We start from the raw sequence: 56588 nt of genomic DNA, 5'->3' as shown, positions 1-56588 counted from the left end.
ATTTCTGCGCCTCTGCACAGAGGCAGGCATTGCGCCTTTCGCCTGGCCGTTCTGTGTAGAGCGCCAGGCCAGGAACAGCATCGCCAAATACGCACGCAGCTTCTTTGAACACAATCATCAGCGCGTAGCACTACTTCAATATGGGGAGGTCAGCAGGGACCGGTCTAAACGGGGGAAGTCTCCGCTGGCAAAGCTGGAGGTGAAAGCGCCGTTCGAGGTAGTGGAGGCAGATGAACATGAGGTGCATCTGATCATCTCCATCGGCATTGAAACACCCAAAGGGGTGAGACATGTCCCGTGCCGGCGGTTGACGCTGATCGTGGTCGTGGACAGGTTCACCAGCTATATCTTGGCATGGGACCTGGTTGTGCGTCGGCAGATCTCCAGCGAGGACTTTCTTCAGTGCATTGACAAGGCCATCGCAGGTCAGTGTCTATCGGCGGATACTAAAGAGGCGATGAATGTCTGCATTGGGGTGATGGCCAATTCGTCGGACGGAACTCGGCTGGGCTTTGATAGCATCTTCATCGACAACGCTCTCGCTCACCTGTCCGATTCAGTATGCGACAAGATTCGCAAGGAAGCTGGCGCTGCCGTAAGCTTCGGGGCAATTAAACGCCCCGAGCGGCGTCACCTGGTGGAGCGAGTTTTCTGCTGGATGGCTCGTGAGCTCTTCCACCGCTCAAGGGCCACCACAGGGAACAGCTCTGTCGACACGCGGCGCGTCAACCCAGAGCGGGAGGCGGTGCGTAGAAAGATCTCCATGGGCCAGCTCATGCGGGCGATGGATGATGCTGTCACGCGTTGGAACGGTACACCGACTGAAGCTAACTACGGCTGTAGTCCTTCAGAGCAGTTGCTTGACTATTACTCCAACACCAGCGGGGCGCTGCCGCCGCTGTGCCCGCCGCAGCATTGCGAGTCTTTCCCGCTGAGAGTGGAGATCTATTGTCCCACCGTGCGAGGCAGCAAAGCGAAAGGCAGGTTGCCCTACGTTACTTACGCTTCTGTGGAGTACTCATCCGAGCAGCTCGCAGCAAGATGGGACCTGTTAGGCAAGAAGATCAGATTGCATATCGACCCCTACGATATATCCCGCGTCCATGCGTACACCGCCGAGGGGGAGGATCTGGGCGAGCTGGTGCCGATATCTTCTCGATGGAGATACCCACATTCGCGCGAGATGCGCAAACTGCTCAAGGCCAAAATCAAGTACGCGCATGATCAGATGGATCATGATCCGGCCAAGGCATTCCTTGCAGAGCAGGAGCACGCCGCGCTTGAGGCAAACGCTAAGTCACCCCGCGTGACGCAGGCAGCCTCCATCGTTGCAGAGGAAGCTCGTAAAGGCTACAGCTCGCGGCGATCGACGGCTGACGACGGGGCCCCAAACCGCGATTCAACTAGACAGCTTGTGCGCCGAGTTCGCAACCCGCGAGTCATTGACTTCAGTGTCATTGGAAGAACGTGAGGCTACTATGCAGGGCCAGGACATCGTGGCGGCAATCCGCGCAACTTATGCAGATCTTCTCGCCGATCATCCGCTATTGAGGGGCAATGCGGTACTTGCCACACCTCCTGTAAGGGAGGCAGCGACGTTAGTCTTTGATAAGGCCCGTCGCGCGCGGTCCTCTGTGGCATTCTGGGCACATCCACTCTCTGGGAAGTCCTCTTGTATTGCTGCGCTGCGGAAGCTAGCCCCAACTCAGTTTCCGCAGTGCGGATTCATAGTCTATGAACCGTCCTCAAAGGAGGTGCCCGCCGAAGGCGCGCTAATTGAGGATCTGCTTTCTGAGATCGATTATGAAACACGAATTGATCGTACCCTGACAGGAAAGAGAAATCAGCTTGAGAGGGCTCTCTATTCCATCGCGGTCACCGGGAGGCGTCTCTTCTTCGTGATCGATGAGGCTCAGAACCTGCACGCGAAAGAGCTGGGGTGGCTGAAACGCGTGGTCAACTGGCTCACGGTCCGTGACATCAAAGTCACGGTCGTACTCTTCGGCCAAAGCCAGCTGTGCGCAATGCATGACCGCCTCAAAGTGCAGATGCCCGACTTGAGCGAAAGGTTCATGTCCAGGTTGAACGAGTTCCGCAGCTTGCAAGATGCTTCGGACATCCAGATGTGTCTTCGTTGCTGCGACGAGGGAACGGAGTATCCAGCTGGCTCGGGGTGGTCATACACGCAGTATCTGTGGCCGCGCGCGTTTGAACACGGGTTTCGATTGGCCAAGTGCGCTAATGATCTTTACGACGCCTTCCGGGCACGATCCGGAGGGGGTGTTGATCGTGAAGGGGTGAGCATGCAATGGGTCGCCGAAGCGTTGATGCTCGTCGGCCTGGAAGCCGAAGCAAGCGATGCGGCCGAGCTTGTGATCTCGAAGGACGTATGGGAACAGGCGATCGAGGACTCAGATTACGGAGTGCGGACGCCTCCCGCTATGGCAGCTGCCGGACGTGGCATGAAGTCGAAACGGCGGTCGACCGGATGATCGCCTGGAACGCGATCCTAGTTGATGAGCACTGCTCATCCTGGACTGTCATCCAGCTTCTAGAGTGGCTAAACCACTCTCCCGTATCTTGGCTTAGGACCAAACGGGCGTGGCGTTTTCATATGGCCAATGAGGCGGTTCTCCTGCCAGACTCCCATGTGAGCGGGTCTTCGGCCGATCAAGAAGAGATCAGGCAGGTCGCTGAGGTCCTCTCTCAGAAACGTCGATGGTTGCCAGCCAATGCCTTGCGCTACTGTCCGGTGTGCATTCGGGCCGGTCTTCATTACCAATATCAGCAGGATCATAGATTTCGGCTCTGCATTGTTCATTTCCAGCGACTACGCGAAGGCTGCCCAGATTGCGGGAACGCTATCGATACCAAGGGGACGCAGATTCATGGCTACGTTTGTTCTCGATGTGAGAAATCTCTGCTGGTTAGAGATACCCCTGAGTTACGTACACCGGATCAAGTAGAACGGGACACAGCTATCTATGACGACCTGGAGCGCTGGCAGTGGGAAGCAGAGATGCTCCACGTCGGCTACCAGCGAGCAGGCACCGGGTATGCGTTCGATTTGTGGCATGGATTGTCCCTGAACTCGCAGTCAGGGCTTTACTGGCGAGCTCAGGCTTTGGCTCCGAACCAACGAGTTGCTGCTGCATTGGAGCCGACACCAGTCAGTTTCCGTACCTTTCCTGCATCATCCCTCTCGGCGCCAATACAGCCTTATGAGAACGAAGGGGCCGCCAGCGACAGGTTGCAGCCCTACATGCGCTTGATGAATGCTGTGTCGCGCCATCTGCGTCGTACACACTTGCGCGGGCACGGTGCTTGTTGTCGATACGCCATTGGAGCTATGGGCGGCTTGCGACGTAGGGCGACCGAGGTGAGCATTGACCCAAGGTTATGTTGTTTGGGACAGGCCTATGCGCTCTGGCGTTTGCAATGGAATGGCGAGTTCCAGCAGATGGTGCAAACTTTGACACTCAGGCATGCAGGAAAAGATAGCCGCGACTTCAGGCTTCCCAATTTTGGCGCAGCGCAACTCAGTTTGGTCAGCTCTTTTCAACATTGGGTGGATGCACTTGCCAAAATTCAAGACGCATTTGTCGAGCAGAGTAGGCGCGTACTCCTCGATGGCGTATCCGAGATGCCTCACTGGGCCTTGCTGCAGCGAGGGGCCCTTTATAGCTGCCCCATCCACTTTCGGCATCCTGACCTCCGATCCCTTGGTCGTTGTGACCGAGGGCAGATCAAGCGACGAGAACAGGAGAAAATTTTTGCCATGCGTAACAAGATTGAGCAATCTCGCAAGGCAATGTCACGCGAGAGCGAGACCATCGGTACTCCGCCCATTCACTAGCGTGTCATGTCGCGAAGTTCCATGCACCTAAGAGAACTGGGCAGCGCCACCAGCTTCTTGGGCATCTGAACGGAATCGACTCTGGCAGTTACTCCGCGACGCTAGCCGCCACCGAAATGTGACGTGCCTCTTCGGCGCCTCGCCGCTCGCTGTAGCGGTCTACCAGATAGTCGCTGCGACCGCGGACCAGCAGAGTGAACTTCATCAGCTCCTCCATCACGTCCACCACGCGGTCATAGTAGGACGAAGGCTTCATGCGGCCGTTGTCGTCGAACTCCTGCCAGGCCTTGGCGACCGACGACTGGTTCGGGATGGTGACCATGCGCATCCAGCGGCCCAGGACCCGCAGCGTGTTGACCACGTTGAAGGACTGCGAGCCGCCGTTGACCTGCATCACCGCCAGCGTTTTGCCCTGGGTCGGTCGCACGCTGCCATCTTCCAGCGGCAGCCAGTCAATCTGGTTCTTGAACACGCCGGTGATCGTGCCGTGGCGCTCAGGGGATACCCAGACCTGGCCCTCCGACCACTGCGACCACTCGCGCAGCTGCTGCACCTTCGGGTGGCTTTTGTCGACGCTGTCCAGCACCGGCAGGTCGTGCGGATCGAACACCCGGGTCTCGGCACCGAGGTGCTGCAGGATGCGTTCTGCTTCCAACGCCAGCTTTCGGCTGAAGGACTGCGGCCGCAGCGAGCCGTACAGCAGCAGGATGCGAGGTGGATGCACGTCGCCGGCGCCCAGCACCTCATGCACAGGCGTGGGGAGTAGGCCAGCGTCCAGGTGGGCGGGAAGGTCGAAGGGGGATTGTTCGGGCTTATTCATTCGACTATTCTATAAATATGGAAACGAAAGATGCAATCGCCTCCCTGACCGCCTTGGGCCATGCAACCCGCCTGGCCGCCTTCCGCCTGCTGGTCGAAGCCGGTCCTGCAGGCCGCATGGCCGGTGACATCGGCGAGGCGCTAGGCGTTCCCGGCGCGACGCTGTCCTTCCATCTGAAGGAGCTGGTGCATGCCGGCCTGGTGGAGGGTGAGAGCCAGGGCCGCTATGTCTGCTATCGCGCCAACTTCCAGGCAATGAACGGCCTGATCGAGTACCTGACCCACAACTGCTGCGCCGGTTCGAGCAATGCCGAATGCGCGCCGGTGACCGGTCCCGCCTGCGGTTGCTGATCCAGCGGCCGTTCTCCTGCAGCGCCCCGCCTTTCTCCACATACCACCTTCGCCATGACCCGCAACGTCCTCTTCCTGTGCACCGGCAACAGTGCCCGTAGCGTCCTGGCCGAGGCCACGCTGCGCGCGTGGGCCGGTAACCGTTTCAAGGTGTTCAGTGCCGGCAGCCAGCCCACCGGCACCGTGAACCCGTTCGCCCTGGCCCAGCTGCAGGTCGAGGGGATATCCACCGCCGGGCTGCGCAGCAAGTCCTGGGACGAATTCACCACGCCGGAGGCCCCGCGTATGGACCTGGTCGTGACCGTGTGCGACTCGGCGGCAGCAGAGACCTGCCCGGTGGTGTTCGGGGATTTCCTACGCACCCATTGGGGTTTGCCTGACCCCGCAGCAGCCGGCGGCAGCGATGACGACAAGCGTGCGGCATTCAAGCAGGCCCATCGTGTCATCCAGGCCCGACTGATGGCCTTCCTGGCGCTTCCCTCGTCGGCCTGGGAGGACCGTGCACAGCTCAAGGCCGCCCTGGACAAGATTGGCTTTGTCGAGGCCGAGGACGAAGCCGGTGAGTGACGCTGCACCACGCATGGGGTTCTTCGAGCGCTACCTGACCTTGTGGGTAGCGCTCTGCATCGTGGTTGGCACACTGCTGGGCCACCGATGGCCGGCCGCCTTCGTGCGCCTGGGCAGCATCGAGTGGGCGCAGGTGAACCTGCCCGTGGCCGTGCTTATCTGGGTGATGATCGTGCCGATGCTGATGAAGATCGACTTCGGCGCGCTGCGTCAGGTCGGTCAGCACTGGCGTGGCATCGGCACCACGCTGTTCATCAACTGGGCGGTGAAGCCGTTCTCGATGGCCCTGCTGGGGTGGTTCTTCCTGCGCGACGTTTTCGGACCTTGGCTGCCGGCTGACCAGGTGGACTCCTACATTGCCGGCCTCATCCTGCTGGCGGCGGCGCCGTGCACCGCGATGGTGTTCGTGTGGAGCAACCTCTGCCGCGGGGATGCCGCCTTTACCCTCAGCCAGGTAGCCTTGAACGACGCCATCATGGTGGTCGCGTTCGCTCCGTTGGTCGCGCTGCTGCTCGGCATTTCCTCGATCACCGTGCCGTGGGCCACGCTGGCCATCTCCGTGGGGCTCTATATCGTGGTGCCGGTGATCATCGCCACGGGCCTGCGCGCCTGGGTGATGCGAAATGGTGGGCAGGCGCGGCTCGACAGTTGGCTCGCCAGGCTCGGCCCGCTTTCGCTGGCGGCCCTGCTGCTGATGCTGGTGCTGCTGTTCGGGTTCCAGGGCCAGCAGATCCTGGCGCAGCCGCTGGTCATCGCCATGCTGGCCGTGCCCATCCTCATCCAGGTCTATTTCAACTCCGGGCTGGCCTATCTGCTCAATCGCAAGCTGGGCGTTGCCCATTGCGTGGCCGGTCCGTCAGCCCTGATCGGCGCCAGCAACTTCTTCGAGCTGGCAGTGGCCACGGCGGTGAGCGTCTTCGGTGTCCACTCGGGCGCGGCGCTAGCGACAGTCGTCGGTGTGCTGATCGAGGTGCCGGTGATGCTGTCGGTGGTCCACATCGTCAATCGAACCCAAGGCTGGTACGACCAGCGGGGCACGATCGGCTCGTGATACTTGCGGGTGAGGGATCATGGCTGGAACCGGCGGTGCTAGCGATACTCAACCATCTGTGCGCGTCGGTCGCCCAGCTATCGGCTGGTTCCATGCCTTGGGTCAGGTGGGCCAGCGATGATCAACCGCTTCGCGGCTGCTGCGATGGGCAAGCCGCGCCGATCGCGAAGCCGAAGTAGTTCGGGCCTTGGATGTGCAGCGGTTGCAGGTGACACCCGTCGTCCAGAGGGGCCAGTGTGGCCTCGGCGGGAGAGCCCAGCCCAGACAGCTGCCTTTCGAAAAGCGTCATTGCGGCAATCGCTTGGTCCGAAGGCAACACACGGCGATGGCCATTGGATGTGGCTGCAGGGGGTATACATAGGGCTCGGCGCGAGGGATAAATGCCTATCGCCCGGTCATCTGAGGAGAATAGTGGCAGGCTCGCTGCTTTACCCTTTCAATGCCTCTGACTGGTTGGTGCCCGTACCTCGCACTTTCACAAGCCTGCCGATTGCAGCGGTACAGGAGGACTCTTCGGAAGACAGCTTCATTGAAGACCGTTAGCCTATTTCCCTTCATGTAGCCGGAACGAGCAAGGGCCAAGGTTGTCTTGATCGTATGTCGGGATGACGCGTTTCGGATTCGGGATACCCGTAGTCCTCACGGATACCGTCGATCAAGGTAAGGCATTGCCTAGCGACATCCGCCTCGCTGGTCTGGGCCAAAGCTAGAGTAAAAAGCCGTCTGCGCAGATCGTTCGCGGGAACCGGAAATAGGATAACTGCGCCACTAAACTGCGCGGAAGGTCGTTCGTCCACCACAAATTTCTTGATGCTCATATACAAGCTATTGCCTGTCTGCCCTGTCCGAGCGTAGTGGTGGATGAGTGACAGGATGCTTTCCGTATCGGACAGCGTGAGCAAGGCATGCTCGATCGCCAAGGTGAGAGTGCCTTCGCGCAAATTCTTGAGCAGGTCCAGCATCTCAATACGGAAGGCCGGATGGTTCTTTGCAATCTGCGCTAGATAGGTGCCAAGCGCCTCGGCATCCCGATGCTTGCGTTCGTCGAAGATGCCGTCCCGCAGCAGCTGAAGCAGTGCTCGACCTGAAGATTCGGTGCCACGGGTGCGTAAGGCCGTCAGCCATTCGTGCTGCTGGGCCAATCCGGGAATGAGCGTCGCAAACCTTAGAAGGACGTCCTCAACCGCGGGCTCGGCGGAGGCGCCCAGCGCCGCCAACAATCCACGCAATTGGTACGGCTGCTTTAAGTGCGGCTGATCTAGGGCGACTACCTCGTCGAGCATCGCAGCAGGGCGCTCGGAGAATGCGAGCAACTCCGCCCAGCGGAAGAATGCACTGCCGTTGTTGCCCAGCACCCAGGGTTTGGCCACGGATTCGGCGAGCAGGGCGCGAATGCATGATCGGATCGCGTCGGCCTGCAGTCGTTCGCCGGAGAGTGTCAACGCGATGTAGAGGTCTTGCTGCAGGCTGAGCGGCGCCGGGAGTTTGATCAATCGCTGGACCAGGGCGCTGATGTCGCCGCAGGGCATGCGGAAGACCGCCACGGCTAAGCGGATTGCATGCAGTTGCTCGTCCTCGTTACCGCCTTCGAGCAGTGACGCGATGGTACCGAGAATCGCCAGCGCCTCCGGGGCGGGCGGATGCTCACGGAGCCGCCGCCCACGCCGAACGTCCATCTCTCGCAGGAAGGTTCGCGAAAAGGTCGAGGGCGTGGCCACGAGATGCCGCTGTTCCCACAACTGCATGAGCGCGGAGGCCGCCTCGGCGCCGAATTGGGGATGAGACAGGCGCTGGATAAGCCGGCTCTTCGCCTGCTCGGAGCCAATGGCGATGAAGGCGCGTTGATACCAGTTCGTCCAAGAGTGCGATGCGTCGGACGTCTGGTCGCGATAGCCGGATGCGACCAACGCGGCGCGTGAGATGTCCCAACGCCGAAGGTCCTCCGACAGCAGCCGATCGAGCGGTTCGGCCAGCGTGGCATCGCCGACGCTGCCGATGGCGCGGGCAAGTTCGGCGAGCTCCGCCCGAGTGGAATCGGCCGCATCCACCATGGTCGGCACCCAGCGCAACAACGTGTCCACGAGCTGCGTCTTCTGCTCCTCTTCCAGAATCGCTGGCGGGCGAATGGCGGAATCCTGTCCGCGATGGGAGGCCAGCAGATTGGCGAACAGGGCGATTCGTCGCGGGTCGACGGTATCGGCCCGCGTCAGCACCGCGGCAACCAGGGAACTGTAAGGGGCGGTGATGACAAGACCTTCTAGGAAGCGCTGTTGCTCTGCCAAGGGTATCCTTGCCGGGTCACTTGCAGTTCGCGCGTCTAGCGCCAGTTGTGCGTCGATTAGTCGGCCGATCGAAACCGGCCCCGCGATACTGGCTGCGTTGCGCCTAGCCTCCTCGTCGAGGGCCGCGTTGGTGACCTTGCCGCTTATCGGCTCCTTGTCGGTGACGATATGCTGTTCCTGCATGAGCAGGTGAGCCCGGAAGGGAATCTCAAGATCCTGTTCGATTCTCCGCACCAAGGCGGAGGCGACGACCGAGGGATATCGTTCGTAGGCCTGATGCAGGGCGTGGTTCGTAGCGCTGGCGCGGACCTCCAGCGAAGGATCGGCCAGCAACGTGAAGACTTCTTGCTCGGTGTTGATACCGTCCACGCCGCCATTCAACAAGAAGTGCAGCCTCTGCCCTGGATTCTGCATGCGTTCGAATGCGGCACGACGTTCGGCGACCATTCGGGTGGCCACCGCAGTATTGTGGATCCAGGTCAAGGGATGTCTTGATGCCAATTCCTGCCACAGCTCCGGCGGCCCGCTTTGCAACACCCGAGTGGCTTGTTGGTCAGCGCCGGGCCAGTACAGGGATTCCACGACTTCTTTCTTTACATGCACGCTTGAATCGGCCTGTGCCAGTGATGCCGCGGTCAGCGCGCCTTCCATGCCGCCATGGTCGACCATGGCGCCGAGTATTTCAGCGCGGGTCGACTCTTCGAGCGTCGCCAGCCGGGTGCCGATGTCAGGCAACAGCGAGGGAGGAAACCGGCGTCCCGAGTGCAGGACGTCCAGATGCCTGTGTTCGGAATCGACGAGCAACGGCCACAACAGTTCTGCGAACTCCGGGCGGCCGCTGTTGACGATGAATCCAATGGCACGGTCGACCTTGCCCGGCTGGTGCCAGCGTCGGAGGAACCCGGTCACTTCGTGTTCGACCCGGCCCCACACCGCGGGTGCGCGGAAGATGATCTCGGCTGCCAGCAGGGGGTCGATCGATAGGCAACAGACGATCGTCCGGGCCACGGCATCCATGTCGGCGTCGGAACCCGACGCCATGCGTTCGCAGGCGAACTGGATCGATTCCTCCCATGGACGGACGTCGAGGAACTCGATGGCGAGTTGTTCGGCCGCGGTGGCGTCGCCGGCTGCCATGTTTCGCATGGCGTGCTCCACCGCGAAGGAGGCGTACCATTCTTGGAACTGCTGGTGCTGGAAGCTGTATCCCGCCGGGGTGCCCGAGGATCGAACCAGCAAGTGTTCGGCGATCAGCGCGTCCAGCACCGTCATGGGCTGGGGCGCCGAATATGCGGAGATCTGGCCCTCGTCCGCAAGACGGCGCTGGGTGGCCTGCACCGAGGCCCTGGCGTTGCCGTCGGGCAGGGACGTGTTGGCGGTGCGGGTGGCCGCGGCGGCAAGGTCGGCGAGGATCTCCTGCTCGTGGCCGAGGGTCGCGTCACGCAAGGCTTCGCTGCGATTGGCGACCTGGTTGTGCTGCTCGACGAAGGCGGCAAGCACGCCTTCCTTCGTCGTGGGCAAGCGGCTTTCGGGCGACAGACGCAGGATCGCGCTGAGGAACAAGGGCACGGACACCAGCTCCCTGAGTCCCGGGATTGCGCGTGCTTCTTCCAATAGCGTCTCACCGTCGGCCCCGCGCATCTCGCTGGCGACCTGGCGTTGTTGTGCATGGTCGAGCGGTTCGATCGCCACTACCGTGGTGGCGAAGGGGACGGCAACGCTCAGGTTCCTCGAACTGATGACGATGCCCAGTTTCGGGTAGTCGCGACGCAAACCCTCGAGTTCGTTGCGTGCTCGTCTACGGGATGCGCCGTCGAGCTGGTTCCAGCCATCCAGCACGAGGGTGAGTTCGCCAGTATGGGCGAGAAGCCGAAGATGTTCCTGGCGATACGGACGGAACGCCTGGCGTTCGAGGATGCTCTCGAACAGCGAGTGGGACTGGGCCGACCAGTCATCCAGCGGGAGAAAGCTGGCCACCGCGCCACGCTTATCGATGATCGCTTCGGCGAGCTGCAGCAACGTGGTGGTCTTGCCGGTGCCCGGCGGCGACAGGATCACGATCTCGTTGAAGGCCTCGGTGGTGGTGGCCAAATCGTGTGCAGAAAACGAATCCGCGCCCGCGTCGCCCTTCAGACGCAGCTTCAGTTCGATGGCATGCTCGGTCCAGTATCGGGTCCTGCGGAAAGCGGCGGCATCTTCGCGCGCCGCCGCCAACAGGCCCGCTTTCAGCGCGACGAGGTCTTCGTCCCCGGCGAGGTTGAACCGATGCCGGATATCGATGCCATCGCCCGGATCAAGTAGGAAGCCGCGGTTTGGACTGGCACCAGCCATTCCCGCCATCAGGGCTTGCAAGGACCGGGCTTGGGCCTGTCGCTTCCATGTCCTCAGAGTGTCCGCGCTGAAGCCGTCATCATCGGCATCGATCGCGTGGGCATGATTCTGGCAGAGCCAAATACCGTTAGCAGCATCCTTGCGCTGTTCACTAGTCAGCGCCGCGTCGTACCGAGGGCCTCCGGCAGACGCGGCGGTGATGTGCGCTGCGACCCCCATATTGATCGCACCGGTGCCGCTCTCGTCTGCTCCCGAGGTCGGCTTTCCGCAATGAGGATGCGCGCAGCGATGGCCAGCCTGCCTCGCTAGAAGATCCTTAGTCGATCGACTGAAATCATCCCTCATTGCCGCCCTCATCTAACGAACCAACGCCTTGAATTTTAAACAGGGCGGCTAGCCTTTCCGTTTGAGTACGGTGGGTGGCTTGGCCAAGCTGAATTCATCCATTCATCATGTCATCTAAAAATTTGCTTGCGCGACTTCCAATCTGAAGCAGGTTGTCAACTTTGATTGCGCGATCCGCAAGCGTATTCATGCGTTGCCACAGGGTTCTCAATGATTGAGCGCCCTCTGGTGGTAGATCGGAGATCTCAGCCTCGCTAAAAAAAATGTCGCCTACGGCGTACTTTACGGCGTCCTTCAGCGCGCTGGCTCCCCGGAGGGGGTACTGGGCGATTGCAAGCTCAGCCAGTCGTATATGTTTGCGGATGAGCACCGTAAGCCCTGTTGGGAAGGAATTTTCCCCGAGAAGCAACTCAAGCTCATTGATCAGACTAACGACTCCTGCGAAATCTTCCTGTGAGATGCCATCCTCCTCTTCAGGAAGAAGCTCGCTGCAGAACGCAAGACCGGTGAGAACGTCGTTGGATAGATATTGCTTTATGGATGGGGCGGATGCTGCTACATGGGCAGGGTGAAAAGCACGTTCTACCTTGCCAAGAATTGGCGCATATATCGACTCTGTTGCCCCGGCGCGATGAAGCTTCTCTCGCAGGAGATCTAGCTCATCAATCAGCAAATGAATTCGCTCAGTAACAGTAATGTGCGCTCGGGGAGAGTCCGGGCCGTCCATTGACAATGCGGCCTGCCACGCTTGAAGGCCCGAGATGCGATCAGAAGCTTTTCTAAGAGTGTCCGCTACGCCATAAAGGCGTGAGGCGCTATTAAATTTCATTCTTCTTCCTGGTTGTCAGAAGGGCCGCATGCACCGCGGATTAAAGACGCCGAAAGACTGTAATTAGTCACCGGCAAGCTTGGCTGCAGGATTATCGGTGATACCACCCGCCTGAAAATACCCCACGACGCTGGCCACGGAACGATGGTCGGTCATGGCCATGAGGGCGGGTAGGGCGACGCCTTGGCGGGCGCCTTCGGTGACAAACCCGGAGCGCAGGCTGTGCCCACCAAAATCCCCCTCCAGTCCTGCCAAACGCGCGCGCTTCTGCACGATATCGGCCACGGATTTGGACGACAGACCGGGACCGATCGTCGTACCCCAGAGGCGGCGGAAAATCGGCCCCTCGGCCAGCCCGGCGGCGTCCAACCAGGCGGCGAGGGCGTCGGCGGCCGCGCCCAGGATGGGCTTATCCGGGGTGGAGGTCGCTTTGGGGCCGTCCTGCAGGGTCTTGCCGTGCTCGAGCCGGTACACATAGCCGCGGGTGCCAATGCGCCGCAGATCGGACAAGTCGGCCGCGGCGACTTCACTGCGCCGGCGGCCGCCACTGGCGAACGCAAAGTAGAGCAGGGCACGGTCGCGTAGGCCGGTGAGGGTGTCCTCACAGGTGGTTACCAGCGCTTCCAGTTCGGTCCGGGTGATCGCGGTCTTCTTCCGCGGACGTTCCCCGCGCTTATGGGCGGCCCGGCGCCCCTTGGCCAGCAGCTGTCGCACCTCCGGCGCCTCGCAGGGATTGGCGAGCTTCTTGAGCTGGTGCGCAGCGGACAAGACGGCCACGCGATGGACGATCGTACTGAGCTTCAGCGGCCCTGGACGTTGTTTCAGGCCGGCGGCCACCAGTGGCATATCCAGCGCCGGCGGCAGTTCCCACGTCAGCCCGGTTTTCGACTTGCGCGCCAGATGGTCGACCACGAACTGGACGACCGCGGCCGGCGGCACCGGCAGCGTGATCGGTTGGCCGTAGCGCCCTTGGAACCAGGCGGCCCAGTAGCGCAGCGCGGCGGCATAGCTGCGGGTGGTGTTCGCCGAAGCCGCCTCGGCCAGGATCTCGCGCACGGCGTCGGCGGCGCCGGCCGCCAAGTGTTCGGGCTGCAGCGCGGGCGGTTGCCCGGACGCGAGGTGCGTAAGTCCGTTTTTCATATGTACTATGTAGTGTATGAAACGATAGCGGCCTCTTACTTCCGATAACTATCCCTTATCGGAAGTAGCGGATCAACAGAGTAGGGCGCCCACACAGGAGACATTCCATGGCCCGCGGCATCACCGAATCCGACGTCCACACCGCCGCTGATCAGGTGGTGGCCAGCGGCGAACGCCCGACGGTGGAGCGGATCCGTGCCCATCTCGGCACGGGCTCGCCCAATACCGTGACGCGCTGGTTGGAGACCTGGTGGCAACGGCTGGGCGAACGGCTGCAGTCCCACCACGCGCGGCTAGCCGTTCCGGGGGCGCCCGATGCCGTGGCGGCCTTGGCAGGGGAGTGGTGGGCGCTGGCGCTGCAGAGCGCTCAGGCGCAGGCCTCGCAAGAACTTGCCACCGACCGAGCCGCCTTGCTGGCCGATCAACAGGCACTTGCGCAGGCCCGTGAACACTGGGCAGCCGAAGCCACCACCTTGCAGGCGCAGGTCCAGGCCAGCCAAGACGCGGAGCGCCTGGCGTCCGCCCAAGCCACGCAATTGCAGTACCGGGTTGACCAGTTCCAAGACCACCTCCGGGCGTTAACCGACGAGCGCGATGCGGCACAGGCCCGGGCTGCACAGGCCGAGACCGCACGCCAATTGGCAGAGGACCATCTTCGGACCCAAGAAGCGGCGGCCCGCACCGAGCGCGCCGCCGCTACCCGGCATGTTCACGCCGTCGAGGAGCGTGCCGGCGTGGAGATCGATCGAGCGCGTCAGGAGACCAAAGATCTGCAGAAGCGGATCGCCACGTTGAGTCGTGAACATCGCGAAGCACTCGTAGCGGCCCAGCGATCCGCTGAGAGCGCTTCGCTCCAAACGACCGAGACCCGCAAGGAGTTGGAAGTCCAGCGGGCCCGTGCTGAGGCGCTGGAAGCACAACTCGGCAAGGCCCTTGATCTGTCATCAGCCGTGGAGGCCGCCCTTCGAAGTCGCGCTGCTAGAGCGCATAAGACTCCGTCATCTACAGCAGCGACGAAATCGACAAGAACCAGGCGAAAAGTGTGAGCGAAAAGAGTTTGGCGGCACCGAAAAGAGCATAGGGTCGGCGCGCGCCCGAAAAGCCTGAATCTACGCATGTCGGCGTTTCAGCTCAATCTAGCAGTCGGGCGACCTTCGCTTTGAGCGCGGCGATGCGTCGTGAAACGGACGCGTGACCACGTAGACCTGATTCGCGTGCGATGGTGGAGGCACTCTTTCCAAGCCGCAGAGCTATCACTAGCCGTCGCTCCTTCTGATCGAGCATTGCAATTACATCGCGGAACAGAACCTGCTCGTATGGTTCATCAGGTTCAAGAGCGTAAGCTGGGGCATCGTCTACCGTCTCCACTAGGTCGACCTTCAACTTTGCTCGCTTGGAATAGAAGCTGCGTTCGAAATCCTCTTTGATCCAGGAATTCGCGCCCGAGAAGTCCTCATGTGTCCGGTGGCGATGCAGCAGCTCGACCACAGGATCAAGGGACTCGAGGACACCGTCACCGTCGATCACGCTCTGAAGCACATCTTCGCGCTCGTCAGCATCAAACTCGTCCCAGACGTCGCCACCCGTTAGAGGCCTTTGGATATCGAACAAATGTCTATCTTCTTCAGGCAGCGTGGCCAAGATACCGGCACGTAGCTGTGCAATTGGCTTCCAGGTCTCGTCTTCATGCGTAGTGGGAGCAAACAATTCGTCGCGCCTTGCGATGGCCAGGCGATACAGACGGTGTGCCCAGTACGGGGTATCACCGGACAGCAGTCGCAGTGGCGAGCGGGCATCGAAGGCGCCTTGACCCAAGCGCGCCTGGGGAGACAAGCGCGTCCAGATGTAATGCGCAAATGCAGCTCGCGCTCGCGGACCGTAATCTGCTGGCAAATCTCTATGCATGTACATAAGGCCCATCATGGCCCGTCGACGCTCAAGACCGGCCTTGGCCAAGATGTGGTCAGGCAACAGGCCGGCCAGCATGACGTCAAGTTCTGAGTTCCCGCCATAGGTCGGCACCAGAATCATGTTCGGGTTACGACGCTCCTCTAGGTAAGGAACGAACGGCTTCAGGCCTTCGATGGCGTCCCTCGAGCGCACAAAACCGGCCCTTTGCGTGGCATTCCAATCGTGCAGATGGGCCGCCCATTCCAGGTGACCTGTCTCCGGCTCGGACAGAAATGCGAGCTCAAGTGGACCGTGTCTCCATCGATCTATCTGAGTAATTTCGGCCTGATGAAAGAACGCATTGGAGATTGAACGCATGGCGATCCTCGGAGTGGGTGGTGTACTCCTAACCGGCACAAGTATGAGCAGTTGTGACTTGGAGGTAGCAACGCCATCCGTTCCGTGGGCCATGGTGCCAGACCGGGCCTGAGCTAGTTCGTGTACTGCATGAAGGGCGCAGCGTTGTCTTCCACTGCAAGGGAGGGCTGGGCCGCGCGGGGACAGCGGCGTCCATCCTGTTGCTGGATTCAGGTGCAGCGCAGAGCTCGGATGAAGCAATGAGTCTTGCACGTTCTGTGCGACCAAGAGCCGTTGAAACCTCGGAGCAGGAGAAGTTCATCCGAGACTGGAACGTCGCCTAGACCTGGGCCAGCAATGCTAGGGCGTTGAAATAGGGGCGACTTGGGTGGGGAGGGATGGTGCGGCTGCTGACCATACTTTGGTGCGCTCAACACGGGGCAAGCTAACTTCGGAGAATAGTCCCCTTAGATAAATAGCCATAAGCACTTGAAGACGGCCGCGGTAGGCGCACAATGAGCGCTGACTTGTCCTTTTGGGGATGTCGACCATGCCTATCACACAAGAAGAAGTCTCAGCGGCGATTGTATCCCTTCTAGAAAAGGGGCAGCCGTCGACTCAGTGTAACGTCCGACATGAACTCGGCGGACGCGGCTCGAGTCCGAGGCTGAAGCGCATGATCGCCGCTTGGTACGCCGAGTTCGGGCCAGTGTGGTCGAAGCCACCAGCCTCGACGATAAAGGAAGCTGGTGTCGCGCCAGCCACCGGAGAGGCGGAGCCTGAGTGAGAGATCGGCGGGTCCGTTCAGATGTGTAGTTACGCCATAAGAAGTACAGATTTAGATGGCGCAAAAGTACAGATCTAGTTGTCCCGTCAGCTGATTCAGCGCGGCTGCCTTCGCTCGGGTCTTCTTAATTTCGCATAATGTATATTATGTAAAATTCAGGTGGTGCTTGCCGTGTTAGGTCAACCGGCCTGATCCAACGCCCGCCGCAACCCTCTCACCAGTTCCTCGTCGGACTGCACCCAGTCGTTCTCCAGGCCGACGAGCGCCGGGTTGTGGTGGCGCATGGCCGAGGTACGGGATGTCTTGGCAGATGCATGCAGTTCATTGCAGCCACTCCGGGCGGCGACAGCGGCGATGTTGTCTGCATCGAGGCCGGCACCGGCCATCAGGCGGATGCGGTCGCCGGCCTGCGTGACGAGTTGCCGCAACATGTGGCAGCCGGCCATTGCGCCGGCGGCGGCGCCGGAGCTGAGGATGCGGTGGCAGCCAAGGGCGATGACCTGTTCCATGGACGCCGGCAGATCGCGTGCGGCGTCGAAGGCGCGGTGGAACGTGATGCCAAGCGGACCGGCGGCTGCGACGAGTTCGCGGCATAGCGGGACGTCCACGTCGCCGTCCAAGGTCAGCGCGCCGATCACTACGCCATCGCATCCGAGCTGCCGGCAGCTCTCGATGTCGCGCAGCATGATTTCGGTTTCCTGGGCGTCGTAGTGGAAATCGCCCGGGCGCGGGCGGATCAGCACGAACAGCGGAATGCGCAGGCGGTCGCGGGCCACGGCGACGCTGCCGCGCGAAGGCGTGGTGCCGCCCTGCGCCAGGTTGTCGAACAGTTCGATGCGGTCGGCGCCGCCTGCCTGCGCGGCCAGCGCCGATGCGACGGAATTGCTGGCGATCTCCAGAAGGCGGCGTCCGCTCATGTCTGCTCGCTACTGTAGACGGAGGTGGAATCCAGCAGCGCGTCCTGCTTGCCAGCGTCGCACACCGCGTAAACGAAGCCGCGATGCAGCGCGTAGGCACCGACTTCGCCGTTCCTGTTCATCGCCAGGAAGCACACCTGCAGGGTGCGGCTGGCTTCGGGGCGCTTGTGCACTACCCGCGCGATGGCTTCGCGGCAGGCATCGGCCGGCGAGCGGCCCTGGCGCATCAGTTCCACCACCAGGAAGGAAGCGGCGTTGCGGATCATTTCCTCGCCCATGCCCGAGGCGGTGGCCGCGCCGACTTCGTTGTCGACGTACAGGCCGGCACCGATGATGGGGCTGTCGCCGACGCGGCCGTGCATCTTGAAGGCCATGCCGCTGGTGGTGCAGGCGCCGGCCATGCGGCCCTTCGCATCGATGGCCAGGATGCCGAGGGTGTCGTGGTTGTCCTTGTCGCCAGGGCGGCCGCGACGTTCGGCGTTGATCTGCGGCGCGTAATGCTCGGTCTTGAGCCACTCACGCCAGGCGTTTTCGGCTTCCGGCGTAAGCAATCTGCGGCGCTCGAAGCCCTGCTGCACGGCGAACTGCTGGGCGCCCTCGCCCACCAGCATCACGTGCGGGGTCTGTTCCATCACCCGGCGCGCGACCGATACCGGATGCAGGATGTCGCTGAGCGCGGCGACCGAGCCGCAGCGGCCGTCGCCGTCCATGATGCTGGCGTCCAGCGTGAGTACGCCATCGCGGTCAGGGTTGCCGCAGTGGCCCACGGTGGGATTGCACAGGTCGCTTTCCGCCCAGCGGGCGCCCGCCTCCACCGCGTCCAGGGCGCTGCCGCCGGCCGCGAGCACTTTCCAGGCGGCCTGGTTGGCGCCTACGCCGAAATCCCAGGTCGACACCACCCGCGCGCCATTGGCCGCCGGTGGCGATGCCAGCAGGCGCGGCGCGGCGCCGGCCGCGGCCAGCAGCATGGAGGTCTGCAGGAACTGCCTGCGTGTGCTCATCGGGGTTCTCCGGTGGTGGTGGGGCGGCAGGCGTCGTCCGCATGCCAGGCAAGCGCGCCGAGCACGCCGAGTTCGCCATCGTCGATGCGCCACACCGGCACCCCGTGCAGGGCGGACGACAGCACGCCCTTGGCCAGGAAGCGCCCCTGGAAATCGCCTTCGTGCAGCCAGTCGGCAAGATGGCCGGTGATGCCGCCGGTGAGGTACACCGACCGCGCGCCGAAGGTGAGCGCCAGGTCGCCGGCGACGCTGCCCAGCCAGGCGCAGAACGCGCGCGTGCTGCTCAAGGCGAGCGGGTCGTCGCCATTGCGCGCCGCCGCCACCAGCGCGGCGGGCGTTTCCCAGCGCGGCGTCGCCCCTTCCTGCTCGCACAGGCAGGCGTAGAGCGTCATCAGCCCCGGGCCGGACAGGATGCGTTCGCTGTCCACATGCCCATGGCGCTGCAGCAGCAGCCGCAGCACGTCCAGTTCCAGCGTATTGCCGGCGGCCAGCGAGGCGTGCCCGCCTTCGCTGGCCAGTACCGGTGGCTGGCTGTTCTCCAGGCGCAGCGCCACGCCCAGGCCGGTACCCGGCCCCAGCACCAGCGCCGGCCCCGGCGGACGGCGATCGGCGTCGCCCGAGAGCAGGTGCAGCGCGCCCGGTTCGACATGGGGAATGGCCTGGGCCACGGCCACGAAGTCGTTGATCAGTTCCAGCTCGCCCAGCCCCGCTTCGCGACGGGTTTCCGCCAGCGACACCGGCCAGGCCAGGTTGGTGTTGAGCAGGCGGTCGCCATCCAGCAGGCCGGCGATGGCCACGACCGCGCGGCCCACCGGCGGGATGGCCGGGTCTGCGCGCAGGCGCGCGGCATAGTCGCGCAGGATCGCGGCCAGGCTCGGGTGGTCGGCGCAGGCGTAGCGGTGGAAATCGTTGACCCGGATCGGCTCGCCCGGTCGCAGTGTGGTCCAGCCCAGGCGGGCGTAGGTGCCGCCGACGTCAGCGCCGATGATGGTCGTTGCCACCCCCGGCTCGTTCATTCCACCCTGCTCTACCGGCATCGTCTTTCAATCGTTCCAAATGGAAAGCGGATCATGCGTTGGAAGCCGGCTCACGCCAAGGGGCGCAGCACGCGCCAGGTGGTCCAGCCCAGCGCGGTCATCGACAGCGAGCCGGCCAGGTGCAGGCCGATCGTCGCCAGCGCCCAGCCCAGTTGCTGGCGCAGGAACAACTGCACGACTTCGGCGGAGAAGGTGGAGAAAGTGGTCAGACCACCGAGCAGGCCGGTGACGATGAACAAGCGCCACTGCGGCGCGATGTCCGGCCGCACCGCGAACCAGGCCAGCGCCAGGCCGATGACGTAGCCACCCAGCAGATTGGCGGCCAGCGTGCCCAGTGGAACGGTGGGATGGATCGGGTTCAACCAAACGCTCAGGCCGAACCGCAGCCATGCACCAATCGCCGCTCCAAGGCCTATCGCCACAAAGGAAAGCCACATGGGCCGATGTCTCCTGCTGTCATGGAAAGCCCCGGATGCACTCCGGGACGCGCTGCGTTGCTCAGTCCTGCGGCTTGCCCCCCGCCCTCGCCTGTTCGCGCGCCGCGCGCAGGCGGTCGAGCTTCTCCTTGAGCTTGATTTCCAGCCCGCGTTCGACCGGCCGGTAGTACACGCGTTCGCCCATCTCGTCCGGGAACGCGGTCTGGTCCAGGGCGATGCCGCCCTCGACGTCGTGGTCGTACTGGTAGCCCTTGCCGTAGCCCAAGGTCTTCATCAACCGCGTCGGCGCATTGCGCAGGTGCATCGGCACCGGCATCGAACCGAGCTCGGCGACATCGGCGCGGGCGGCGTTCAGCGCGGCATAGGCGGCGTTGGACTTGGCGGTACTGGCCAGGTAGACGACCAGGTTGGACAGCGCGATGTTGCCTTCCGGCGCGCCGATGCGGTCGTAGGCGTTCCAGACATTGATCGCCATTTCCAGGGCGCGCGGATCGGCCAGGCCGACGTCTTCCACCGCCATGATGGTCAGCCGGCGCAGGAGGTAGGACGGATCGCAGCCGCCATCGAGCATGCGCGCCAGCCAGTAGATCGCGCCGTCCGGGTTGGAGCTGCGCACCGACTTGTGCAGCGCCGAGATCTGGTCGTAGAACTGCTCCCCGCCCTTGTCGAAACGGCGGGTGCGGTCGGCCAGCACCTGCAGCAGGGTTTCCGGCGTGATCTGGCCGCCCTCGCCCACCGCCAGTTCCGCGGCGATTTCCAGCAGGGTCAGGGCGCGGCGCACGTCGCCGTCGGCGGCGCGGGCAATTTCCAGCAGCGATTCGTGCGAGACGCGGATGTCCTCATCGCCCAGGCCGCGCTCCCTGTCGTGCAGTGCGCGCTGCAGCGCTTCGGCCACGTCCTCGGGCGATACCGCCTCGAGCACATGCACGCGGCAGCGCGACAGCAGCGCCGAGTTCAGTTCGAAGGACGGGTTTTCGGTGGTGGCGCCGACGAAGATGATGGTGCCGCGTTCGATGTGCGGCAGGAACGCGTCCTGCTGCGACTTGTTGAAGCGGTGCACCTCGTCCACGAACAGCACGGTGCGCCGGCCTTCGGCAAAGCGCTGCGCGGCCTCGGCCAGCACCTGCCGCACTTCCGGCAGGCCGGACAGCACCGCCGATATCGCGCGGAACTCGGCATCGGCATAACGCGCCAGCAGCAGCGCCAGGGTGGTCTTGCCGCAACCGGGCGGGCCCCACAGCACCATGGAATGGACGCGGCCGGATTCGATGGCGCGGCGCAGCGCGGTGTTGGGCGCCAGCAGGCGCTTCTGCCCGACCATCTCGTCGAGCGTGCGCGGGCGCATGCGCTCGGCGAGCGGGCGCATGCCTTCCCGGTCCGCGCTCAGCAGGTCGGCAGGAGGTTCGGAGAACGTGTTTCTGGATCTGGCCACCCCCGCATTCTAGCGTGGCCGCCCACCCGATCCGCGAGGCTGCCGGCCCGTGGCCGGCATCTTCCGGTCGCGCTTACCGCTCGCCGATGACGTCCACGTCCTTCGGCGGCGTGAAGCGGAAGGTACCCGCGGCGAAGGCCGGGTTCTTCTTCCAGCCGCTGAAGTCGATGACGGTACGCTGACCCACCGCATCGACGACCTCCATGCGCCCCAGCCCGGCCTGGCCGAAGCCGAGCGCGGCGTACTGGAAGCTGGCGTCGGTCTCGCGCTTGGGACTCAGCGAGAGCCACTGCAGGCCGTCGCGCGGCGCCGCTTCCTCGCTGACGTCGTACTGGCGTTCCAACTGCGCGGGGTTGATCAGCGCGGTCAGCGGGCTGTTCTGCTCTTCCTCGCCCTGGTCGCGCACGGTGGCCTGCTCCAGGTCGGGTTCATAGACCCAGACCTTGCTGCCGTCGGCCACGATCAGCTGCGGATGCGGGCGGGTGTATTCCCAGCGGAACAGGCGCGGCGCCGACAGCGCGACGCGGCCGCTGGACGACTCCTTGAGTTTGCCGCGGGCGTCGAACACCTGCTGGCTGAACTGCCCGTCGAGGCCGCGCAGGCCATTGGTGAAGGTCTTGAGGTCGTCGCGCGCGCCGGCGTGGGCATCGGCGACGAAGCCGGCAGCGGCCAGGGCGACGGCGATCAACGTGGGACGCAGGAAGACGTTCATGGCGGTGGTCATCGGTGGACGGAGGATGGGCAGAGTCTGCCGGGAACAAACTGAATGGGCGGCAATCGTCGCCGGTCGCCGCCCCGCCCTTACTTGGGCGGTGGCGGCGCCAGCACGCTGCGGTCGCCGTTGTGCTCCGGCGCGCTGACCACGCCGGCCGCTTCCATCGCCTCGATCAGGCGCGCGGCGCGGTTGTAGCCGATCTTCAGCCGGCGCTGCACGCCGGAGATCGAGGCGCGGCGGGTCTCGGTGACGATGCGCAGCGCCTCGTCGTACAGCGGGTCGGATTCGTCGCCGCCACCACTGGATTCGGGCAGGCCGGTGGCGCCGACCACCACGCCGTCGCCCATGGTCTGCACTTCGTCCAGCACGCCTTCGATGTAGTCGGCCGGGCCGCTGGCCTTGAGGTGTTCGACCACGCGGTGCACTTCCTCGTCGGAGACGAAGGCACCGTGCACGCGGTCCGGCATCGCCGTGCCCGGCGGCAGGTACAGCATGTCGCCGTTGCCCAGCAGCGCCTCGGCGCCGGACTGGTCGAGGATGGTGCGCGAGTCGATCTTGGAGCTGACCTGGAAGGCGATGCGGGTCGGGATATTGGCCTTGATCAGGCCGGTGATGACGTCCACCGACGGGCGCTGCGTGGCCAGGATCAGGTGGATGCCGGCGGCACGCGCCTTCTGCGCCAGGCGCGCGATCAGTTCCTCGACCTTCTTGCCGACGATCATCATCATGTCGGCGAATTCGTCGATGAAGATGACGATGAACGGCAGCGGCTCCAGCGGGCGCGGCGCCTCGCCCATTTCCGGGTTCGGCTTGAACAGCGGGTCCATCAGCGGCTGGCCGGCGTCGATGGCGTCCTTGACCTTCTTGTTGAAGCCGGCCAGGTTGCGCACGCCCACCGCGCTCATCAGCTTGTAGCGGCGCTCCATTTCGGCCACGCACCAGCGCAGGCCGTTGGCGGCCTCCTTCATGTCGGTGACCACCGGCGCCAGCAGGTGCGGGATGCCCTGGTAGACGCTGAGTTCCAGCATCTTCGGGTCGATCATCAGCATGCGCAGGTCTTTCGGGCTGGCCTTGTACAGCAGGCTCAGCACCATGGCGTTGACCGCCACCGACTTGCCCGAACCGGTGGTGCCGGCGACCAGCAGGTGCGGCATGCGCGCCAGGTCGGCCACGGTCGGACGGCCGGCGATGTCCTTGCCCAGCGCCAGGGTCAGCACGCTGGCCGACTTGTCGTATTCCTTCGAGCGCAGCAGCTCGGACAGGAAGATCATCTCGCGGGTGACGTTGGGGATTTCCAGGCCGATCACCGACTTGCCCGGGATCACGTCGACCACGCGCACCGACTTCACCGACAGGCCGCGGGCGATGTCCTTGTCCAGCGAACTGATCTGGCTGACCTTGATGCCCGGCGCCGGTTCGATCTCGAAGCGGGTGATGACCGGGCCGGGATAGGCGCCGACCACCTGCGCGTCGATGCGGAAATCCTTGAGCTTGAACTCGATCTGCCGCGACAGCGTCTCCAGCGTCTGCTCGTCGTAGCCCTTGGGCTGCGGCCTGGGGTCGTCCAGCAGGGCCAGCGGCGGCAGGTCCGAGCCGTCGCCGTTGACGCCCTGGAACATCGGGATCTGGGTCTCGCGCTTGGCGCGTTCGCTCTTCTCGATCACCGGCGCCGGCCGCGGCTCGATCTTCACCGGCTCGCGCTTGGCGCGCACCTCGGCGTCGACTTTGCGCACTTCCTCGCGTTCCTCGCGCAGCGCACGGGTCTGCTGCCACTCGCTGGCCTGTTCCTTCTTCTTCATCAGCAGCGGGCCCAGCGCCAGCACCCACTTGCCGATCTTCTCCATCACCAGGAACCACGACAGTCCGGTGGCCAGGGTGATCGAGGTCAGCAGCAGCACCAGCAGGAACAGGTTGCTGCCCACCGGGCCGAACCCGCTCTGCAGCGACTTGCCGACCAGCACGCCGAGGCCGCCGCCGGCGCGGGCGACGTCGCCCGGCGGCAGGCGCAGATAGAGGAAGCCGGTGGCGCCGATCAGGAAGCCGACGATGCCGACCAGGCGCAATGCCGGGCCAAGGTCGTCCTGGCCGCGGTCCTCGCGCTTGAGCCCGAACATGGCGATCCAGGCCACCGCCGCCAGCATCAGCGGTACCAGATAGGCCACGTAGCCGAACAGCTGGCGCAGCACGTCGGCGATCCACGCCCCTACCCGGCCGCCCATGTTGTGGATGGGCGCGACCACCGAGCCGGCCTGCGACCAGCCGGGGTCGGTCGGGGAATAGGTAAACAGGCTTGCCAGCAGATACAGCAGCGCCGGCGCGATCGCGATCAGCGCCAGATCGCGCCACAGCTTGTTGCGGCGCGGGTTGTCCGAGGCGGCCGCCTGCCTGCGCGCGTTGCCGCTGGCGCCAGCGCCTTTGTCACGTTCCGGGACCTGTTTCGCCACCTTGGACCAGACCTTAGAAATGCACGGTTAGTGATTGATATTAAACGACAGGCGGCGCCGTTTCATCCGTTCCGGCCGGGGCACGGCGACAGCGGGCGTGCAAAGGCATCGACAGGCCGCCTGGAACGCCCGGGCCGGTCTGCGGCAGCGGGCGGGAGCGGCCCTGCGGGTCGCGCAGTTCCATTCCTGCGCCTTGATTCACCGGAGCCCGGTCTCCACTCTATGGACCTGCCCGGACGGTCGCCATGTACCGCGATCGCGCCGCCAATCCCGACTTCCGCGAGTATACATGAGCACTTCCAGCGCCCCGTCCCTGCCCACCCGCCACCAGAAGCTCGTCATCCTCGGCTCCGGCCCCGCCGGCTGGACCGCCGCGGTCTATGCCGCGCGCGCCAACCTCAAGCCGGTGGTGATCACCGGCCTGCAGCAGGGCGGCCAGCTGATGACCACCACCGAGGTGGACAACTGGCCGGGCGACGCCCATGGCCTGATGGGGCCGGACCTGATGGCGCGCATGCAGGCCCACGCCGAGCGCTTCGACACCGAGGTGGTGTTCGACCACATCCATACCGCCGACCTGTCGCAGCGCCCGTTCAAGCTCACCGGCGACAGCGCGCAGTACACCTGCGACGCGCTGATCATCGCCACCGGCGCCACCGCCAAGTACCTGGGCATCCCCTCCGAGGAGGCGTTCAAGGGCCGCGGCGTGTCGGCCTGCGCCACCTGCGACGGCTTCTTTTACAAGGACCAGGACGTGGTGGTGGTCGGCGGCGGCAACACCGCCGTGGAAGAGGCGCTGTACCTGTCCAACATCGCCCGCAAGGTCTACCTGGTGCACCGCCGCGACACGCTCAAGGCGGAAAAGATCATGCAGGACAAGCTGTTCGCCAAGGTGGCCGCCGGCAGGATCGAGACCGTGTGGCACCATCAGGTCGACGAGGTGCTGGGCAACGAGATGGGCGTGACCGGCGTGCGGGTGAAGTCCACCCAGGACGGCAGCACCCGCGACATCGCCGCGCATGGCTTCTTCGTCGCCATCGGCCACCAGCCCAATACCGATCTGTTCAAGGGCCAGCTGGCGATGAACAACGGTTACCTGGAGATCCGCTCGGGCCTGGGCGGCAATGCCACCATGACCTCGGTCGAGGGCGTGTTCGCCGCCGGCGACGTCGCCGACCAGCACTACCGCCAGGCCATCACCTCGGCCGGCTTCGGCTGCATGGCGGCGCTGGACGCCGAGCGTTTCCTCGACCAGAACGGTTGAAGCCGCAGGGAGCGCCGGCCTGGCCGGCCTCCCTTGGCATTCCTGGCCATGGCGCAGATCCGCTGGCTGGACACCCTGCAGGACATCCCGGCCGGAAGCTGGGACGCCCTGCACGGGCATGACAACCCCTTTGTCAGCCATGCATTCCTGGCGGGCCTGGAGCAGCACGGCTGCCTGCGCCCGGAATGGGGCTGGCGGCCGCGGCACCTGACCCTGTGGCGCAACGACGAACTTGTCGGCGCGGTACCCGGCTACCTGAAGGACAACTCGCATGGCGAGTTCGTGTTCGACCATGCCTGGGCGAACGCCTACGCGCGGCATGGGCTGGACTACTTCCCGAAATGGCTGGGCGCCGTGCCCTATTCGCCGGTCACCGGTCCGCGCCTGCTGGCCCGCGACGACGCCGACCGGCGCCTGCTGCTGCAGGCCATCGTCGCGCAGGTGCGGGACGCCGGGCTGTCCTCGGCCCACGTCAACTTCCATGGCGCGGCCGAGGACGCGGTGTTCGACGCGGACTGGCTGCGGCGCGTGGACGTGCAGTTCCAGTGGCACCGCCAGCCCGGCTGGCGGGATTTCGACGATTTCCTCGGCGCCATGGACCACAAGCGCCGCAAGAACATCCGCCAGGAACGCGCCCGGGTCGCGCGCGGCGGCATCGGCTTCCGTGTCGTGCATGGCGATGAGGCGTCGGCCGACGACCTGCGCGCCATGCACGGGTTCTACCTGCAGACCTTTGCCGAATACGGCAACGCGCCGGCGCTGACCCTGCCGTTCCTGCGCCACCTGGCCGGCACCCTGCCGCGGCAACTGGTGCTGTTCCTGGCCGTGCAGGACGACGTGCCGATCGCCGGCGCGCTGTGCCTGTGTGGCGGCGACACGCTGTACGGCCGCTACTGGGGCGGCGCTACCCTGCCCGGTCTGCATTTCGAGACCTGCTATTACCAGGGCATCGATTACTGCCTGCGCGAGGGGCTGCAGCGTTTCGAACCGGGCGCGCAGGGCGAACACAAGCTGGCGCGCGGCTTCCTGCCGACGCAGGTGCGCAGCCGGCACTGGATCGCCGACCCGCCGTTCCGCCAGGCGCTGCGCGACTGGTGCGCGCGCGAGGAGCGCGATGTCGCGCGCTACGCACAGGCGCTGCAGCGGCACTCGCCCTTCCGGGACGGCGACGGCGCATGAACCGGGCGATGCATCCGTTCCTGCTGCCGCCGGAGCCCGACGCGCCGTTCCCGCCGGCGGAACTGGCGCTGGCCGAGCCGGACGGCCTGCTGGCCGTCGGCGGCGACCTGTCCCCGGTGCGGCTGCTCAATGCCTATGCCGGCGGCATCTTCCCGTGGTTCTCCGAGGGGCAGCCGCTGCTGTGGTGGTCGCCGGACCCGCGCATGGTGTTCCGTACCGATGGCGTGCGGCTGTCCTCGCGCTTCCGCCGCGAGCTGCGCGCCAGCGCCTGGACGGTCATCGCCGATACCGCGTTCGCCGAGGTGATGCGGGCCTGCGCCACGGCGCCGCGCCCGGGCCAGGGCGGCACCTGGATCACCGCCGGCATGCAGCGCGCCTATGGGGAGCTGCACCGGCTCGGGTACGCGCACTCGGTGGAGGTGTTCGACGGCGCGCAGCTGGTCGGCGGCATCTACGGCGTGGCCATCGGCCGGATGTTCTTCGGCGAAAGCATGTTCAGCGGGCGCAGCGGCGGCTCCAAGGTGGCGCTGGCCGCGTTGGCACGCACTCTGTGCGGCTGGGGCTGGCCGCTGATCGACGCCCAGGTCGAGAACCCGCACCTGCTGCGCATGGGCGCCACGCACCTGCCGCGCGATGCCTTCCTGGCGCGGGTGCGGGCGCTGGTCCAGGAGGCGGAAAGGGAGCCGGCCGGGAGCTGGACGCGGCGTTTCGGCCGCTGGCCGGCCTCGGCGTTGGCGGCCTCAGCCGCGGTTTAACGCAAACTTTGCATGATTCCGCGGCGCGGGGTAAAATACGCGGCTTCCGGGCCTGAAAAGGCCATCCGCAGAACCGCACAGGATTACATGTCGAAAGACGACTCCATCGAGTTCGAGGGCACCGTCAGCGAGACGCTGCCGAACACCACTTTCCGCGTTCGACTGGAAAACGGGCACGAAATCATCGCCCACATCTCCGGCCGCATGCGCAAGAACTACATCCGCATCCTTACCGGCGACCGCGTCAAGGTTGAAATGACGCCGTACGACCTGACCAAGGGCCGCATCACCTACCGCATGAAGTAAGTGCGGCAGCCGGACACGCCGAAAGCCAGCCCTGGGCTGGCTTTTTTGCGTGGCTGTGATACAGGGAAAGGGAAAGGGGAAGCGGGAAGCGGGAAGCGGGAATGCAGTGAGCTTGGTGAGCGCGGCCCAGCCTCTTCCGCCCCCTTTGCGCTCACCTCCCCCTTCCCTGCTCCCACCTCCCCGCTCCTCCTCAGACCGTCGCCGGCAACAGGTGCTCCGGCTCGGCCTCGGTCTCGACCACCAGTTCGCCATCGCGCACGTCGATGCTGACCTTGCCGCCGCCGACCAGCTTGCCGAACAGCAGCTCATCGGCCAGCGGGCGCTTGATCTGGTCCTGGATGACCCGGGCCATCGGCCGCGCGCCCATCTGCGGGTCGAAGCCATGGCGGGCCAGCCAGTCGCGCGCGGCCGGCGTGGCCGACAGCGAGACGTGCTTGTCCTGCAGCAGCATCTCCAGCTCGATCAGGAACTTGTCCACCACCCGCAGGATGTGGTCGAAGCCCAGCGCCTGGAACTGCACCACTGCATCGAGGCGGTTGCGGAATTCCGGGGTGAAGCTCTTGCGGATCACTTCCATCGCGTCGGTGGCGTGGTCCTGGCGGGTGAAACCGATCGAACGCCGCGAGGCCTGGGCCGCGCCGGCATTGGTGGTCATCACCAGGATCACGTTCTTGAAGTTGGCTTCGCGGCCGTTGGTGTCGGTGAGGATGCCGCGGTCCATGACCTGCAGCAGGATGTTGAAGATGTCCGGGTGCGCCTTCTCCACTTCGTCCAGCAGCAGCACGCAGTGCGGCGTCTTGACGATCTTCTCGGTCAGCAGGCCGCCCTGGTCGAAGCCGACATAGCCCGGGGGCGCGCCGATCAGGCGGCTGACCGAGTGCGGCTCCATGTACTCGCTCATGTCGAAGCGCACCAACTCGATGCCCAGCTGCAGGGCGAGCTGGCGGGTGACCTCGGTCTTGCCGACGCCGGTGGGGCCGGCGAACAGGAAGTTGCCGATCGGCTTCTCCGGATTGCCCAGGCCCGAGCGCGACAGCTTGATCGCCGAAGCCAGCGATTCGATCGCCGGGTCCTGGCCGAAGATCACCATCTTCAGGTTGCGCTCCAGGTGCTGCAGCACGTCCTTGTCGGTGGCGGTGACCTGCTTGGCCGGGATCCGCGCCATCTTGGCGACGATGGCCTCGACCTCCTCGACGTCGATGGTCGCCTTGCGTTCGGCCTCGGGCAGCAGCCGCTGGCGCGCGCCGGCCTCGTCGATGACGTCGATGGCCTTGTCCGGCAGCAGGCGGTCGCCGATGTGCTTGACCGACAGGTCCACCGCCGCCTGCAGCGCGTCGTCGGCATAGGTCACGCTGTGGTGCGCCTCGTACTTCGGGCGCAGGCCCTTGAGGATCTCGTAGGCCTCGCCCACGGTCGGCTCGACGATGTCGATCTTCTGGAATCGGCGCGCCAGCGCCCGGTCCTTCTCGAAGATGCCGCGGTATTCCTGGAACGTGGTCGAACCGATGCAGCGCAGCTCGCCCGAGGCCAGCGCCGGCTTGATCAGGTTGCTGGCGTCCATGGTGCCGCCCGAGGCGGAGCCCGCGCCGATGATGGTGTGGATCTCGTCGATGAACAGCACCGCGTTGGGCACCTTCTTCAGCGCGCCGATCACGCCCTTCAGGCGCTTCTCGAAATCGCCGCGGTACTTGGTGCCGGCGACCAGTGCGCCCAGGTCGAGCGAGTAGATCACCGCATCGGCCAGCACCTCGGGCACCTCGCCGTCGACGATGCGCTTGGCCAGGCCCTCGGCGATGGCGGTCTTGCCGACGCCGGCCTCGCCCACGTACAGCGGGTTGTTCTTGCGGCGGCGGCACAGCACCTGGATGGTGCGCTCGATCTCGTCGCGGCGGCCGACCAGCGGGTCGATGCGGCCGGCGCGGGCCTGCTCGTTGAGGTTGCTGGCGTACTCGGCCAGGGCGTCGCCCTTGGCCTCGCCCTCGCCGCCCTCGGCGCGGCCCTCGCCATCGATGGACGGCGAGGCGTCGCCGTCCTCACCGGACCGGGCGATGCCGTGGGACAGGTAGTTGACGATGTCCAGCCGGGTCACGTCCTGCTGGTTGAGGTAATAGACCGCGTGCGAGTCCTTCTCGCCGAAGATGGCCACCAGCACGTTGGCGCCGGTGACTTCCTTCTTGCCCGAGGACTGCACGTGGTAGACGGCGCGCTGCAGCACGCGCTGGAAGCCGAGCGTGGGCTGGGTGTCGCGGCCATCGTCGTCGGCCAGGCGCGAGACCGAGGTCTCCACGGCCTGTTCCAGGTCCTGGCGCAGGCGATCCAGGTCGGCGCCGCAGGCCTTGAGCACGGCCTGCGCGGAGGGGTTCTCCAACAGGGCGAGCAGCAGGTGTTCGACCGTCATGAATTCATGACGTGCCTCGCGGGCGCGCTTGTAGCACTGGCCAATCGTCTGCTCGAGGTCTTTGCTGAACATGGGGGACTCCGACTGCGGTTGGAGACAATATGCGGCCTGACTGCACGTTTTCCATCACCCTACCGGATGCCGGTGTTCAGACGGCGTTAGCAGTATGCCGGGCGGGTGGAAACCCGATGCAACGGGCATGCCGGTGGCGGCGGATGGCTGCCCCCGGGGGCGGCATCCGCCCCGGCGGAGGCAGTGCGGCAACCCCGGCCCGTCCAACAATGGGTACGGGCCAGGCCGGGACCAACGTGGCCGCCATCGTCATGCCCGGAACAGTGCGGACTGCCGGTGACGGGAGTGACGACGGCGATGGGGCGGCGCCGGCGGCCAGGCCGCTCAGGCCTTCTCCATCGTGCACAGCAGCGGGTGCTGGTTCATGCGCGAGAACTCGTTGACCTGCGCCACCTTGGTCTCGGCGACCTCGCGGCTGTAGACGCCGCAGATGCCGCGGCCGCGGGTATGGACGTGCAGCATCACCTGGGTGGCCCTGTCCAGGTCCATGGCGAAGAAGTTCTGCAGCACGGCCACCACGAAATCCATCGGGGTGTAGTCGTCGTTCAGCAGCATCACCTGGTACAGCGGCGGCGGCGCGACCTCGGGCTTGCCGGGTTCCACCAGCAGGCCGTGGTCGTTCTCGTGTTGGAGCTTGCGGGGCATGCGCCGAATTATAGCGGCTGGCCCCGGCCTGCTGCGCCGAATTGGACGTGAACGCCCCGGCCAACGCACAATTTGCACCTGTTCAACCAATCCCGCAGGGAATGCAATGAAAAAGTACGTGGCTGGAATGATGATGGCGGGCGTGTTGGGTGGCATGGCCGGAACGGCCTTCGCCGGTGAGCCGGACGCGGCGGTGGGCCGGGTGCTCGACTCGCTGGAATACAAGTACGAGATCGACGACGACGGCGATTACCGCATGGTGTTCGACATGGAGGACGAGCGCACCCAGCTGGTGTACGTGCGTTCCTCGGTCGAGACCTATGGCGCCCACCGGGTCCGCGAGATCTGGTCGCCGGGCTACAAGTCCTCCGGCCCGCAGCTGCCGGCGCTGGTGGCCAACCGCCTGCTCGAGGACTCCAACGATTCCAAGCTCGGCGGCTGGGTCAAGCAGGGCGACATGGCCATGTTCGTGGTCAAGATCGACGCCGACGCCAAGGCCGACGTGCTCAGCGACGCCATCGACGCGGCGATCAAGAGCGCCGATGCCATCGAGCTGGAACTGACGGCCAAGGACGAGTACTGAGGGTGAACGCCTTGCACTCCCCGCGCTGGGTGCCACGCGTCACCGTGGCCACCGTGGTGTCCCGCGCCGGGCAGTTGCTGCTGGTGGAAGAAGAAAAACATGGCCGCCGGGTGCTGAACCAGCCGGCGGGCCATCTGGAAGCGGGCGAAAGCCTGGTCGAGGCCGCGGTGCGCGAGACGCGCGAGGAAACCGGCTGGGAGGTGCGGCCGACCGCCTTCATCGGCGCCTACCAATGGGACGCCCCCGACGGCAAGTCGTTCCTGCGCTTCGCCTTCGCCGCCGAGCCGGTGCGGCACTACCCGGATCAACCGCTGGATACCGGCATCGTGCAGGCGCTGTGGCTGACGCCGGCCGCGCTGCAGGCCGACATGGCGCGGCTGCGCAGCCCGCTGGTCTGGCAGGCCGTGTCGGACTGGCTGGCCGGGCAGCGTAATCCGCTGTCGCTGCTGAGGCAGGTGCCGTGAACCGCCCGGACGTGGTCGTCGGTGTTTCCGGCGGCGTGGACTCCTCGGTCGCCGCCCTGGTGCTGGTACGGCAGGGGCTGGATGTCGCCGGTCTGTTCATGCAGAACTGGGCGGACGACGGTTCCGGTGAATGCCGGGCCGAAGACGACCGCCGCGACGCGGTGGCGGTGTGCGGGCGGCTGGGCATTCCCTTCCATTTCCGCGATTTCTCCGCCGAGTACTGGCAGGGCGTGTTCGAACACTTCCTGGCCGAGTACGCGGCCGGGCGCACGCCCAATCCGGACGTGCTGTGCAACCGCGAGGTCAAGTTCAAGCACTTCCTGGACGCCGCCCGCGAGCTGGGCGCCGGACGCATCGCCACCGGGCACTACGCGCAGGTGGAACGCTCCGGTGGGCGCTGGCGCCTGCTGCGCGGCGCCGACCGCGGCAAGGACCAGAGCTATTTCCTGCACCAGCTGGGCCAGGAACAGCTGGCCGCCACGCTGTTCCCGATCGGCCACCTGGAAAAGAGCCAGCTGCGCCGCATCGCCCAGGAGGCCGGGTTGCCGACCCACGCCAAGAAGGATTCGACCGGCATCTGCTTCATCGGCGAGCGCGACTTCCGCCAGTTCCTGGGCCAGTACCTGCCTGCCCGCGAAGGCGAGATCCGCGACCCCGAGGGGCAGCCCATCGGCCGCCATCCGGGCGTGTTCTATTTCACCCTGGGCCAGCGCGAGGGCCTGAACATCGGCGGCGTTCGCGGCCGACCGGCGGCGCCCTGGTACGTGGTCGGCAAGGACGTGGCGGCCAACATCCTGTACGTGGACCAGGGCCACGACAGCCCGTGGCTGCAGTCCAGCCGCCTGCATACCGAGTCCATGCACTGGATCGCCGGCAGCGCGCCCGCCGCCGGTTTCCGCTGCACCGCGCAGACCCGTTACCGGCAGCCGGACGAACCCTGCCGCGTGAGCGTGCGCGGGGACGGCACCCTGCAGGTGGATTTCGACCGGCCGCAGCGGGCGGTCACGCCGGGCCAGTCGCTGGTGCTGTATGACGGCCCCGAATGCCTGGGTGGCGCGGTCATCGCCGCCACCGACGCGCCGCTGGAGCGGCGTGCGCCCCGGCCCGTTTCCCTTGAGAGGCAAGCATGAGTTTTTCCTTCGACGACCGTGTCCTGGCGCTGGCCGGCATCGCCCAGGCCCTGCAGCAGGTAAGGCGCATCGCCGAAACCGGCCATTCCGACGCCGCGGTGGTGCGCACCGCGATGGACAGCGTGATGCGCATCGACGCGCCCTCGCCCACCGCCGTGTATGGCGACGGCCGCCAGCTCGAACCCGGGCTGCGCCTGCTGCGCGATTACTTCGGCAACCAGGGCAAGGACGAACTGCTGCCGCGCCTGGCGCTGTCGGTGATGCAGCTGGAGCGCCGCTTCGTGCGCGAAGGCGCCACCGTGGACAAGGTCCAGTCCGGCGTCGCGCGCGCCGCAGCTCAGGCCCGCGAACTGGGCGACCCCGCCCATCCGGACGTGCTGGCGGCCATGGGCGGCCTGTACGCGGACACCATCAGCCAGCTCAAGCCGCGGATCATGGTGCAGGGCAACCCGCACTACCTGGGCCAGGCCGGCGTGGTGGCCGAGATCCGCGCCCTGCTGCTGGCCGCGGTGCGCTCGGCGGTGCTGTGGCGCCAGCTTGGCGGCAGTTACTGGGACTTCCTGTTCTCGCGCCGGGCCATGCTCGAGGCGATCGGGCGGCGACTGCACGGCGGCGGCTAAAGACCGGCCCCACCCGGCCGATACTGCAATCGTGACTCTCCCGAGAACGTCCATGTATTCACGCATTGCAATCCGCCTGGCCGCCCCGCTGGCCCTGACTTTCCTGCTGGCACTGGCGCTGGCATTCGCATGGCCCGCGGCCGTGGTGTGGGCGATCCTGACCACGATGGCGCTGAGCTGGCTGGTGTTCGCCTACTGGAGCGCCTACAGCCAGTCGCAGCGTTCGCCCGAGCATGCCCGCGTGCTCAAGGAGCAGGACCAGCTGCTCAACGAGCTGCGCAGCTTCGTCAGCAACGAGATCGACGGTTCGCGCGGCGAGATCGAGCGCGCCCGCGAACTGATCCGCCAGGCGGTCGCCGGCCTGGGCAGCAGCTTCGATGCGATGAACCGCAAGTCGCGCCAGCAGAGCCAGGCGCTGGCGCGCATCGTCGACCGCGCCGGCGAGGACGGCGGCAGCGGCGTGGACGTGGCCCGTTTCGCCCAGCACGCCAGCCACCAGATGGAACAGCTGGTCGAGGCGCTGGAACAGGTCAGCGGCCAGAGCAGCAACACCGTGCAGCACATCGACCAGATGGCGCAGCACCTGGACGGCATCTTTGCCCTGCTGGAGGACGTGAAGTCCATCGCCGACCAGACCAACCTGCTGGCGCTGAACGCCGCCATCGAGGCCGCCCGTGCCGGCGAGGCCGGGCGCGGCTTCGCGGTGGTCGCCGACGAGGTGCGCAACCTGTCCGAGCGTTCGACTACCTTCAACGAGCAGATCCGCAAGCTCGCGCACAGCTCCAAGGACGCCATCGCCAAGGTGCGCGAGACCGTCTCGCACATGGCCTCGCGCGACATGGACCGCTCCCGCGAGGCGCGCCACGAGGCGGCGGCGATGCTGGAGAACGTGGCGGCGATCAACAACTCGCTGGGCGAAGGCATGCGCGAGATCTCCGAGTGCGGCCGCGCCATCGACAGCAGCGTCGCCGAGGCGGTGCGCGCCCTGCAGTTCGAGGACATCGCCACCCAGGCGCTGGGCGGCGTGCACACCCACCTGGACCGCCTGACCGCGATCAACCGCGAAGCCGTGGCGCTGCAGGAGCTGCTGCACCGCAGTGGCGGCGTGCTCGACAGCGAACTGGTGGCCGCGCTGCAGCGTACCGGCAGCCGCCTGCGCGAGATGCGCAACGAGTGGGAGCGCCCGCCGCACAAGCCGGTGGCGCAGCAGAGCATGGGTGCGGGAACGGTTGAACTGTTCTGATCCCCCGCATGATGCAACGGCGACCCCGGCCCAGGCCGGGGTTTCGTCGTTGCGGGCGGATGTCCCGCCCGCGCTGGCGGCGACGGCTGCCACGCAGTCCCCTGCCAGTGGCCCTCCAGCCCTGGCGCGGCTGGCGGCCATCGAGGCGCTGGCACAGCAGGAGCTGGCCCGCACCGCGCGGCTGCCGATGACGGACGTACCCGGACGCGACGATCTGCTGGCGATCCTGGTGGCCTGGGACCTTGCGCTTTGAGCGGGGCCGGGCTTCCGTCCTGGATCGTTTGAGCCGGCGGCTGCGTTGAAGGCGCCGCCCGGCCCGGAACCTGGGGCGGACTGCGCGGCGCAAGGCCAGCTGCCTGGCCGCGGTCACTGCACCGGTTGAAGCTTGCTCCGCCGCGGGCCGGAGGCGCCCGCCGCTGCCCTCCTGTCATCGAGCCCGGCAGACGATGCGGATGGGCATGCCGCCCGGGTGCCGCGCACGGCGAGCTGCCGGGACGGCCATCATCGAGCGGAATGGAGGTGGAAACCCCGCCCCGGTCAAACCACGGGCGGCCGCATGCCTGGACTCACGGCCTCTCCGTGTACGGCACGGGCGGCACTGCCTGCCGTTGGGCAGCAAAGCGGCAAGCGCGCCGGCAACGCGGCGTGTCCGGGACCTTGCCGGAAGGACGAACGATGTGGGACGCGCCGACGCGCCTCAGAGCGCGACGGCGGGCCGATCGGCCTGCGCGGGCGGCGATGGGTTCGCCCCCTCGCCGCTGGCGCCGGCGCGCAGCCAGTGCGCCATGTCCCGCGAGGACAGCGGGCGCGAGTACAGGTAGCCCTGGATCTCGTCGCAGCCCTGCCGCAGCAGCAGGGCTTCCTCCTGGCGCGTTTCCACGCCCTCGGCCACCACCTGCATGCCCAGCGCGTGGCCGAGATGGACGATGGCCTGGGTGACCTCGGCGGTGCCGGCGTCGTGCAGCATGCGCTGGACGAAGCTGCGGTCGATCTTCAGCCGCTGCACCGGGAAGCGGTTGAGGTAATGCAGGTTGGAGAAGCCGGTGCCGAAATCGTCCACGGCCAGCAGCACGCCGTGGCGCTCGAAGGTGTCGAAGCACTGGCGCAGCGCGTCGCTGTCGCGGATCAGGGCGGACTCGGTCAGCTCCAGCTCCAGACGCTGCGGCGGCCAGCGGTGGCGCTCGCAGAGGGCGATGACCTGCTCGGCGAAGCCGCGCTCGCGCAGCTGCATGGCCGACACGTTGACCGCGATGCGCTCAAACGCCAGCCCGGCGGCATGCCAGGCGGCAGCCTGGCGGCAGGCTTCGTTCAGCACCCACTCGCCGATGCGGGCGATCTCGCCGCACTTCTCCGCCACCGGGATGAACTCGGCCGGGCTGCATGGGCCCAGCCCCGGGCAGACCCAGCGCAGCAGCGCCTCGATGGCCGGCGGGCGGCCCGAGTCGACGTTCACCAGCGGCTGGTAGACCAGCTGGAACTCCTCGCGCTCGAGCGCGCCATGCAGCGCGTGCTCGATCTGCAGGCGCCGCTGGATGCCGGCCAGCACGTCCTGGCTGTAGTACTGGTAGGTGTTGCGCCCGGCTTCCTTGGCCGCGTGCATGGCGGCGTCGGCCGCGCGCAGCAGCGTGTCGAAATCGCGGTGGGCGTCGTCGGCGAGCGCGATGCCGACGCTGGCGCCGACCTTCAGCGTGGTGTCGCCGCGGTGCAGCGGCGAGGCCAGCGAGGCGATCAGTTTGCGCGCGACGTGGCCGGCGTCGGCCGGGTCGGCCAGATCGCGCAGCACGACGACGAACTCGTCGCCATTGAAGCGCGCGAACAGGTCGGCGTTGCGCAGGTTCTGGTGCAGCCGCGCGGCCGCCGCCTTGAGCAGCATGTCGCCGGTGGCGTGGCCGAAGGTGTCGTTGATCGACTTGAAGCCGTCCAGGTCGACGAACAGCATGGCCAGGACCGTGCCGTTGCGGCGCGATTCGGCGATGGCTTCCTCGGTCTGCTCGCGCAGCAGGATGCGGTTGGGCAGCCCTGTGAGCAGGTCGTAGTGCGCCAGCAGTTCGATGCGTTCGTTGGCCTCGCGTTCCACGGTGATGTCGCGGAACAGCACCACGAAGCGCTCGGGCAGGCCTTCGCGCCGGTCCAGCTCGATCTGCACCTGCACCCACACCCGCTGCCCCGAATGCCGGTAGAAGCACAGGTCCAGCTGCTCGGGCAGGCCGCCTTCGGCGATGCGGGTCAGCGCCGCCTCGAAGTTGTCGCGCGAGTCCGGCGTGTACAGCGCCAGCGCCTGTTCCAGCGTCACCGGTTCCTTGCGCAGGCCGTGGATGCGGTAGCACTCGTCGGTCCAGAGCATGCCGCGGGTGGCCACCTCGATTTCGCAGCCGCCGATGCGGCCCAGCGCCGAAACGCGGTTGAGCAGTTCGGTGCGCCAGCGGATCAGCGCATCGGTCTGGCGCTGTTCGGTGACGTTCTGCAGTTGCCCGAGTACGCGATGGACGCGCCCGGTGGCGTCGTGTTCGGGATGCATCCAGACGCGCAGGTGCAGGCCGGCGGCATCCATCGGCCCGGCCGCCAGCGGCAGCTCGAACGCATGCGGCTGGCCTTCGCGGTGCAGCCGCCGCCACGCCGCCAGCACCTGGGCGCGCGCCTCCCGGTCCAGCAGGTCCAGCCAGCGGCGGCCACGCGGCAGGCTGCCCAGCGGGCGGCCGAGGGCGGCGTGCAGTTCGTCCGACCAGGAAAGGCCGGCGCCGTCCCGCTCCCACGACCAGGTGCCCAGGCCGGCGATGCGCTGCAGGTGGCGCAGCTGTGCCTGTTGTTCGTGCGCATCGACGGCGGCTGGCGGCTGCGCGGCGACCCCGATGCGGACGCCGGCCATGCGCAGCGGATGGCCGTCGGCCGTGCGCGCCACGGCCTGGCCGTGATCGTGCACGACCTGCCAGCCGCCATCGGCGCGGCGTACCCGCAGCCGGCAGGCATAGGGCGTGGCGGCGTCCTGCAGGTGCGCCTGCAGCGCGCTGCGCTGCGCGGCGCGATCGTCCGGGTGGGTCTGCTCCAGCCATGCCTGCGCGGTGCCGGCGACGGCGCCTGCCTCGGCCGGTCCGTGCAGATGCGTCAGCAGGTCGCCGGGCACGTCCCATTCCCAGACGCCGTGGCCGGCATCGCGCAGCAGCCTGGACCAGCGCCCGTCCGCCGGTGGGACGGGCGGCGCGGCGCTGTAGACATAGGCGCAGACCGTGCCGTCCTGCGCACGCGCCGCGCTCAGGAAACCATCCAGGCGCTGTTCGCCGGCGGGCAGCGAACAGGGCAGCAGGCCCTGGCTGGCCACGCGCTCGCGCAACCCCAGCAGGGCCTGGCGGTGGCCCTGCAGTGCGCGCGGCAGGTCCAGCGTGCGGGCAGCGGCATTGGCGGCCAGCGGATGGCCCTCCGGATCGAGCAGCACGATCGCCCCCTCCAGCGGGTGGCTCATCATGCTCGCAATCACGCCCTGATCCACGCGCTACCGCTCCAGTCATACACCCGAGGTCCGGGAACCCTACCGATAACGGCAGCCGGGCATGGAAATTGAGTACTGCGTCATCGCGCTTCGCGGCGGCCCGTTAAGATGGCGGCGGATCGAACACGGCACCCGCCACGCACCATGCACAACGGCTCTTCCCCTTCGCGGCACCCGGCATCCACGGACTCGGCGATGGCCGGCCTGCAACGCGCCACCTATGGCGTGGTAGCCGTCGGCGGCGCGCTGGTCCTGCTGTGCGGCCTGCTGCCGTGGGCCTGGGCCGCGATTCCGGCCCATCCGCTGGCCTGGACTGTGACCTCCGTCGTGCTGGTGGCGCTGTACATGGCGCTGGCCCTGCTCCTGCTCCTTCCCCGCCTGGGCCTGGTACGGGTGCTGGCGGCGCGCGACCTGGCCGAGCTCGAAACCAGCCGCAAGGCGCTGGAAACGGGAAACCGGGAGCTGCAGGCCATGGCCGGGCGCCTGTTCTCGGTGCAGGAGGACGAGCGCCGGGCCATTTCCCGCGACCTGCACGACGACATCGGCCAGGCCGTCACCGCGATCAAGCTGGCCGCGCACGCGGCGATGGACGAGGACGATGCGCAGCGGCGCCGCGAGGACCTGGGCCAGATCGTGGAGCTGGTCGACAGTACCGTGGTGCGCCTGCGCAACCTGTCGATGTTGCTGCGCCCGCCGCAGCTGGACGCGCTCGGGCTGGAGGCGGCGCTGCGCTGGCAGGCGGGGCAGCTGTTCCGCTCCTCGCCGGTGGAACTGCGGATGGAGGTGGAGGACCTGCCGCAGCGCCCGGACAACGAAGTCGAGCAGGCCTGTTTCCGCATCGCCCAGGAAAGCCTGACCAACGCCCTGCGCCATGCGCTGGCCAGCCAGGTGCAGCTGTGCCTCGAGGACGACGGCGGCGGCCGCTTGCGGCTGCGCGTGGTCGATGACGGCGAAGGCTTCGACCCCGATGGTCCGCGCGGGCTGGGGCTGGTGGTGATGCGCGAGCGCGCGCAGAGCGTCGGCGGCTGGCTGCGCATCCATACCGCGCCGGGCGAAGGCACCCGGGTCGAATTGCACCTGCCCTACCGCATGCCGCAGGCCGCCGCCTGCCAGGGAGCCTGAGGATGTGGAACCCCGCCCCGCAGCCGGTCGCCGAAGCATCCGCCCCGCCCCGGCTGGGCGCCGGCAACCCGGAACTGGCCGCCATGGTCGCCGACGCCGCCAGCGGCGGCACGCCGCTGATGCTGCTGCACCTGGACATCGACCACTTCGCCTCGGTCAACGAGAACATGAGCGCGGAGGTCGGCGACCAGGCGCTGGTGCTGATCGCGCAGCGCCTGGGCGACCACCTGCGCGGCCGCGGCCGGCTGTGGCGGCATGGCAGCGACGAATTCGTGCTGGCCATCCCGCGCGCCGGCGGCGTGCCCCTGCCCGAGGAAATGGCCGAGCAGCTGCGCCAGCAGATGGAGCTGCCGCTGTCGGTGCTGCCCTACACCCTGTTCCTGACCGCCAAGATCGGCGTGTCGCTGTGCCCGGAACATGCCACCGACCCGAGCCGCCTGCTCGACCTGGCCGAGGACGCGCTGCACCAGGCCGGCCGCGAAGGCGGAAATGTCGTGCAGGTGCACATGCTGCACAAGCCGCTCAGCGCGCACAGCGAGAGCATCATTTCCCGGCAGCTGGTGGATGCCATCGACAATGGCGAACTGCGCCTGCGCTACCAGCCGCTGGTCAGCGCCCGCGACGGCCACGTCGTGGGCATGGAAGCCCTGCTGCGCTGGCAATCGCCGACGCTGGGCATGCTGGTGCCGGAGCGTTTCATGCGCACCGCCGAGCGGCTGGGGATCATCGTCCAGATCGGCGCCTGGGTGCTGGAAATGGCCCTGCGCCAGGCGCGCATCTGGCGCGACCAGGGCTTCGACGACTTCAACGTCGCGGTCAACGTGTCCACGCTGCAGCTGCTGCGCCCGGGCTTCTTCGCCGAGGTCATGGCGCTGCTGCAGTCCACCGGCGTACCGGCGCGCATGCTGACCCTGGAGATCAACGAAAGCGCGCTGACCAACAACGTCAACTTCGTCTACGAGACGCTGGCCAACCTGCGCAACGAAGGCATCAGCCTGAGCCTGGACAACTTCGGCACCGGCGATTCCAGCCTCAGCGCGCTGGTGCGCTACCCGGTGGACAAGCTCAAGATCGACCGCAGCTTCATCAAGAGCGCGCCGGCGGCCAACCGCGAGGCGGCCATCTCGCGCGCCATCATCGCCATGGGCCACCAGCTGGGCATGACCGTGATCGCCAACGGCGTCGAGTCGCAGGCGCAGCTGGGCTTTTTGCGGCGCAACGACTGCGACGTGTTCCAGGGCTACCTGTTCGGCGAACCCATGTCGGCCGAGGCCGCCGGCATGACCCTGCGCCGCCGCTACCTGCGCCCGGAAGCCTTCGCCGAAACCCGCCCGGACCGCACCCTGCTGCTGCTGGACGACGAGGAGAACGTGCTGCGTTCGCTGGTGCGCCTGTTCCGCCGCGACGGCTACCGCATCCTCGCCGCCGGCAACGTGCGCGACGCCTTCGACCTGCTGGCGATCAACGACGTGCAGGTGATCCTGTCCGACCAGCGCATGAGCGACATGAGCGGCACCGAGTTCCTGGGGCGGGTGAAGATGCTCTACCCGGACACCATCCGCCTGGTGCTGTCCGGCTACACCGACCTCAATACCGTCACCGACGCGATCAACCGCGGCGCGATCTACCGTTTCCTGACCAAGCCGTGGAACGACGACGAACTGCGCGAGCACATCCGCCAGGCGTTCCGCACCCATGACGAACTGCGCAAGGGCCGCGAGGCGACCGGCCTGCTCAAGCGCGACACCCTGGCGGGCGACGGCGGCTGAGCGCCAGCGGCGGCCGAAGCCGCGCGGGCCCGCCGGCTACTTCGGCTGCCGCACCGGCAGGGTGATCCGGAACGTCGCGCCCTGCCCGGGCGCGCTGTCCACGTCGATGCGGCCGTGGTGCTTGTTGACGATGCCGTAGGAGATCGACAGGCCCAGCCCGGTGCCGCTGCCCACCGGCTTGGTGGTGAAGAACGGATCGAAGATGCGCTGGCGCAGCTCCGGGGAAATGCCCGAGCCGTTGTCCTGGAACTGGATCCACACCTCGTCGCCGTCCACGCCGGTGCTGACCACGATATGCCCGCGCTCGGCGATGGCGTGGCCGGCGTTGAGCAGCATGTTCATGTACACCTGGTTCAGTTCCGACGGCAGGCACTCGACCATCGGCAGCTCGCCGTAGCGGCGCTCCAGGGTGACCTTGTACTTGAGCTCGTTCCAGATGATGTTGATGGTCGATTCCAGCCCGGCGTGCAGGTCGGCCAGCTTCCACGACTCGCCGCGCCCGGAATAGGAGAAGTCCTTCAGGTCGCGCACGATGCGCGTCACCCGCTCGATGCCCTCGCGCGATTCGGCCATCAGCTGCGGCAGGTCGCGGCTGATGAAGTCGATGTCCAGGCGGTCGCGGATGTCGTCGATTTCCGGGATCAGGGCCTTCGGGTCCGGCGCGCGCAGGGCGCGTTCGTAGGCCTCGATCACGGTGAACAGGCTGCGCAGGTATTCCTGCAGGCTGCCCAGGTTGGAATGGACATAGCCGATCGGGTTGTTGATCTCGTGGGCGACGCCGGCCGCCAGCTGGCCGATCGAGGCCATCTTCTCCGACTGCAGCAGTTTCTCCTGGGCGCCGTTGAGCCGCAGGTAGGCCTGGCGCAGCTCGGCATGGCGGCGCTGCAGTTCGTGCTCGTAATCTTCCTGCCCGTCGATGTGGCGGAACAGCGCCAGGCAGGCCTGCTCGCCCTCGTTGTCGTGGTGGTAGAGGTGGACGATCACCGCGCGCGTGCCCAGCGGCAGGCTGCCGCTCCAGCTGCCCGATTCCCGCGCCTGGGCCAGCGCCACCGGCGGCAGCAGGTCGGCCAGGCGCCGGGCCAGTCCGGCGACGTCGCCGGGCTGCGCGCCGAACAGCTCGCGCACGGCGCCATTGGCCAGGGTCACCTCGCCCTTGTCGTTGAACAGGAGCATGCCGTCGCGCATGCGGTCGCTCAGGGCATGCAGCATGGCGGGCGACGGCAGGGGCGCGAACGGAGAAGAGGCGTTTTCGGCCACGGAAGCGGTGGGTCGGCGGAACGGGCGCCCACTATAACCAACCGGGAATGCGCCGGCGCGGCCGCGCCGCGCATGGCGTGCGGTGCGCTGCGGTCAGGCGACCGCGAGCGGCTTGCGCGTGTGCAGCAGCTGCGCCTGGCCCTTGGCGTCGTAGGCCGAGGAGGCTTCGCTGCGGCCGAGCTGGCGCAGCGCCCAGCTGACCTCGCGGCGGCGGCGCGCCAGCAGCACGCCGTTGGCGCGGTTGCGCTCGGCCAGTTCGCGCAGGCGTTCGGCCTGTTCCAGCGGCGGCCGCGCTTCCAGGATGCGCAGCGCCTCGAGCTTGAGGCTGGTGGCCGCCACCAGCGCCTGCACGTCGTGCTCGACCAGCGCCTGGCGCTCGCCGTCGAGCGCGTCGCTCAGCTGCTGCAGGGGATCGGCCACGCCCAGCTTCATGCCTGCAGCTGTCCGTCCAGGTCCAGCATGCGGCTGGCGATGGCCTGCGGGTCGATCCGGTAGCTGCCGTTCTCCAGCGCTTCGCGCACGGCCTGCACGCGGGCGGTGTCGATCGCCGGGGCCGCGGCCAGCTCACGCTGCATGGCCTGCAGGCTGGTGGCTTCGCCGGTCAGGCGCACGCTGTCGGCCGCCTCTACCGGACGGGCCTCGGCTCCGCCGGCAGCGGCAGCCCTGGTGGGGGTGGCGACCGGGCGCAACGGGGCGCCTGCCGTGATCCCGCCGTCGATTTTCTGGCTCATGTGATGGAAGTCCTGATTCGGTACACAAGGGTTAACGGCCATGCCGGGCGGTTCTTTAGCGCGATCTAGCGGGACACCAGCACATCGCCGCTGGCCGTGGCCACGCCCTGCACCACCCGCCGCGAGGACAGGTTCTCGACCGGTACCCGGTCGGCCTCGCCCGCGTCGGCCAGCGCCTTGCCGGCCACCCGCACCTCGACCCCGCCGCGGCGCGACACCAGGGCGACGCTGTCCCCGCGGCGGATGATGCGCGGCGAGACCAGGTCGCTGGCCGACAGCAACGTACCGGCGCCCATCGCGCGTCGCGCCACCCGGCCGATGGCCGACTGCGGGTCGGACAATACCGCACCGGCGATGCGGGCGGTGTCGCGGCGCACGCTGCCGATATCGGCGGCGGAGAGCACTTCTCCAGCGGCGATGCCGCGGGCCAGCACCAGCACGTCCTGCTCGCGGCGCACCGTCACCGGCACGAACAGCTTCCAGCCGCCGGGCTGCGGACAGGCCACCTCCACGGTACGGTTGCCGGTGGCCCGTGCCTGCAGCGCGGAGGGACAGGCCGGCAGGCGCAGGCCGGCGTCGACGCTGGCCTCGCCCTCGGTCGCCGGGTCCAGCGTGGACAGCGCGGCGGCGCGGATCGAGGCCAGCGACTGGAAGTCGCCGGCCTGGGCCGGCAGGGCCAGCAGCAGGCATAACAGGGCCGACAGGCGCATGGACAGACTCCGCCACGAAAGATTGCCGGCTGTCCTGCAAGAGGCGTGCCGGAAACGCAGGAGCGCGGGGGGAGGAATGAGACAAGGCAGGGGCGTGATCCGCTCTCCCCTGTCAATGGAGTCGGCCAGCGCCGGGCGGCTGCCCCTGCGCCCGGGCGCGGGAGCGCCGGCCGGCGGTGCGCAGCGGCCGTGGTGCGCCTGCGGCCGGCCTCGCGCCTCCGTTCCTTTGCTCCAGCCCTCAAGTCCCGGCCCCGCCCTGCCGATACCGGCTGCATGTCACATGACCTGCTCAACCGCATCGACCAGCGCACCCGGCTGGCCGGCCACAACCGACTGGCCCTGCTGCTGTTCCGCCTCGGCGGCCGTCAGCTTTTTGGCGTCAATGTCTTCAAGGTGCAGGAAGTGCTGCGGCGCCCGCCCCTGTTCCAGGTGCCGGGGCTGCCGGTGCAGTTCTCCGGGGTGGCCGACGTGCGCGGCCGCTCGGTGCCGGTGCTGGACCTGGGGCTGGCGATCGGCCACCCCGAGCGCGAACCCGATGCCGACACCTCGCCCGGCTACCTGGTGGTCACCGAGTTCAACCGCTCGGTGCAGGGCTTCCTGGTCAGCGGCGTGGAGCGCATCGTCAACATCGCGGTGGAGGACATCCAGCCGCCGCCGGAACTGGGCGCCGAAGCGAGCTACCTCACCGCGGTCACCCGCTTCCAGGGGGAACTGATCCAGGTCATCGACGTGGAGAGCGTGCTGGCCGACATCGCCCAGCTCAGCAAGGAGGCGGTGCTGGACCCGTCGATGGTCCTGCCGCCGGGCGCGCCGCCGATGCAGGTGCTGGTGGTGGACGACTCGCGCGTGGCCCGCCAGCAGATCCGCAGCGTGCTCGACCAGCTGGGCGTCACCGCCACCCTGCTGTCGGACGGCAGGCAGGCGCTGGAGCACCTGCTGCAGATCCACGCGGCCGGCGAGAACCCGGCCGAGCGCTATGCCATGGTCATCTCCGACATCGAGATGCCGGCCATGGACGGCTATACCCTGACGACGGAAATCCGCCGCCACCCGGGGCTGTCCGGGCTGTTCGTGCTGCTGCACACCTCCCTGTCCGGCGTGTTCAACAACGCCATGGTCGAGCGCGTCGGCGCCAACGCCTTCGTGCCCAAGTACAGCGCCCACGAGCTGGCCGACTTCGTCCTGCACCGCCTGCGCCAGGTGGCCGAAGCGGCATAGGACCCGCCCCGCATGCGGCTGCGGTAAAGCCCGTGCGGGGCAAGCCCCACGCCTGCAGGATGCCGTGAGACGGGGGGCGCCCCGGCCTGCCCGGCTTTCCCCGTCCCTGGTTTTCCTCCCCTCGCCCCTGCCGTTCTGGCACACCGCTTGCAGCCTCCCGGGCATCGTTCCCCCGGGAGGCGCGCCATGCCCAACCTGATTTCCAACTACCTGGGCATCCACGCCCAGGCCATGCCGTTGCGCGAGCAGCGCATGAAGCTGATCGCCGGCAACCTGGCCAATGCCGATACGCCGGGCTACAAGGCCCGCGACCTGGATTTCGATGCCGCCCTGCGCAGCGTGCAGGGGCTGGACGGCAACGGCCTGCTGGCGGCCACCGTCGAGCAGCACTACCGCATCGGCGGCGACGGCCTCAATCCGTTCCAGGTGCTGCGCCCCGGCGTGCAGCCGAGCCTGGACGGCAACACCGTGGATCCGGATGCCGAGCGCGCCGCCTATGGCCGCGCCGCGCTGGAGTACCGCGCCTCGCTGAGCTTCGTCGAGTCGAAGGTGCGCACCCTGACCACCGCCATCACCGGCCAGTAAGGGGAACGCCATGAGCAACCTGCCCATTTTCGACATCGCCGGCTCGGCGCTGCAGGCGCAGTCGGTGCGCATGAGCACCATCGCCTCCAACCTGTCCAACGCCGACACCGTGGCCGGTTCGGCCGACGCGGTCTACAGGCCGCTGGAGCCGATCTTCCAGGCGGTCACCAGCGGCGAGGATCCGCGCCTGACCCGCGTGGAGGTCAAACAGATCACGCAGAGCGAGGCGCCACCGCTCAAGCGCTACGAACCGCACCACCCGCTGGCCGATGGCGAGGGCTACGTCTATTCGCCGGACATCGACCCGGTGGCGCAGATGGTCAACCTCATCTCCACCTCGCGCAATTACCAGGCCGGCGTGGAGATGCTCAACACCGCCAAGGAACTGACCCTGGCCACCCTGACCATGGGCCGCTGAGCCGGCCGCCACAGGACTCCGTCATGAGCAGCATCAACACCAATGCCGACCTGTTCGGTGCGCTGGGCCTCAACGCCCCGGCCGCGCAGAACACCAAGAAGAAGGACACGCTGGACCAGGCCGATTTCCTGCGGCTGATGACCACCCAGCTGCAGCACCAGGACCCGCTCAAGCCGATGGACAACAGCCAGATGGTCGCGCAGATGGCGCAGCTGTCCACGGTGCAGGGCATCAACGACCTCAACAAGAGCGTCACCGGCTTCCAGGAATCGATGGCCGGCGACCAGATCCTGCGCGGCGCGGCCATGGTCGGCCACGACGTGCTGGTGCCGTCGACGAAATTCATGCTGGGCGACGAAGGCCAGACCGGCGGCACGCTGGCGGCGCCGGGGCCGGGCACGATCACCGTGGACGTCACCGATGCCGACGGCAGGAAGGTCACCCAGCTGAGCGTTCCGGCCGAGGCGGCCGGCGAGCTGCCCTTCCAGTGGGACGGCACCGATGCCGAGGGCAAGCGCATGCCGGCCTGCGCCTACACCATCGCCGCCACCTACACCGACGCCAGCGGCAAGCAGAGCAAGCTCAGCACCTACGTGCAGGCCGAGGTGGAAAGCGTGACCGTCGGTTCGGACGGGCTCTACCTGAACCTCAAGGGGCTGGGCGCGGCCCCGCTCGACTACGTGCTCCGCGTCAGCTGAGCCTTCCTCTACACGGATCCCCAGGAGTTTCGCCATGGGCTTCAATACTTCCCTGTCCGGCATCAGCGCCGCCAACGCGGACCTGAACGTCACCGCCAACAACATCGCCAACGTCAATACCGTCGGCTTCAAGGAATCGCGCGCCGAGTTCGCCGACGTACTCAACGCCACCGGCTACGGCCTGCGCAACAACGCCATCGGTTCGGGCGTGCGCCTGACCAACGTCGCCCAGCAGTTCTCGCAGGGCAACATCGACCAGACCGGCCGCAGCCTGGACCTGGCCATCGAGGGCGAGGGCTTCTTCACCCTCAACATGAACGGCACCCGCGTCTACTCGCGCGCCGGCAATTTCCAGCCCGACAAGGACGGCTACGTCACCAACCCGCAGGGCGCGCGCCTGCAGGTGTACGCGCCCAGCGCCGACGGCACGCGCTTCGACGGCGCGCTGACCGACCTGCGCCTGCTCACCAGCGACAGCCCGCCGCGGCCGACCAGCCGCCTGGAGCTCGCCTTCACCCTGCCGGCCAACGCCAAGGAACCGACGATCACCCCGTTCGATCCGGCCAGCAGCAACAGCTACAACCATTCCAGCGGCGGCATCACCGTGTTCGACTCGCTGGGCGTGAGCCACGTCCAGACCTCGTACTTCGTCAAGACCGCCAATCCCAACGAGTGGCAGGTCTACAACTTCGTCGATGGCGTGCCGGCCGGCAATCCGCCGGGCTCGGCGACCACGCTGCAGTTCTCCGACAGCGGCGCGCTGCTGTCGCCGGCCAGCGGCCAGATCGACCTGGGCACCTTCACCCCGACCACCGGCGCCGGGCAGCTGGCCATGAACCTGGATATCTCCGGCGCCACCCAGTACGGCGAGAAGTTCAACCAGCACAACACCGGCCAGGACGGCTATGCCTCGGGCAAGCTCAACGAGATCAACATCTCCGAGCAGGGCGTGGTCTACGCGCGTTACTCCAACGGCGTGGACGTGGCGCTGGGCCAGGTGGCGCTGACCAACTTCAACAACCCGCAGGGCCTGCTGAGCCAGGGCAACAACCTGTGGACCGAGACCTACGCCTCGGGCACGCCGCGCATCGGCGCGCCGGGCAGCTCGGACCTGGGCCAGATCCAGGCCGGTTCGCTGGAAGCGTCCACCGTCGACCTGACCCAGCAGCTGGTCAACATGATCACCGCCCAGCGCAACTTCCAGGCCAACGCGCAGATGCTCTCCACCCAGGACCAGATCACCCAGACGGTGATCAACATCCGTTAAGGCCGGGAACGGGGAAGCGGGAACGGGGAATGACACGGTGCGCAGGCTTTCCGCCCTGCCCCGCTCCCGGTTCCGCTGCCTCCGCCCACGGCGTTCCGTCATTCCCCCTTCCCCGCTCCCCGGTCCCCGCTCCCCATGGACAAAGCCCTCTACGTCGCCATGACCGGCGCCCGCGCCTCGCTGCAGGCGCAGGCCACCGTGTCCCACAACCTGGCCAATTCCGACACGCCCGGTTTCAAGGAAGCGCTGGCCAATACCGAGGCCTTCCCGGTCCAGGGGCAGGGTTACGCCTCGCGCATCGACGCCCTGCACGTGGATGCCGGCTTCAACCGCCGCATCGGCGCGCAGCAGATCACCGGCAACGCGCTGGACCTGTCGCTGCAGCCGGGCAGCTGGCTGGCGGTGCAGTCGCGCGACGGCAGCGAGGCCTATACCCGCGCCGGCGCCCTGACGCTCACCCCCAACGGCCAGCTGGTCACCGCCGACGGCAACGCCGTGCTCGACGAGAACGGCAACCCGGTGGCGGTGCCGCCGCACCAGGCCATCGAGATCGGCCACGACGGCACGCTGTCGGTGATTCCGCTGGGCGAAGGCCCGCAGACCATGGCCATGGTCGGGCGGCTGCGCGTGGTGCAGGCGCCGGACGACCGGCTGCAGCGCGGCCTGGACGGGCTGATGCGCAATACCGATCCGCAGCAGCCCTTCGCCCAGGTCCAGGGCAAGGCGCTGGACAGCGGGATGCTGGAGTCCAGCAACGTCGACGCCGCCGGCGCGCTGGTGCAGATGATCCAGCTGCAGCGCCAGTTCGAGATGCAGGTGAAGGTCATCAAGCACGGCGACGAGAACGCGCGCAGCGCCAACACGCTGCTGCGCCTGAACGGCTGACCGGCGGCAACGCGCCGCGGCGCGCGAAGGGCGCCATCGGCAATGCCCCGTCGCGCACCGGAACACGCTCCCGCCGGGTGGTCACGCCGGGTGGTCACGCCGGAAATCCGGCGGCCGTTCTGGCACACCCCATGCATTACATCCTGCAAAGGCCCCAAGGCCGGCAGCAAGCAGCAGAGGAACCGCTCATGAATCAGGCACTGTGGGTCGCTAAGACCGGCCTGGATGCGCAGCAGACGCGCATGTCCGTCGTCTCCAACAACCTGGCCAACACCAACACCACCGGCTTCAAGCAGGACCGCGCCAGTTTCGAGGACCTGCTGTACCAGCAGGTGCGCCAGCCCGGCGGTTCCTCGTCGGCGCAGACGCAGCTGCCGACCGGCCTGCAGCTGGGCACCGGCGTGCGCGTGGTGGCGACCTCCAAGAACTTCCAGCAGGGCGGCCAGCAGCAGACCGGCCGCGCCATGGACGTGATGGTCAACGGCCGCGGTTTCTTCGAGGTGATGTTGCCCGACGGCAGTTCGGCCTATACCCGCGACGGCAGCTTCCAGATGAGCCCGCAGGGCGAGCTGGTCACCAGCAGCGGCTACCCGGTGCAGCCCGGCATCCAGATCCCGGAAGGCGCGCAGTCGCTGACCATCGGCGCCGACGGCACGGTCAGCGTGAAGATGGCCGGCGATGCCGCGTCGGTGGAGATCGGCTCGCTGACGCTGACCGACTTCATCAATCCCGCCGGCCTGCAGGCCAAGGGCGAGAACCTGTACCTGGAGACCACGGCCTCCGGCCCCGCGCAGAACGGCACGCCCGGCCTCAACGGCCTGGGCAGCATCGTCCAGGGCGCGCTGGAAGGCAGCAACGTCAACGTGGTGGAAGAGCTGGTGGCGATGATCGAAACCCAGCGCGCCTACGAGATGAACGCCAAGGCCATCTCCACCACCGATTCGATGCTCGGCTACCTCAACAACAACGTCTGATCGTGCCGCTTACGGAACCCGCCATGGCCCGCCTGTCCAACGCCTTCCGCCTTTCCTGCGCCGCCGCCAGCCTGGTGCTGCTGGCCGGCTGCGTGGTCGCCGGCGACGTACGCCCCTACCCGGCCATGGCGCCGGTGGTGCCGGTGGTCGCGCCCTCGGCCGAACCCACTGCCGGCGCGATCTACGCCGCCGGCCCGGGCCTGAACCTCTATGGCGACCGCCGCGCCCGCGACGTCGGCGACCTGCTGACCATCACCCTGGTCGAGAGCACCTCGGCCACCACCAGCGCCAACACCGCCATCGGCAAGAAATCGAGCATCGACATCGGCTCGCCCAGCCTGTTCGGCGCGCCGGTGACGCTGGGCGGCAAGGAGGTGCTGGCCGCCAGCGCCAGCGGCGAGCGCGACTTCAACGGCAAGGGCAGCAGCGCGCAGAGCAACCGCCTGCAGGGCAGCGTGACCGTCACCGTGATCCAGCGCCTGCCCAACGGCAACCTGGTGGTGCAGGGCCAGAAGAACCTGCGCCTGAACCAGGGCGACGAGCTGGTGCAGATCCAGGGCATCGTGCGCTCGGCCGACATCGCCACCGACAACACCATTCCCTCCAGCAAGGTCGCCGACGCGCGCATCGCCTATGGCGGCCGCGGCGCGGTGGCGCAGTCCAACGCAATGGGCTGGCTGGGACGCTTCTTCAATTCGCGCCTGGCGCCGTTCTGAGCATGGCCATGACGACTCCCGCCTTCCTGCGCCGCGCCGCCGCCCTGCTGCTGGTGGCCGCCTGCGCCCTGCCCGCCCACGCCGAACGCATCAAGGACCTGGCCCAGGTCGGTGGCGTGCGCGGCAACGCCCTGGTCGGCTACGGCCTGGTGGTCGGCCTGGACGGCAGCGGCGACCGCACCAGCCAGGCGCCGTTCACCGTGCAGAGCCTGAAGAACATGCTCGGCGAACTGGGCGTCAACGTCCCGCCCAACGTCAATCCGCAGCTCAAGAACGTGGCCGCGGTGGCGATCCACGCCGAGCTGCCGCCGTTCGCCAAGCCCGGCCAGACCATCGACATCACCGTCTCCTCCATCGGCAATGCGATCTCGCTGCGCGGCGGTTCGCTGCTGATGGCGCCGCTCAAGGGCGCCGACGGGCAGGTCTACGCCATCGCCCAGGGCAACCTGGTGGTGGGCGGCTTCGGCGCGCAGGGCAAGGACGGCTCGCGGGTGTCGGTGAACGTGCCCAGCGTGGGCCGCATTCCCGGCGGCGCGACGGTCGAGCGCGCCCTGCCCGACGTGTTCGGGGCCAGCGGCGAGATCACCCTGAACCTGCACCAGAACGACTTCACCACCGTCGCGCGCATGGTCGCGGCGCTGAACAACGCCTTCGGCGAAGGCGCCGCGCGCGCGGTCGACGGCGTCACCGTCGCGGTGCAGGCGCCGAGCGACCAGGGCGCACGCATCGGCCTGCTGGCGCGCATCGAGAACATCGAACTGTCGCCGGGCACCGCGCCGGCGCGGGTGGTGGTCAATTCGCGCACCGGCACCGTGGTGATCGGCGCGCAGGTGCGGGTCAGCCCGGCCGCGATCGCGCACGGTTCGTTGACGGTGACCGTCAGCGAGGCCACCCAGGTCAGCCAGCCCAATGCCTTCGGCGGCGGCCAGACCGTGGCCGCGCCGCAGTCCACCATCACCGCCAGCAACGAGGGCAGCCGCATGTTCCGCTTCGACGGCGGCACCACGCTGGACGAGATCGTGCGCGCGGTGAACGAGGTCGGCGCCGCCCCCGGCGACCTGATCGCGATCCTGGAAGCCCTCAAGCAGGCCGGCGCGCTGAGCGCCGAGCTGGAGGTGATCTGAGCATGCGCATCACCGCCCCGTCGCTGGACCTGAACCCGGTCGTCGCCAACGACCCGGCGAAGATCGACAAGGTCGCGCGCCAGCTTGAAGGCCAGTTCGCGCAGATGCTGATCAAGAGCATGCGCGCGGCCAGCTTCGGCGACGCGCTGTTTCCCGGCGAGAACCAGATGTTCCGCGAGATGTACGACCAGCGCATCGCCGAGGCGATGACCAAGGGGCGCGGCCTGGGCCTGTCGGCGATGATCGCGCGCCAACTGGGCGGCGGCGAGAAAGCCGCCCAGCCGCAGGTGGACACCTCGTTGCAGCCCGCGGCGAAGGCCGCGCAGGCCTATCGGCTGCTGGCTCCTGCTCCGGCGCCGTCGGCAATGCCGGCGACGATGAGTGCCGATCCGCTGCAGGCCTTGAGCGGCGACGCACCGGTCATGCCCGAAGAACAGATGCTGGACCTGATCGCCGGCCGCGACAGCACCAGCCTGCATGCGGCGATCGGCGGCCGTGGCACCGCGCCGCAGCCGCCGGCGGCGGACTGGGCCATGGGCAACGACCGCTGGAGCGGCGTCGGCCCGGCCACGGTGGGCAACGACGGCGTGGAAGTGGCCACCGCCAATGCCGCCGCCGACCGGCTCGGCAAGCACACCCCGGAAGGTTTCGTCGCCAGCATCTGGCCGCACGCCGAAAAGGCCGCGCGCGAACTCGGCGTGGATCCGCGCGCCCTGGTCGCGCAGGCCGCGCTGGAGACCGGCTGGGGCCGCCGCCACATCAAGCGCGACAACGGCGCCAGCAGCCACAACCTGTTCGGCATCAAGGCCAGCGGCTGGAAGGGCGAGAGCGCCACCGCCGCCACCCACGAATACATCGACGGCCAGCGCCAGAGCCAGACCGCGCGCTTCCGCGCCTACGGTTCGGCGGCCGAGAGCTTCGGCGACTACGTGCGCATGCTCAAGAACAGCCCGCGCTACCAGGCCGCGCTCAAGGCCGGCAACGACGTGCGCGGTTTTGCACAGGGCCTGCAGCGGGCCGGTTACGCAACCGACCCGGGCTACGCCGCCAAGATCGCCGCCATCGCCGCCGGTCCGACCATCGAGCGCGCCGTGGCCGCCATCGGCCAGGCCGGCGCCCGCCTCGGCCAGACCTTCGCCCAAGCCGCCGGCCTGGCCGGCATCACCCGCCGTTGAGATAGAACCCGATGTCCAGCGTCCTCTCCACCGGTAGCAGCGCCCTGATCGCCTTCCAGCGGGCGCTGGCGACCGTCAGCCACAACGTGGCCAACATCAAGACCGACGGCTACAGCCGGCAGAAGGTCGATTTCGCCACGCGCAATCCCACCGACATGGGCTATGGCGATGTCGGCAACGGCACCCGGATCACCGACATCCGCCGCGTGGCCGACCAGCTGGCGATCTCGCGCCTGCTCGACAGCAGCGGCGAACTGGCCCGCCTGAAGCAGCTCTCCGGGCTGGCCGACCGCGTCGATGCGCTGTTCTCCGACAGCGCGACCAACCTCAACGGCATCTGGTCCAACTTCTTCGACTCGGTCAGCGGTCTGTCGGCCAATGCGGCCGGCGCCGCCGACCGGCGCAGCATGCTCGACAACGCCAACGACCTGGTCAACCGCTTCAAGCAGCTGAGCGGCAACCTGGACGCGCTGGGCAACGAGGTCAACAACGGCCTGATCGCCGGCACCGGCGAGATCAACCGCCTGGCCCGGGAGATCGCGCAGATCAACAGCACCATCGGCGGCGACGCGACCCGCGCCGCGCCGGACCTGCTCGACCGCCGCGACCAGCTGATCACCCAGCTGGTGGGCTATACCGGTGGCACTGCCGTCATCCAGGACGGCGGCATCATGAACGTGTACTCGGCCGGCGGCCACGCGCTGGTGGTCGGCGGCACCGCCTCGCAGGTCACCACCGTGGCCGACCCCTACCAGCCCGAACGCCTGCAGCTGGCGCTCAAGACCCAGGGCCAGACCATCGTGCTGGACGGCAAGGCGCTGGGCGGCAGCATCGGCGGCCTGCTGGAATTCCGCGATACCGTGCTGACCCCGGCGCAGGCCGAACTCGGCCGCATCGCGGTCGGGCTGGCGCAGGCGTTCAACGAGAGCCACCGCGAGGGCATGGACCTGTACGGCGACATGGGCGTGGATTTCTTCGCCCTGGCCCCGCCCAAGGTCGCCGCGCACAGCGGCAACAGCAGCGCCAGCACGGCCAGCATCACCGCCCGCTACGGCGACGTCGCCGCGCTCGACGGCCAGAACCTGCAGCTGCGTTTCGACGGCAGCGCCTGGGTGGCCACCCGCACCGACACCGGCGCGCAGGTGCCGATGACCGGCAGCGGCACCGCCGCCGATCCGTTCGTGGTCAATGGCCTGGAACTGGTGGTCGGCGGCACGCCGGCCCTGAACGACCGCTTCCTGGTGCAGCCCACCGCGGCCGCACCCGGCGGCCTGGCGGTGGCCATCACCGACCCCTCGCGCATCGCCGCCGCCAACCCGGTGCGGGTCAAGGCCGACCTGGGTAACATCGGCAGCGGCGTGGCCGGCAGGCTGGACGTCACCGACGCCGGCAACGGCGCGCTGCTCGATCCGGTCAGCATCGACTTCATCGACGCCGACCACTACACCGTCAACGGCGGCGCGCCCCTGCCCTACACGCCCGGCCAGACCATCAGCACCAACGGCTGGAGCCTGGTGCTGGACGGCAAGCCGGCCGCCGGCGATTCCTTCACCGTGTCGCGCACGCCGGCCGGCTCCAGCGACAACGGCAACGCCTCGCGCCTGGCCGGTGTCGAGGACGCCAAGGCCTTCAACGGCGGCACCGTCACCCTCAACGGCGCGCTGGGCGGGCTGACCACGCAGATCGGCGCGGCCGCGCGCGCGGCCGACTACTCCCTGCAGGCGCAGCAGGTCATCAACGAGAACGCGCAGGCCACGCGCGACGCCGTCTCCGGCGTGAACCTGGACGAGGAAGCGGCGGACATGCTCCGCCTGCAGCAGGCTTACCAGGCTGCCTCGCAGCTGATTTCCACGGCCGACACCATGTTCCAGTCGATCCTGCGGGCGGTGGGCTGATGAACAACCGCATCTCCAGCAGCATGATGTACGACCAGTCGGTGTTCCTCATGCTCTCCAAGCAGAGAAAGCTCAACCACCTGGAACGCCAGCTGGCCACCGGCCAGAAACTGGTCACCGCCAAGGACGACCCGGTCGCGTCCGGTACCGCCGTGGGCATGGACCGCATCCTGGCCGAGCTGGACCAGCTCGGCTCCAACGCGGCGACCGTGCAGAACCGGCTCGGCCTGCAGGAAAACGCCCTGGCCCAGGCCGGCGAACTGCTGCAGCGCGTATCCGACCTCACCATCCAGGCCAACAGCGCGGCGCTGTCGGCCGAGGACCGCAAGAGCGTCTCCGCCGAGCTGCGCTCGATCCGCGAGTCGCTGCTGTCGCTGGCCAACAGCACCGACGGCAACGGCCGTTTCCTGTTCGGCGGCACCGCCGACGGCGTGGCGCCGTTCTCGGCCGACAACGGCAACATCCTCTACAACGGCGACCAGACCCAGCGCCAGGTCGAGGTCGCACCCGGCAGCTTCGTGCAGGACGCCCTGCCGGGCAGCGAGATCTTCATGCGCATCCGTACCGGCGACGGCACCGTCGATGGCAGTGCCGCCGCCGGCAATACCGGCCAGGCCGTGCTGACCGGCGCCAGCCGCGACGGCACCGCGGCCTGGACCGGCGACAGCTACACCCTGCGCTTCACCGGCCCGGATACCTACGACATCCTCGACAGCGGCGGCACCACGGTCGGCAGTGGCAGCTACGCCGACGGCGACGACATCGTCTTCCAGGGCCTGCGCGTGCGCATGAGCGGCACGCCGGCGGCGGGCGACGAGTTCAGCGTCGGCCAGGCCGGCAACCGCGACGTGTTCTCCACCATCGACCGCCTCGCCCAGGCGCTGCAGATGGACACTTCCACCCTCGCCGGCCGGACCGCGCAGCAGAACCTGCTGCAGTCCAGCCTGCGCGACGTGGCCCGCGCCGCGGAAAAGATGATCGATTCGCGCGCATCCGGTGGCGCGCAGCTCAGCGCCATCGACAACGCCGCCTCGCTGCGCGAGGCCAACGCCATCACCCTGAAGGACTCGCTTTCGCAGCTGCGCGACCTGGACTACGCCGAGGCCATCGGCCAGTACAAGCTCGAAGGCGCCGCCCTGCAGGCCGCACAGACCATCTTCACGCAGATGCAGTCCATGTCGCTGTTCAACATGATCCGCTGATCCAGACAACCGCAAACCGCCATCCCATACACGCAAGACCCGAGCACAACGGAGAAGTCCCATGGCACAAGTCATCAATACCAACATCATGTCGCTGAACGCCCAGCGCAA

General features: G+C 67.1%; 52 protein-coding genes and 1 pseudogene (2 of these 53 cut by a window edge). 34 read left to right on the top strand and 19 right to left on the bottom strand.

What is annotated here, in order from left to right; genetic code table 11:
• The 3 genes from AC06FP_RS13955 to AC06FP_RS13945 form a co-directional block, all read left to right on the top strand.
• Window positions 1-1471, top strand: the 3' portion of a protein-coding gene (locus tag AC06FP_RS13955) for a hypothetical protein (protein ID WP_478075904.1). Its footprint begins 425 nt before the window's first position; 1471 of the gene's 1896 nt are visible here — the last part of the coding sequence; its start codon lies off the left edge, out of view; it ends in the stop codon at window positions 1469-1471.
• Between the two features lie 7 nt (window positions 1472-1478).
• Window positions 1479-2492: an ATP-binding protein gene (locus AC06FP_RS13950; RefSeq protein WP_478075903.1), complete on the top strand. Its 1014-nt coding sequence runs from the start codon at window positions 1479-1481 to the stop codon at window positions 2490-2492.
• A gap of 122 nt (window positions 2493-2614) precedes the next feature.
• Complete coding sequence (locus tag AC06FP_RS13945) at window positions 2615-3856, top strand: hypothetical protein (RefSeq protein WP_478075902.1); 1242 nt, start codon at window positions 2615-2617, stop codon at window positions 3854-3856.
• A gap of 88 nt (window positions 3857-3944) precedes the next feature.
• Here the strand turns inward: AC06FP_RS13945 and arsH are convergent, their stop codons facing one another.
• Window positions 3945-4676, bottom strand: coding sequence for an arsenical resistance protein ArsH (arsH, locus tag AC06FP_RS13940; protein ID WP_478075901.1), 732 nt, complete (start codon window positions 4674-4676; stop codon window positions 3945-3947).
• A 17-nt stretch (window positions 4677-4693) separates the two neighbouring features.
• On the opposite strand from arsH, the gene AC06FP_RS13935 reads away from it, so the two are divergent.
• The 3 genes from AC06FP_RS13935 to arsB are packed head-to-tail and all read left to right on the top strand — an operon-like array spanning window position 4694 to window position 6644.
• Window positions 4694-5026 (top strand): ArsR/SmtB family transcription factor, encoded by a 333-nt coding sequence (locus AC06FP_RS13935; protein WP_478075900.1) that lies wholly within the window; start codon window positions 4694-4696, stop codon window positions 5024-5026.
• Window positions 5027-5080: 54 nt separating this feature from the next.
• Window positions 5081-5593 (top strand): arsenate reductase ArsC, encoded by a 513-nt coding sequence (locus tag AC06FP_RS13930; RefSeq protein WP_478075899.1) that lies wholly within the window; start codon window positions 5081-5083, stop codon window positions 5591-5593.
• Window positions 5594-5606: 13 nt separating this feature from the next.
• Entirely contained in the window at window positions 5607-6644 is a 1038-nt protein-coding gene (gene arsB, locus AC06FP_RS13925) for an ACR3 family arsenite efflux transporter (RefSeq protein ID WP_478075898.1), read from the top strand.
• A 554-nt stretch (window positions 6645-7198) separates the two neighbouring features.
• On the opposite strand, the gene AC06FP_RS13920 is transcribed toward arsB, so the two are convergent.
• From AC06FP_RS13920 to AC06FP_RS13910, 3 genes are all read right to left on the bottom strand, one after another.
• On the bottom strand, window positions 7199-11602 hold the full coding sequence (locus AC06FP_RS13920; protein ID WP_478075897.1) for an NACHT domain-containing protein: 4404 nt from the start codon (window positions 11600-11602) through the stop codon (window positions 7199-7201).
• A 94-nt stretch (window positions 11603-11696) separates the two neighbouring features.
• The gene (locus tag AC06FP_RS13915) at window positions 11697-12431 is read right to left on the bottom strand and encodes a hypothetical protein (protein ID WP_478075896.1); all 735 of its coding nucleotides are present in this window, start codon (window positions 12429-12431) and stop codon (window positions 11697-11699) included.
• 63 nt (window positions 12432-12494) lie between these two features.
• Window positions 12495-13571 (bottom strand): site-specific integrase, encoded by a 1077-nt coding sequence (locus AC06FP_RS13910; protein ID WP_478075895.1) that lies wholly within the window; start codon window positions 13569-13571, stop codon window positions 12495-12497.
• Between the two features lie 107 nt (window positions 13572-13678).
• On the opposite strand from AC06FP_RS13910, the gene AC06FP_RS13905 reads away from it, so the two are divergent.
• Window positions 13679-14617: a DNA-binding protein gene (locus tag AC06FP_RS13905; protein ID WP_478075894.1), complete on the top strand. Its 939-nt coding sequence runs from the start codon at window positions 13679-13681 to the stop codon at window positions 14615-14617.
• An 85-nt stretch (window positions 14618-14702) separates the two neighbouring features.
• On the opposite strand, the gene AC06FP_RS13900 is transcribed toward AC06FP_RS13905, so the two are convergent.
• On the bottom strand, window positions 14703-15839 hold the full coding sequence (locus AC06FP_RS13900; protein WP_478075893.1) for a hypothetical protein: 1137 nt from the start codon (window positions 15837-15839) through the stop codon (window positions 14703-14705).
• Between the two features lie 125 nt (window positions 15840-15964).
• Between AC06FP_RS13900 and AC06FP_RS13895 the strand changes: the two genes are divergently transcribed.
• Window positions 15965-16162 carry a phosphatase domain-containing protein gene (locus AC06FP_RS13895; protein ID WP_478075938.1) on the top strand — a complete coding sequence of 66 codons (198 nt, stop codon included), beginning with the start codon at window positions 15965-15967 and terminating at the stop codon, window positions 16160-16162.
• Between the two features lie 197 nt (window positions 16163-16359).
• Window positions 16360-16605: a DNA-binding protein gene (locus AC06FP_RS13890; protein WP_478075892.1), complete on the top strand. Its 246-nt coding sequence runs from the start codon at window positions 16360-16362 to the stop codon at window positions 16603-16605.
• Window positions 16606-16784: 179 nt separating this feature from the next.
• Here the strand turns inward: AC06FP_RS13890 and AC06FP_RS13885 are convergent, their stop codons facing one another.
• The 7 genes from AC06FP_RS13885 to AC06FP_RS13855 all read right to left on the bottom strand — a co-directional run bounded on the left by AC06FP_RS13885 (window position 16785) and on the right by AC06FP_RS13855 (window position 24588).
• Window positions 16785-17522: a copper homeostasis protein CutC gene (locus AC06FP_RS13885; RefSeq protein WP_478075891.1), complete on the bottom strand. Its 738-nt coding sequence runs from the start codon at window positions 17520-17522 to the stop codon at window positions 16785-16787.
• Window positions 17519-18523, bottom strand: coding sequence for a glycosylasparaginase (locus AC06FP_RS13880; protein ID WP_478075890.1), 1005 nt, complete (start codon window positions 18521-18523; stop codon window positions 17519-17521). Before AC06FP_RS13880 ends, AC06FP_RS13885 begins: the two co-directional genes overlap by 4 nt.
• Complete coding sequence (locus AC06FP_RS13875) at window positions 18520-19560, bottom strand: glucokinase (RefSeq protein WP_478075889.1); 1041 nt, start codon at window positions 19558-19560, stop codon at window positions 18520-18522. Before AC06FP_RS13875 ends, AC06FP_RS13880 begins: the two co-directional genes overlap by 4 nt.
• A gap of 50 nt (window positions 19561-19610) precedes the next feature.
• Entirely contained in the window at window positions 19611-19997 is a 387-nt protein-coding gene (gene crcB, locus AC06FP_RS13870) for a fluoride efflux transporter CrcB (protein ID WP_478075888.1), read from the bottom strand.
• Window positions 19998-20058: 61 nt separating this feature from the next.
• On the bottom strand, window positions 20059-21429 hold the full coding sequence (locus AC06FP_RS13865) for a replication-associated recombination protein A (RefSeq protein WP_478075887.1): 1371 nt from the start codon (window positions 21427-21429) through the stop codon (window positions 20059-20061).
• Between the two features lie 73 nt (window positions 21430-21502).
• Complete coding sequence (gene lolA, locus AC06FP_RS13860; RefSeq protein WP_478075886.1) at window positions 21503-22153, bottom strand: outer membrane lipoprotein periplasmic chaperone LolA; 651 nt, start codon at window positions 22151-22153, stop codon at window positions 21503-21505.
• Window positions 22154-22230: 77 nt separating this feature from the next.
• On the bottom strand, window positions 22231-24588 hold the full coding sequence (locus tag AC06FP_RS13855; protein ID WP_478075885.1) for a DNA translocase FtsK: 2358 nt from the start codon (window positions 24586-24588) through the stop codon (window positions 22231-22233).
• Window positions 24589-24877: 289 nt separating this feature from the next.
• Between AC06FP_RS13855 and trxB the strand changes: the two genes are divergently transcribed.
• The 4 genes from trxB to infA all read left to right on the top strand — a co-directional run bounded on the left by trxB (window position 24878) and on the right by infA (window position 28092).
• On the top strand, window positions 24878-25852 hold the full coding sequence (gene trxB / locus AC06FP_RS13850; protein WP_478075884.1) for a thioredoxin-disulfide reductase: 975 nt from the start codon (window positions 24878-24880) through the stop codon (window positions 25850-25852).
• Between the two features lie 48 nt (window positions 25853-25900).
• Window positions 25901-27031 carry a GNAT family N-acetyltransferase gene (locus AC06FP_RS13845; RefSeq protein ID WP_478075937.1) on the top strand — a complete coding sequence of 377 codons (1131 nt, stop codon included), beginning with the start codon at window positions 25901-25903 and terminating at the stop codon, window positions 27029-27031.
• The gene (aat, locus tag AC06FP_RS13840; protein WP_478075883.1) at window positions 27028-27786 is read left to right on the top strand and encodes a leucyl/phenylalanyl-tRNA--protein transferase; all 759 of its coding nucleotides are present in this window, start codon (window positions 27028-27030) and stop codon (window positions 27784-27786) included. The genes AC06FP_RS13845 and aat overlap by 4 nt, the downstream gene beginning before the upstream one ends.
• Window positions 27787-27873: 87 nt before the next feature.
• Entirely contained in the window at window positions 27874-28092 is a 219-nt protein-coding gene (gene infA / locus AC06FP_RS13835) for a translation initiation factor IF-1 (RefSeq protein WP_005409596.1), read from the top strand.
• Between the two features lie 190 nt (window positions 28093-28282).
• Here the strand turns inward: infA and clpA are convergent, their stop codons facing one another.
• Window positions 28283-30562: an ATP-dependent Clp protease ATP-binding subunit ClpA gene (clpA, locus tag AC06FP_RS13830; RefSeq protein WP_456116156.1), complete on the bottom strand. Its 2280-nt coding sequence runs from the start codon at window positions 30560-30562 to the stop codon at window positions 28283-28285.
• A 324-nt stretch (window positions 30563-30886) separates the two neighbouring features.
• Window positions 30887-31207, bottom strand: coding sequence for an ATP-dependent Clp protease adapter ClpS (gene clpS / locus AC06FP_RS13825; protein WP_478075882.1), 321 nt, complete (start codon window positions 31205-31207; stop codon window positions 30887-30889).
• A 106-nt stretch (window positions 31208-31313) separates the two neighbouring features.
• Here clpS and AC06FP_RS13820 point away from each other — a divergent pair, with 106 nt between their 5' ends.
• From AC06FP_RS13820 to AC06FP_RS13795, 6 genes are read left to right on the top strand one after another with little or no spacing between them, the layout of a single operon-like run.
• The gene (locus AC06FP_RS13820; RefSeq protein ID WP_456116157.1) at window positions 31314-31790 is read left to right on the top strand and encodes a type III secretion system chaperone family protein; all 477 of its coding nucleotides are present in this window, start codon (window positions 31314-31316) and stop codon (window positions 31788-31790) included.
• Between the two features lie 2 nt (window positions 31791-31792).
• Window positions 31793-32254 (top strand): NUDIX hydrolase, encoded by a 462-nt coding sequence (locus tag AC06FP_RS13815; RefSeq protein WP_478075881.1) that lies wholly within the window; start codon window positions 31793-31795, stop codon window positions 32252-32254.
• Complete coding sequence (gene mnmA, locus AC06FP_RS13810) at window positions 32251-33384, top strand: tRNA 2-thiouridine(34) synthase MnmA (RefSeq protein ID WP_456116159.1); 1134 nt, start codon at window positions 32251-32253, stop codon at window positions 33382-33384. The genes AC06FP_RS13815 and mnmA overlap by 4 nt, the downstream gene beginning before the upstream one ends.
• Window positions 33381-34004: a high frequency lysogenization protein HflD gene (hflD, locus tag AC06FP_RS13805; protein WP_478075880.1), complete on the top strand. Its 624-nt coding sequence runs from the start codon at window positions 33381-33383 to the stop codon at window positions 34002-34004. The genes mnmA and hflD overlap by 4 nt, the downstream gene beginning before the upstream one ends.
• Window positions 34005-34056: 52 nt before the next feature.
• The gene (locus tag AC06FP_RS13800) at window positions 34057-35247 is read left to right on the top strand and encodes a methyl-accepting chemotaxis protein (protein WP_456116161.1); all 1191 of its coding nucleotides are present in this window, start codon (window positions 34057-34059) and stop codon (window positions 35245-35247) included.
• Window positions 35234-35500 carry a hypothetical protein gene (locus tag AC06FP_RS13795; protein ID WP_478075879.1) on the top strand — a complete coding sequence of 89 codons (267 nt, stop codon included), beginning with the start codon at window positions 35234-35236 and terminating at the stop codon, window positions 35498-35500. The genes AC06FP_RS13800 and AC06FP_RS13795 overlap by 14 nt, the downstream gene beginning before the upstream one ends.
• A gap of 444 nt (window positions 35501-35944) precedes the next feature.
• On the opposite strand, the gene AC06FP_RS13790 is transcribed toward AC06FP_RS13795, so the two are convergent.
• Window positions 35945-38707, bottom strand: a complete 2763-nt coding sequence (locus tag AC06FP_RS13790) for a bifunctional diguanylate cyclase/phosphodiesterase (protein WP_478075936.1) — start codon at window positions 38705-38707, stop codon at window positions 35945-35947.
• Between the two features lie 414 nt (window positions 38708-39121).
• Between AC06FP_RS13790 and AC06FP_RS13785 the strand changes: the two are divergent.
• Together AC06FP_RS13785 and AC06FP_RS13780 are read left to right on the top strand one after the other, a co-directional pair.
• Window positions 39122-39853: pseudogene (locus AC06FP_RS13785) on the top strand (sensor histidine kinase); the annotation flags it as partial.
• 2 nt (window positions 39854-39855) lie between these two features.
• Window positions 39856-41622 (top strand): EAL domain-containing protein, encoded by a 1767-nt coding sequence (locus tag AC06FP_RS13780; protein ID WP_478075878.1) that lies wholly within the window; start codon window positions 39856-39858, stop codon window positions 41620-41622.
• Between the two features lie 36 nt (window positions 41623-41658).
• Here the strand turns inward: AC06FP_RS13780 and AC06FP_RS13775 are convergent, their stop codons facing one another.
• The 4 genes from AC06FP_RS13775 to flgA all read right to left on the bottom strand — a co-directional run bounded on the left by AC06FP_RS13775 (window position 41659) and on the right by flgA (window position 44320).
• A complete protein-coding gene (locus AC06FP_RS13775; protein ID WP_478075877.1) occupies window positions 41659-42831 on the bottom strand; it encodes an ATP-binding protein in 1173 nt (390 codons plus the stop codon).
• 141 nt (window positions 42832-42972) lie between these two features.
• Window positions 42973-43305, bottom strand: coding sequence for a flagellar protein FlgN (locus tag AC06FP_RS13770; protein WP_456119431.1), 333 nt, complete (start codon window positions 43303-43305; stop codon window positions 42973-42975).
• A gap of 2 nt (window positions 43306-43307) precedes the next feature.
• Window positions 43308-43610, bottom strand: coding sequence for a flagellar biosynthesis anti-sigma factor FlgM (gene flgM, locus AC06FP_RS13765; protein ID WP_456116165.1), 303 nt, complete (start codon window positions 43608-43610; stop codon window positions 43308-43310).
• 65 nt (window positions 43611-43675) lie between these two features.
• A complete protein-coding gene (gene flgA, locus AC06FP_RS13760; RefSeq protein ID WP_456116166.1) occupies window positions 43676-44320 on the bottom strand; it encodes a flagellar basal body P-ring formation chaperone FlgA in 645 nt (214 codons plus the stop codon).
• A gap of 273 nt (window positions 44321-44593) precedes the next feature.
• Between flgA and AC06FP_RS13755 the strand changes: the two genes are divergently transcribed.
• From AC06FP_RS13755 to AC06FP_RS13695, 13 genes are all read left to right on the top strand, one after another.
• Complete coding sequence (locus AC06FP_RS13755) at window positions 44594-45538, top strand: chemotaxis protein (protein ID WP_456116167.1); 945 nt, start codon at window positions 44594-44596, stop codon at window positions 45536-45538.
• A gap of 186 nt (window positions 45539-45724) precedes the next feature.
• Complete coding sequence (gene flgB / locus AC06FP_RS13750) at window positions 45725-46123, top strand: flagellar basal body rod protein FlgB (protein WP_478075876.1); 399 nt, start codon at window positions 45725-45727, stop codon at window positions 46121-46123.
• A 10-nt stretch (window positions 46124-46133) separates the two neighbouring features.
• A complete protein-coding gene (flgC, locus tag AC06FP_RS13745; RefSeq protein WP_456116169.1) occupies window positions 46134-46541 on the top strand; it encodes a flagellar basal body rod protein FlgC in 408 nt (135 codons plus the stop codon).
• A 23-nt stretch (window positions 46542-46564) separates the two neighbouring features.
• Window positions 46565-47239, top strand: coding sequence for a flagellar hook capping FlgD N-terminal domain-containing protein (locus tag AC06FP_RS13740; protein ID WP_478075875.1), 675 nt, complete (start codon window positions 46565-46567; stop codon window positions 47237-47239).
• A gap of 34 nt (window positions 47240-47273) precedes the next feature.
• A complete protein-coding gene (gene flgE, locus AC06FP_RS13735) occupies window positions 47274-48506 on the top strand; it encodes a flagellar hook protein FlgE (RefSeq protein WP_478075874.1) in 1233 nt (410 codons plus the stop codon).
• 135 nt (window positions 48507-48641) lie between these two features.
• Window positions 48642-49391: a flagellar basal body rod protein FlgF gene (locus AC06FP_RS13730; RefSeq protein WP_478075873.1), complete on the top strand. Its 750-nt coding sequence runs from the start codon at window positions 48642-48644 to the stop codon at window positions 49389-49391.
• 188 nt (window positions 49392-49579) lie between these two features.
• Window positions 49580-50365 (top strand): flagellar basal-body rod protein FlgG, encoded by a 786-nt coding sequence (flgG, locus tag AC06FP_RS13725; protein ID WP_456116173.1) that lies wholly within the window; start codon window positions 49580-49582, stop codon window positions 50363-50365.
• A gap of 23 nt (window positions 50366-50388) precedes the next feature.
• Entirely contained in the window at window positions 50389-51081 is a 693-nt protein-coding gene (gene flgH / locus AC06FP_RS13720; RefSeq protein ID WP_478075872.1) for a flagellar basal body L-ring protein FlgH, read from the top strand.
• Window positions 51082-51083: 2 nt separating this feature from the next.
• On the top strand, window positions 51084-52205 hold the full coding sequence (locus AC06FP_RS13715) for a flagellar basal body P-ring protein FlgI (protein WP_456116175.1): 1122 nt from the start codon (window positions 51084-51086) through the stop codon (window positions 52203-52205).
• Window positions 52206-52207: 2 nt separating this feature from the next.
• A complete protein-coding gene (gene flgJ / locus AC06FP_RS13710) occupies window positions 52208-53380 on the top strand; it encodes a flagellar assembly peptidoglycan hydrolase FlgJ (RefSeq protein ID WP_478075871.1) in 1173 nt (390 codons plus the stop codon).
• 11 nt (window positions 53381-53391) lie between these two features.
• Complete coding sequence (gene flgK, locus AC06FP_RS13705; RefSeq protein WP_478075870.1) at window positions 53392-55275, top strand: flagellar hook-associated protein FlgK; 1884 nt, start codon at window positions 53392-53394, stop codon at window positions 55273-55275.
• The gene (gene flgL / locus AC06FP_RS13700; protein WP_478075869.1) at window positions 55275-56477 is read left to right on the top strand and encodes a flagellar hook-associated protein FlgL; all 1203 of its coding nucleotides are present in this window, start codon (window positions 55275-55277) and stop codon (window positions 56475-56477) included. Before flgK ends, flgL begins: the two co-directional genes overlap by 1 nt.
• A gap of 61 nt (window positions 56478-56538) precedes the next feature.
• A protein-coding gene (locus AC06FP_RS13695; protein WP_456116179.1) for a flagellin crosses the window boundary here: on the top strand, window positions 56539-56588 show its start. Its footprint extends 1189 nt past the window's final position; only the first 50 of its 1239 coding nucleotides appear in the window; the start codon lies at window positions 56539-56541; its stop codon lies off the right edge, out of view.

This window comes from Stenotrophomonas sp. Steno-Z2 (assembly GCF_056393235.1).
The sequence above is the reverse complement of the archived record's forward strand: the minus strand, read 5'-3'. Positions and strand labels throughout refer to the sequence as shown.

Bases quoted from the DNA above. Each gene is read 5' to 3' on its own strand.
- infA (WP_005409596.1), top strand. From the start codon at position 27,874: ATGTCGAAAGACGACTCCATCGAGTTCGAGGGCACCGTCAGCGAGACG.
- flgB (WP_478075876.1), top strand. From the start codon at position 45,725: ATGCCCAACCTGATTTCCAACTACCTGGGCATCCACGCCCAGGCCATG.
- AC06FP_RS13755 (WP_456116167.1), top strand. From the start codon at position 44,594: ATGTCACATGACCTGCTCAACCGCATCGACCAGCGCACCCGGCTGGCC.
- AC06FP_RS13885 (WP_478075891.1), bottom strand. From the start codon at position 17,522: ATGAGCGGACGCCGCCTTCTGGAGATCGCCAGCAATTCCGTCGCATCG.
- AC06FP_RS13780 (WP_478075878.1), top strand. From the start codon at position 39,856: ATGTGGAACCCCGCCCCGCAGCCGGTCGCCGAAGCATCCGCCCCGCCC.
- AC06FP_RS13945 (WP_478075902.1), top strand. From the start codon at position 2,615: ATGGCCAATGAGGCGGTTCTCCTGCCAGACTCCCATGTGAGCGGGTCT.
- AC06FP_RS13800 (WP_456116161.1), top strand. From the start codon at position 34,057: ATGTATTCACGCATTGCAATCCGCCTGGCCGCCCCGCTGGCCCTGACT.
- AC06FP_RS13910 (WP_478075895.1), bottom strand. From the start codon at position 13,571: ATGAAAAACGGACTTACGCACCTCGCGTCCGGGCAACCGCCCGCGCTG.
- AC06FP_RS13915 (WP_478075896.1), bottom strand. From the start codon at position 12,431: ATGAAATTTAATAGCGCCTCACGCCTTTATGGCGTAGCGGACACTCTT.
- flgM (WP_456116165.1), bottom strand. From the start codon at position 43,610: ATGAGCCAGAAAATCGACGGCGGGATCACGGCAGGCGCCCCGTTGCGC.
- AC06FP_RS13820 (WP_456116157.1), top strand. From the start codon at position 31,314: ATGAAAAAGTACGTGGCTGGAATGATGATGGCGGGCGTGTTGGGTGGC.
- AC06FP_RS13900 (WP_478075893.1), bottom strand. From the start codon at position 15,839: ATGCGTTCAATCTCCAATGCGTTCTTTCATCAGGCCGAAATTACTCAG.
- AC06FP_RS13730 (WP_478075873.1), top strand. From the start codon at position 48,642: ATGGACAAAGCCCTCTACGTCGCCATGACCGGCGCCCGCGCCTCGCTG.
- AC06FP_RS13930 (WP_478075899.1), top strand. From the start codon at position 5,081: ATGACCCGCAACGTCCTCTTCCTGTGCACCGGCAACAGTGCCCGTAGC.
- AC06FP_RS13905 (WP_478075894.1), top strand. From the start codon at position 13,679: ATGGCCCGCGGCATCACCGAATCCGACGTCCACACCGCCGCTGATCAG.
- AC06FP_RS13875 (WP_478075889.1), bottom strand. From the start codon at position 19,560: ATGCCGGTAGAGCAGGGTGGAATGAACGAGCCGGGGGTGGCAACGACC.
- trxB (WP_478075884.1), top strand. From the start codon at position 24,878: ATGAGCACTTCCAGCGCCCCGTCCCTGCCCACCCGCCACCAGAAGCTC.
- AC06FP_RS13790 (WP_478075936.1), bottom strand. From the start codon at position 38,707: ATGATGAGCCACCCGCTGGAGGGGGCGATCGTGCTGCTCGATCCGGAG.
- clpA (WP_456116156.1), bottom strand. From the start codon at position 30,562: ATGTTCAGCAAAGACCTCGAGCAGACGATTGGCCAGTGCTACAAGCGC.
- clpS (WP_478075882.1), bottom strand. From the start codon at position 31,207: ATGCCCCGCAAGCTCCAACACGAGAACGACCACGGCCTGCTGGTGGAA.
- AC06FP_RS13920 (WP_478075897.1), bottom strand. From the start codon at position 11,602: ATGAGGGATGATTTCAGTCGATCGACTAAGGATCTTCTAGCGAGGCAG.
- flgJ (WP_478075871.1), top strand. From the start codon at position 52,208: ATGCGCATCACCGCCCCGTCGCTGGACCTGAACCCGGTCGTCGCCAAC.
- AC06FP_RS13890 (WP_478075892.1), top strand. From the start codon at position 16,360: ATGTCGACCATGCCTATCACACAAGAAGAAGTCTCAGCGGCGATTGTA.
- AC06FP_RS13715 (WP_456116175.1), top strand. From the start codon at position 51,084: ATGGCCATGACGACTCCCGCCTTCCTGCGCCGCGCCGCCGCCCTGCTG.
- lolA (WP_478075886.1), bottom strand. From the start codon at position 22,153: ATGACCACCGCCATGAACGTCTTCCTGCGTCCCACGTTGATCGCCGTC.
- AC06FP_RS13880 (WP_478075890.1), bottom strand. From the start codon at position 18,523: ATGAGCACACGCAGGCAGTTCCTGCAGACCTCCATGCTGCTGGCCGCG.
- flgL (WP_478075869.1), top strand. From the start codon at position 55,275: ATGAACAACCGCATCTCCAGCAGCATGATGTACGACCAGTCGGTGTTC.
- AC06FP_RS13775 (WP_478075877.1), bottom strand. From the start codon at position 42,831: ATGCTGCATGCCCTGAGCGACCGCATGCGCGACGGCATGCTCCTGTTC.
- flgK (WP_478075870.1), top strand. From the start codon at position 53,392: ATGTCCAGCGTCCTCTCCACCGGTAGCAGCGCCCTGATCGCCTTCCAG.
- flgC (WP_456116169.1), top strand. From the start codon at position 46,134: ATGAGCAACCTGCCCATTTTCGACATCGCCGGCTCGGCGCTGCAGGCG.
- flgG (WP_456116173.1), top strand. From the start codon at position 49,580: ATGAATCAGGCACTGTGGGTCGCTAAGACCGGCCTGGATGCGCAGCAG.
- flgE (WP_478075874.1), top strand. From the start codon at position 47,274: ATGGGCTTCAATACTTCCCTGTCCGGCATCAGCGCCGCCAACGCGGAC.
- crcB (WP_478075888.1), bottom strand. From the start codon at position 19,997: ATGTGGCTTTCCTTTGTGGCGATAGGCCTTGGAGCGGCGATTGGTGCA.
- aat (WP_478075883.1), top strand. From the start codon at position 27,028: ATGAACCGGGCGATGCATCCGTTCCTGCTGCCGCCGGAGCCCGACGCG.
- arsB (WP_478075898.1), top strand. From the start codon at position 5,607: ATGGGGTTCTTCGAGCGCTACCTGACCTTGTGGGTAGCGCTCTGCATC.
- hflD (WP_478075880.1), top strand. From the start codon at position 33,381: ATGAGTTTTTCCTTCGACGACCGTGTCCTGGCGCTGGCCGGCATCGCC.
- arsH (WP_478075901.1), bottom strand. From the start codon at position 4,676: ATGAATAAGCCCGAACAATCCCCCTTCGACCTTCCCGCCCACCTGGAC.
- flgH (WP_478075872.1), top strand. From the start codon at position 50,389: ATGGCCCGCCTGTCCAACGCCTTCCGCCTTTCCTGCGCCGCCGCCAGC.
- AC06FP_RS13740 (WP_478075875.1), top strand. From the start codon at position 46,565: ATGAGCAGCATCAACACCAATGCCGACCTGTTCGGTGCGCTGGGCCTC.
- AC06FP_RS13950 (WP_478075903.1), top strand. From the start codon at position 1,479: ATGCAGGGCCAGGACATCGTGGCGGCAATCCGCGCAACTTATGCAGAT.
- flgA (WP_456116166.1), bottom strand. From the start codon at position 44,320: ATGCGCCTGTCGGCCCTGTTATGCCTGCTGCTGGCCCTGCCGGCCCAG.
- AC06FP_RS13845 (WP_478075937.1), top strand. From the start codon at position 25,901: ATGGCGCAGATCCGCTGGCTGGACACCCTGCAGGACATCCCGGCCGGA.
- AC06FP_RS13935 (WP_478075900.1), top strand. From the start codon at position 4,694: ATGGAAACGAAAGATGCAATCGCCTCCCTGACCGCCTTGGGCCATGCA.